Source organism: Oceanipulchritudo coccoides (assembly GCF_010500615.1).
GTDB classification, from domain to species: domain Bacteria; phylum Verrucomicrobiota; class Verrucomicrobiia; order Opitutales; family Oceanipulchritudinaceae; genus Oceanipulchritudo; species Oceanipulchritudo coccoides.
Genome location: NZ_JAAGNX010000001.1, coordinates 1,101,230 through 1,158,900, shown reverse-complemented (window position 1 = coordinate 1,158,900; position 57,671 = coordinate 1,101,230). Strand labels below are relative to the sequence as shown.

Below are 57,671 nucleotides of genomic sequence, written 5' to 3'. Positions count from 1 at the left end.
TTCGAAGACCATATCGCCCTCGGGGAAGTTGACAGTACAAATACCGTGGCCGAAAGGGAACTCTCCTCAGGCCGGCCCACGCCCTTTTTTGTCGTGGCGGATTGCCAGACCGCCGGTCGTGGCCGACGCGGTCGCAACTGGCACAGCCCACAACATAAAAACCTCTACCTTTCGATAGCCTTGCGGCCCAGTCTGCCCCCCAGTCGGCTGCAAACAATCACCCTCTGGCTCGGCTTGCGCCTCTGCCAACTCCTCCGTGATACCTATTCTTTGCCGGTGCAGATCAAGTGGCCCAACGACTTGCTTATTCATGGACGGAAAATTGCCGGAATGCTGACCGAGGCGCGTGTGGACTCGGAATTCACACGGGATCTGGTCTTCGGCCTGGGTCTCAATGTGAATACATCTGAAACGGATTTTCCCGAGGAACTGCATTCTATCGCGAGCTCCCTCAGCATGAATCTCGGGCAACCATTGAACCTTTCCCGAATTGCCCACCGGATTGTTCATCATCTGTCAGACGCCATTCAGGACTACCTGAACGAGGATTATGCGGATGAACTGGCCCACCTCTGGCCGGAATTCGACTTCCTCAGAGGACAAGGGATCAGCACGGAACAAGCAGAGGGAACAGCTGTTGGAATTACCCGGAACGGATCGCTCAGGGTGGAACGCGAGGACGGCTCAATCGCTATCCTTCACAGCGGAGAGGTGAGCCTCAGGAAAAGCTAGACTGCCGCTGGTGCGGAACGGCGGCGGCGGCGCGCAACCGGCATCACTTTGGCTTCCTCGGAGTGCCGGATCTCATAAGTCTTTACCCGCTTTTCCACATAGGCGCGGATGTCCTGCAACGGCTTGTGGGGAAATGCCGGGCGGCCCTTCAATTCTCCCCGCAGAGGATTCACGGAGATAAAATCCTGAACGACGTACTTGTCTGCTCCATGAATCAGTTCGGAAATGGCTTTCAGTTCCCGGGTGGTGTGCAAGCCCGGAACCACGGTCGTCTTGAACTCATGCGGAACTCCGGACTGCTTGACCAGCCAGATGCTGGTGCGGATCGCTTCCGTATCAATCCGGCGCCCAACAAGGCTGGCATAGTTTTCCAGCGGGGCCTTTACATCCATTGCCACATAATCGAGGAGATTTTGGGCCAGTAAATCACGGATCACCTCCGGAAAGGTGCCATTGGTATCGAGTTTTACCTTCAGCCCCATTTCCCGGACTTCCGCGATACAGTCCCGAAGATCCTCTTGCATCGTCGGTTCACCCCCGCTGAAAACAACAGCGTCCAGGCGGTCGAGGCGTTTTTTCAAATACTTCCGTGCATGGTCCCAATCATAGGTACCATTGCCATCGCAGCTTCCAAGAAGACTGGCATACCCGCAATAGGAGCATCTGAGATTACATCCCCTGACATAAATAACAGCGCTCCGCTTATCCGTGAAGGCGTCTGCCTCAGATCGTTCAATACTCCCAATTTCCATCTTTAGTAAATATCCTTATTTGACGGTCAATCTAGTATCAGATTTGGTTATGGTAACAAGAAAAAAATTATTCCGGCCAATTCCATCCTCAAACCGCCTGAGCCACACTTTAAAAAGATTTAACCTGTAATCCTTACAGACTGGACAAACCATGCGGCTTTGTCCTAATGCATACTCATGGGATCGCCCGTCATAGCGAAAATTGAATTGTGGACAGAAGGCCTCAATGAGAACTGGGGGCTCGATATCAATAACCGTCGGCGAATTGACCGCGGACGCTTGAATCCGGCTGAGCTCAGGCTTATCGCCAAGCGTGTGCGCAAGCGTAACCGGACCGGTGCAGAATGTCTCCTCATTCTAACCGGCGGAGACCGCTATCTGGAAGTCCACGTCAACGAAAACGACCTGCTCTTGTCCAACCCGCAGGATCCAAACTACCAGAATGTGACCATTCCGGACAAGGACCTGAAGGATTATGTGGAACAATACTTCACCGTCTCGATTGAAGCGACGCCCTTCGAATGGACTCCCAGCCTGGTCATGCAATGCATCACGCTGTTACTGGTTCTTCTGGGACTGGGTGTCGTCCTTGTATTTGTCTCCAGGCATTTTTCAAAGGAGACAGGTTTTGTCCAGAAGCCCGCGATAATCGAGCTCAACGACCCCATCGCATCCGCCAGTGCCATTGAGGATTACAGCGGGATTTACGCCACCGGCATGTGGGATGGAGCTATGCTCATTGAGCTCAATATTGACAGCACTTTCTCCTATTACGACATCAAGCGAAGCGGGCAGCAGCGCTACATTCTCGAGCTTGTTCATTCGGGCACATACAAACCGGTTAGTGAAATGGGACGCATGGCCTTTTTAACGGAATTGAACTTCATCTTTTACCCGGATGAGGAGGCGATTATTTTTCAGGACCGGGAATATGAGCTGATCGCACAAAGTCGTCAGGACCTTCCCTTTATCGCCTTTACGGACTGATCGGTTCACCGGTTTGGGCCCTACAAGAATATTTCGCTTGTCCGGGGGCTTGAAAAGGACCATCCTGAAGCCTCACTAGCGGAGTGGATATGAGCGATCAAGGATCACGTGAATTTCTGGAGGAACGGTTGGCTTCAACCCTGGCTGAGGCAGAAAACCTGAAAATTCAGGCCGATACAGCCCTGAAATATGCTGAGCAAGTATGGTGGGCATGGAATTTGAGAAGAAAGCGCCTGAAGATCCATGCTGCTGGCGAGTGCATCCTCGGCTACCCGCATGAGGACATGGAGCACAGCGAACAATTCTGGTGGGATCGTATCCATCCTGAAGATCTGCTCGAGGTCCAACAATCCCTTGAGATTGCCCTTAAGTCACCTGAAAGAATCTGGCGCTGCGAGCACCGCTTCATGGACGTCACCGGAGACTGGGTCTGGGTCGAGCAAGCGGGCTTTGTCCACCAAAGCGATGCCGAAGGAAACCCGGTTGAGATGGTCGGCACAACCCGGAAGACGCAGGAGCGCTATCAGCTCCTTGATCTCTTCCGGGGATCGGAAACCCTCATCGATGCGCTTGTTCGATCGGCACCCGTGGCTTTCTGGGTCAGGGGGCCCGAAGGGATTATCTTACTGAGCAGCCAGGTCATGAAGGAATGGTTCGGACCATTCAATACAACTGGAGCAGTTGACAAGCTGGCAAAACCGGAGGATCTCGCCTCGTGGCACAAAGAATACCAAGCGGCTCTACTCAATACTCACTCCAGTCGTAAAAGGCCATTGCTGCTCAATGACGGTTCCTGGAAGCAATTTGAGCACCACTTGATTCCCCTGACCCAGGGGCTAGAGACCTTCGCCGTGCTTGAAGTGTTTATCCCGCTTTAAGGCTACTCGACAATTCCGCCTTCAGAGAGGAAAATCCCCTTCAGGTTCATCTCAAGCGCCTTTGGATTTGGAGAGACTCTCAGACCCGTGTTGCGGCTGATCTTGCCGTCTTTGATCAAGCGGAACAAATCCTGATTGAAGGACCGGCTCCCCGTATCCTTACCCGCCTCGACAACGGCCGGAATCTTCTCGAATTTCCCTTCTTCAATAACAGTCCGGGCGAGGGAATCAAGAATCAGGCATTCAAGAATGGGAAGACGTCCATTTCCATCGAGTGCAGGCACAAGGCGCTGCGTGATGGTAGCCCTGACAGAGCCCGCCACCTGACGCCGCAGGCCGGCATGCTGTGTTGGCGGATAATACTCAAAAAGCCGTTGAATGGATTGTTGGGCACTGCTGCTGTGCAAGGTACCAAAGACATAGTGACCCGTCTCAGCAGCTGTAAGGGCCGTGTTGAAAGTGTCGCAGTCCCGCATTTCCCCGATGAGGATCATATCTGGATCCTGACGCAGAACAGTCTTCATTCCCTGCTCGAAGGAAGGTGTGTCAATCCCCACCTCGCGCTGGTCAAAACTGGACTTGATATCGGAATAGGTGAACTCAATCGGGTCCTCCAAAGTGACAATATGCTTGTCCATGTTGTTGTTGATCCAGTTCAACATGGCAGCGAGGGAGGAGCTTTTGCCGCAACCGGTCGGACCGCAAATCAACATGATTCCATCGGGCTGCTGACACAGGTCTACAAAGAGTTTTTCATCAAGATTCAGTTGCTCGAATGTCGGTGGCTTGTCCTTCACGTAGCGGAAGACGATGCTGGGCGTTCCACGCTGGTAAAACGCGTTGACACGGAATCGGCCGACGTCGACAAGACGGTAGCTGTAATCGACCTGGTTGTCGGTGCCCCAGCGCTCAACAAATTGCGGCGGACAGGAGTCCTCAATAAAGGCGAGGATCTGGTTCACCGCGAGGGGATCCATATCCACCGGCTCCAAATGGCCGTTGATGCGCAGCAGGGCTGGCTTGTTCGTTTTGATATGCACATCACTCGCTCCATTATCAACGGCGAGCTGTAGCAGGTTGTTAAATAGTTCCAGTGTGTCTGACATGGCAAATTAGCATTTGAAATATAGAACGGCCCCACCTACGGTGGCAATTTCAATTTATAAAACCCTAAATATGTCAGAAACGCAATCATTTCGTGGCGTCTACACCGCCTTGGTCACTCCGATGAAGGAAGATGGCTCCATCGACTGGAATTCTCTCAGTGCCCTAGTGGAAGCGCAGGTGTCCGGCGGCGCGCAAGGGATTGTCCCGACTGGGACAACCGGCGAGTCCCCCACCCTGGACAATGCGGAGCACCTTGAGGTCATCGGAGCAGTCGTGAAAGCGGCCGCCGGGCGTATCCCTGTAATCGCCGGAACGGGCGCCAACAGCACAACGGAGGCCCTTTACTTGACGGGCGAAGCCGATCGGCTCGGCGCTGATGCGTTTCTGCAGGTCGCCCCCTACTACAACAAGCCGAGCCAGGAGGGACTATTCCAACACTTCAAGGCAATCGCCGATTCCACAAGGAAGCCGATCATCCTGTATTCCATTCCGGGACGGTGTGGAATTGAGATTGAGGTGGAGACGGTGTCCCGCCTGTCAAAGGCCTGCCCGAATATCTGTGCCATCAAGGAGGCCGGCGGACAGGTCGAGAAGGTGCGCGCCTTGAAGGCGGCCTGCCCGGAAGTCACCGTCCTCAGCGGTGATGACGGATTGATCATTCCCTTTATCGAAGCGGGCGCAGAAGGCGTCATCAGCGTGGCTTCCAATATTTCACCCGAGGTGATCAGCCAATTGACGGAAGCCTGCCTTGCCGGGGATACTGGAAAGGCCAAGGCCCTCGCCAAGGACTGGGAATTGCTGCTCACCGAGCTCGTTTTCCTTGAAGGGAATCCTGTCACGATCAAGGAAGTCCTCTTTCAAGCGGGACGAATCCCTTCCCCCGCCATGCGGTTGCCGCTCGTCCGCATGCCGGAAGCAAGCCGCGGAATCATCCGGGATCATCTTCTAGCCCTCAACTATATCAGCGCATGAGCACTCCATTAACTGTATTGATTTGCGGATACAAAGGCCGCATGGGACAAACTTTGTTATCCATTGCTGAATCGGAAAATGCCCGTGTGGGAGCCCAAAGGGATGCCGGTGATGCTCTTGGTGAAGGGATTGACAACTGTCAGGTCGCAATTGATTTCAGCTTTCATTCCGCCACTGCGGAGCTTGCCGGAATATGTGCGACGCAGGACATCCCGCTTGTTATCGGTACAACCGGTCACACGGACGAGGAGCGTGAACAAATCCTCGAGGCAACAAAGTCCATCCCGGTCGTCTGGGCGGGGAACTATTCCGTCGGGGTCAATCTGCTCTTCCACCTCACGGAACTTTCCGCGCGTGTATTGGGCGATCGCTACCAGCCGGAAATAATGGAGGTCCATCACAAGCACAAGAAGGATGCCCCAAGCGGAACCGCGTTGAACCTGGCGGAGGCGATTGAGGCCACTCCGGACTTCTCCAGCGCAATTCGCTGCAGTGGTCGCGACGGCGAAACAGGTGCCCGTCCTGATGGTGAAATTGGCCTGCACGCCCTTCGTGGCGGCGAAGTGGTTGGTGAACACACGGTCTTTTTATTCGGTGATCACGACCGGATCGAGCTGACCCACCGGGCCAGCGACCGGCGCATATTCGCCACGGGTGCCTACCGTGCAGCCCATTGGGTTGCCAGCCAGAAACCGGGACTCTATTCAATGCGGGATGTTCTTGGACTCACCCAACCCGGAGCGTTGAAGGCATGATCAGTTTTATTGAAGGAGTTGTTGAAAGCGCCACACCGCTGCAGGTAATCCTGAACTGTCAGGGAATCGGGTACCGCATTGACGTTCCCGTTACGACATCGGAAAAGATTCCCGGAATCGGAAAATCGGTTCGCCTCCAGATCCATCCGGTCTACCGGGAGGACAGTCAGGCCCTCTACGGATTTGCCACACGGGAAGAGCGCGACTTTTTCCATCTGGTCACCAGTAAGGTCAGCGGAATCGGTCCCAAGATTGCCCTCAATCTGATGAGCCGTCTCTCCTTTCAGATGCTTCAGGACGCCATTTCTCGGGGTGATGCAGCCCTCCTCGCGAAGTGCCCGGGCATCGGCAAAAAGACGGCTGAGCGAGTCTGCATCGAGTTGAAGGATAAGCTGGGTCCGGGATCCGGCAAAGCTGTAACCGTCACCCCTTCATCCGGATCACCGGTTAGCCCGGAAGCAGACGGAAGCAACCAAGCCGCCGCCTTCTCTGACGCCATCCAGGCCCTGATGACCCTCGGGTACAAGATGGACGCAGCCGATCAGGCTGTCCGCAAAGCGAGCCAGGCACTTGGCAGCGAGGCCACGACCGACGCGCTCATCAAAATGGCCCTGAAGACGGGCTAAGGGAGGCATTTAAAGTAACCACGGATCTCACGGATGTAGAGCGACTTCCCTGATCCTCTAAATCCAAACGGTGCCCGCCGAAGCGTAGCGAAAGAGGGTAATCCGTGGTGAAATTGACCAGCCTGACGCAATGAAATGCAGTCAGCTCACTGACGCCCGCGGGCCAGCTCGTGAGCATAGGCCTGCACGTTTTCGCCCTTCTTGATGCCCAAGCCTTTTGTCAGATAAAACCGAGCCCGGGCAATACGGCTTTTCACCGTGCCAACTGGGACTTCCAGGAGTTTACTAATCTCCTCATAACTCAGTTCGTCCAGGAGCCGCAACTCCATGATCTCCCGATGCCTGTCGGGCAGGCTATCCAGCTGCGCGTTCACAGCCCCGTGAAACTCCTGCCAGCGCATCCGGTCAGCTGGATCAGCGGAGGTGTCGGGAATCAGATCCTGCAGGGTCAAGCCCTCCTCGTTGAGAGGGGCCTCCATATGGACATCGCTGCCCCGGCCACGCCGCTTCCAGTACCAGTAGCGGTTCCGGGCAAGGTTGCTGGCGATCTGGTACAGCCAAGTCGAAAAACTCGCCTCCCATCGGAAATTGGGAAGGTTCTCCAAGGCCCGCGAAAAGGCATCCTGAGTCACTTCCTCAGCATCTTCGCGATTCCCAAGCAGGTTGTAAACCCGGGCAAATATCCGGCCCCAATATCGCTCAATAAGCTGGTTGTAGGCCTGATGATTCCCGTTGATCACCTCAGCGGCAATCCGCTGGTCAGGATCCATGGGCTCGACCCTCCCCAGGGCGCAAACTGAAGTCTCCATACCCCTTATACGTCCCAATTCCCTATTTGGATGCAAACCACCCTCTTTTTTCTTGCCTTCCCCACCTCCAACAATTGCCTTTTCCCTTTCTCAATGCGGGCGGTTAGCTCAGTTGGTAGAGCAGCCCCGACTTGTCGGGGTTGGTCCGGGGTTCCCCTCGACAACTGGTCTGAGGCTGTTCAAGGTGAGTTTTTTTCGGGCGGTTAGCTCAGTTGGTAGAGCAGGAGACTTTTAATCTCTTGGTCCGGGGTTCGAGTCCCCGACCGCCTACCAATCGACGCGCTTCGCTTGCTCATGGCACAGCCATTCAAAAAGGAGAATCGCAACATCACGCGTCCTTGTACACCGGCAAGGGTTCATCACGGAAGGACTCTTCCAGGGTCTCCAACCGGATTTGGTCCGACACCAACCGGCTTCTGAATGACTTCATCCAGAATATGCTGATACAACTGGCGGTCATCCAAGTGATTTGAATTCGTCAGGCAAACATGATGTTCAGCCAATATGTGGACAATCCGTGGAAGATAACACTGGATTTCCTGATCCGTCATTGCATCGGGATCCTGTGGTGGATTCAGCTGAGACTGGATGATGGGAGCCAGATAGACTCCCCACTCATCAGGATTCAGCATGGCGTTTTCCTGTTCCATCAATTGACGCACAAATGGATCGTTCCCATCCGGGGTGTCGATGGCACGCGATTCAGGCCAATCTTGTCCTGAGAGGCATCATTTGAACGCGGATTGACCTTTTAAACTTGAAATTTTCAAATTTATTTGGAATATTTCACGTTATGGTACCACGCCCACAGTATAGAAAACGCATTAAACGGGCACTGGCGCGTAATCCTGTTGTGGCATTAATCGGCCCCCGTCAATGCGGGAAGACCACGATTGCCCGTGAATTCCTGGAGGAAGGAGAATCCGGCTATTTCGATATGGAGGATCCCTTCGTAGCGGAGGCGATGGAAGATCCGATGGCGACCCTTTCCCCCCTGGAAGGACTAATTGTGATCGATGAAGCGCAGCGTCGTCCCGAACTCTTTCCGGTGCTGCGCGTACTGGCTGACCGGAAGTCAAGCAAAGCCCGGTTCCTGATACTTGGAAGCGCATCTCCGGAGCTATCGCGTCAATCCGCCGAATCCCTTGCGGGGCGGATCGAGATCATTGAGATGGCAGGCTTCGACCTGGCGGAAGTTTCCACAAATGAGCAACACCGGCTTTGGTTGCGCGGAGGCTTACCGCGTTCGTTTCTGGCGGATGAAGAAGGTGACAGCTACGAATGGCGACGCCAATTCATCCGCACATTTGTCGAGCGTGACATCGCCCAACTCGGATTTCGTATTTCACCGACGGCCATCGGGCGCTTTTGGCGCATGTTGTCACACTACCACGGGCAAATTTTCAATGGCAGTGAGATAGCCTCTGCACTGGGTGTCAGTCCACAAACCGCGCACAATTATCTTAATGCCCTCGAGCAAACCTACATGGTCCGTCGTTTGGAACCGTGGTTCGTCAATGTAGGCAAGCGATTGGTAAAATCGCCAAAAGTCTATCTTTGCGATAGCGGATTGTTTCATACTTTGCAGGGAATCCGAAATCACGAGGAATTAGTTGCCTGCCCTAAACTGGGTGCTTCCTGGGAGGGTTTCGCGCTGGAGCAGATCCTAAGACAACTTCCGGGCGAAGACGCCTACTTCTATGCCGTTCACAATGGATCCGAGCTGGATCTTTATCTGCCTCAACATCACGTCGGTTTTGAAATCAAACGCAAGGATGCCCCGAGGCGGAGCCGATCCATGAGCATTGCCAAAAAAGACCTGCAGCTCAAACAGCTCTACGTCGTTTACCCGGGGGAGCGCCGACATTCCCTTGCTGATGGAATTGAAGCAGTGCCACTGAGCACAAATATAGCCTCACTCTTGTAGTCCTAGTCCATGACGAAAGATGGTTAGGGACCTCAAGAAGATACGCCCCTTGAATCAGTCGAGTCCCCGACCGCCTACCACTTGCCAGTCATCAACTTAAAAGTCTGGCGACTTTGAAGACTTTTGAAAATTGTATCATTAATTTCACGAAGGCCATTCGATCTAAGGATCGGATGGCCTTTTACTTGCCCCAAGTTGTCATCAACTTTCCTCAAAAAGTCGTAGGCTTTATAGAGCAAAAAAAGGAAGCCGGTGAATTCATTCCTCCAATTTATCTGCCTTGTAGAATGTACGAGATGTGTTAGTGTCACCGATTCAATCTAAATACCGGGTAATCAATGGCATCAGAAAAGAAACATGTATTTGTAGCGCATCATCCCAAGGGTTTCCGTGCAAGACGCGGGATAAACTGGTTTTCACTCGGCCTCATGTATGCGACATATTACATGTGTCGCTACAATTTCCGCTTTGCCACACCGGGCATGCAGGAGGAATTCGGGTTTTCAATTACCCAGATTGCGGATCTCATGGCTATCTGGTCGCTCACTTATGGTACCGGCCAACTGGTCAACGGCCTGCTGTGCGATCGTATCGGCGGCAAACGATCGATGCAAATCGGCGCGGTTGGAACCATCCTCATCAGCCTCACATTTGGACTGGCCTCCATTACCGGTATTGGCAACGTCCTCTTAAAAATCGGACTGTTTAGCGGCTTGGATCCTGCCTTCCTTGCCATCTCGCTGATCTGGTTGCTCAACGGATGGTTCCAGTCATTCGGTGCACCTGGCATGGTCAAAGTCAATGCAGCCTGGTTCCACCGGACTGAACGCGGAACATTTGCCGGGATTTTTGGATTCATGATCCAGCTGGGGCAGGTCTCTATTTCAAAGCTGGGTCCGGCCATTTTAAATGGTGTCTCGCTGGGATTCATTGTTTTTGCCGAAGGCAACTGGCGCGCCCTCTTTCTCCTTCCGCCGATTTTCACAGCGTGTGCGGTCATCTTCATGTCCCTTGTCGCCAAGCAATCCCCGGAGGAAGCGGGCTATCCCGGCGTCATTGAAGATGAAATCGATAATTCAGCAGGTACAACGACATCGCTCGCAGAATCCTTTAAAACTATTTTTACTCACCCGCTCGTCTGGTTCTATGCAGTCGCCTACGCCTGTACTGGTGCGGTTCGATCAAGCTCCGACCATCTGGCTGTCCTGTACTTCCAGGAACAGCTTGGTATGGACATGAAAACAAATGTGCCGCTAATTGTCGTGGCAACACTCGCCCTGATGCCGATCATGGCCGTGTTCGGGTCATTGGCCTCGGGCTGGGTTTCCGATAAATTCTTCAAGGGATTCCGCTCCCCTGTGGCCATGTTCCTGTATTTCCTGGAAGCTGTTGTCATCGGTGCGGCAGCCATAATTCTCCTGAAGGGCCTGGTTGGACCAACAACCGGCGGAATCATCGCAGGCTGTGTCATTCTAATCCTGATCGCCCTGACCGCGAACTCGACCCACTCGATTGTCGGTGCGGCGGCCCCCATGGATATCGGCGGCAAGAAAATGGCGGGGTTTGCAGCGGGCGTGATTGACTCCTTCCAGTATTACGGTGGTGCTCTTTCGCTGATCATAACTGGTCGCGTCTTGGATGCCACCAAGGATCAATACGGCTGGACATTCTGGTATGCCATCATGGCTGGATTCGGTGTAATCGGCGGCATTTCCATGTTCCTTGTCATGAAGAAGCAGAACCGCATGAAAGCCGCTGCGGCACAGCAAGCCTCTTGATTCATGTAGGTCTAATGCGACCTCCTTCGGGATAAGGCTCACTCCATAACGGCGGATTCCAGAAAAGCCTCCGCTCCTATTCCCCGAACAGCTCCCTGAAGAGTGGCGGGACTGGGATGGATTCATCCAATTTCGGCAACTGCTTCGTCTGGAGAAACGCTTTCAACACCTGAAAGTCATCTCCCCATGCCGTTTCCCCGGGTGCTGAGGAGGCGTCCAGAACACCCGTGGGATCGTCAGGCAACGAGTCAAAATTCCCAATGTAGCAATTTTGCGAATACACCGTGCGCTTATCCCCGCCCGATTGGAACCCGCGTGAATTTGGGGAGATGAAGATGTTCTTTTCGAAGTGCGTATCCACCGGCCATGACCCGCCCCAGTTATGGAAATGAACAACTGTGGAATCAATCTCAGGCATGCGCTTTTCCGGAATGATGATCAAATTGTTGTGGATGCGGGTATTTTTGCAGGGTCCCGAGATATGGATGGCCGGTGAAAACCAGCCCTGGCGCTTGGTCGGATATTCACGAATACCATCATTGATGCTCAGGTTGTACCGGACCACCGTATCCTCCGTACCGACGTTGATATCCCCACCAAGGCTATCACCCTTGTTGCAGATGAGCAGGAATCCACCCGCATTATCGTGGGAGTAGTTGTACTGAATGACCGTTCCGATACAATTGTAGTCGGCATCAAATCCCTGTCCGTCCCACTTCGCGTTGTGATCACTGACCTCGTTGAACTGGATGAGGGTGTTGTCCGAGCTCCATGGCCAGATGCCCGCAGCGGCATCCCCAAACGGGAGTGTATCGGGGCAATCCCGCATGACATTATACTCCACCAAGGCTCCATCACATCCGATCGGCACAATCCCGTCTCCGGGAATTTGTTCAAGGAGGTTATTGCGGATAACCACCTTCAAACTCGGATGCCATTCGCTCCTGCGGGAGTTCCCGCGAAAATTGATCCCGTTGCGTTCGCAGCGATACAGGTGGCAATCCTCGATCAGTAGATCAATGAAACGGGTCGGCACCTGCTTTCCCCCATTGTGGATGAGGATAGCGCTGCCCGCGCCGTCTCTTTTGACCAAGCTGCCGTTCACATCGCGGATAACCAGTCCCTTCAGGTGAATCCCCCGGCAATCCCCCATATTCAAAGCCCTGACGACCAGACCCCGACGGCCTGGTTTGCGCCTTGGTCCCTTGTTGGTAATTTCCAGGTTCCTGACTTCCCAGTACTCGATATTTTCCAGCAGGACAGCAGACTCCCACTTACCCAGCCCATGAATTGCGGGCAGTTTCCCCTCACCATAGCGGTCGATGACAATTGGCTCTTCCGCCGTTCCGCTGCCTTTCGGGACGAGACGTCCATTCCATTCCGATCCGGAGCGAAATAGAATACGGTCACCTGGTTGAAACCCCATTGAGTTGACCTTGGAGAGTGTCGCCCATGCTTCATGCGGAGCGGTGCCGCTGTTGGCATCGCTGCCTTTCCGGGAATCAATATAGTAGGATTGGCCCGCCACTGAAAGGCTGGAACAAACCGTGGATACGGCATCTTTCCCCGCGTCTAAGGGACCCGCCAGAAACAGGAAACCCATGGTTACTTGCAGAAATGTTTTCAAATTCTTGATGTTCACAATAAAAGAGGGACAAGCGGTCACAAGCATCATTATACCACCCCGCAAGCGATTGTCTTCTGAATTTTGTACCAAAATGTATGGCGACTTGTCCCTTTTCCACCGAGGAGGTCGGGAAAACTCGCTAGCGTTTGCGTCAGCTCACCGGATGTGCCAATTTATACAATGTTATACAAGTCCCTCATCCAAGCTATCACCATCAGCACTTCCTTCCTTTGCCTGTCCATGAATGCCGCTTCCAGCTCACCCATGAAAATCCTTCGTGATTTTGACAAGCCATCCGGGGAACCCGCATGGTTCGCCCAGAATGATGGTGTCATGGGAGGCGTCTCGAGTGGCTGGGGCGAAATCAAAGAGGGGCATCTCCAATTTTCCGGTGAGCTTTCCCTCGAAAACAATGGGGGATTTGCACAGATTTACTCACGAATTGAGCAGTCCGACCTGACCAAGTACACAGGTGTACGGCTTCGCGTCAAAGGGGACGGGCGCGACTTTCAATTCCGTATCGCAACAGATGCCCGTTTCCGCGGTTCCCGAATTGCCTACCGTGCCACTTTTCCAACTGAGGCAGATGAGTGGACAGAAATATCAATCCCGTTTTCCTCATTTGTTCCCAGCTTCCGGGGCAATTTTCTTAATGGTCCACCCCTGGATCTCTCCTCCATCCGGCAAATCGCCTTCTTGCTGGCTGATGGGAATCCCGGCCCATTTTCCCTGGTTGTGGATTGGATAGGATTAGAAGGTGATGAAAATTCACTCCCATTGGACGCGCACCCGGAAGAATGAACGATTCCCGACAAGGGGGTGCTGAAAAACAATATCCGTTCCCGGGTTAGCGCTGGATCCAAGGACAGCATCAACCGCGGTCCAGGGGTTCGAAGCCCCAAGATTCGTGGCGTGCTCAAGAATGTATAGCCGCCCGTCCAAAACATTTGATCCCGGAATACGCAATTCGGGGACTCCCGCATTGATGGAAAAATCCGGCGAAAAGAAATCACTGCCATCATTCAGGATGTTACCGGTCAGGTATTCTGAAAAATTGCTTCTACCGTCTCCATCCAGATCTTCAGCGCCATCGCCGGTATTCCCGGGGTTGAGGCCAAGGCCCGGTTCGTCCACATCGGCAATCCCGTCGCCGTCTAAATCTTCAAGAACGCCTAGCACGACAAGTAACAAGTCATCCACCACGTAGACATCATTCCGAAGCGAAGGCCCCTCATTGAAGAGCGTTCCATCATCGTCGTGATGGAAGAATACACCGACCAGGCTGGTCTCGCTAACCCCGGCTGAGACAAGCTCAGCTGAGGACAGGTCGAGGATGAACGATCCTGTCTGGCCTGCGGCAGGAGAAGTTAGATCACCGATAGTGACTTCCTTGATACGCTGTATCAAGTCACCTGATACAGGATCAAACTCCCCTATCCCGACAATCAGGCCGACATGCACATCAAGGACCGCTGCAATTTCCCAGTCCCCGCTAAAGCGATAGTCCTTTGATGTGTCCCATGTGCGGGTAGAAAACCAACGCGTGACAATCTCGTCATACCCGAATCCCGTGCGCAAACCGCCGTTGGATGAATTGACGGACAAGGTCTGGCCGTTGTCTTCGCTTCTCCAGTTCGACATATCCGACTGGTGCCAGGTTTCCGAGGGATAAGGGGCAGCGGTATTTGCCGGGTTGGGATTGGTCGAGAAATCTTCCGACAGGACAACAGGGGATTCCCCATACGGACTACTCTCCAGGGTCAGGACAAATCCCACAGCGCTTGCTGTGCCGGCCACATCGAGGGCATCCCGCATCGTGACAGTGTAGGCATAAGCGGTATTGGGCAGGAGGCCGGTATCCGTGTAAACAGGTGAGGACTGCCAGCCGGAATCATCTCCGCCCAAGTTGCCACTTGTCTCGGTGAAATAGTATTCCGTGTTGAACGGACCCTCAATGGAGGTCATCTGGACAGAATATGAATCCAGTGCCGTCGGGACACTGTCAAAAGCCGCCGGCGGGAGAGGAAACGGTGTGCCCCCAATCTCGATTGCCCCCATGTCGGGTAAGCCGACCACGGGATTTCCAAAATAATCAGTGGCTACATCAAGACCAATTGCCAGGCCGACGGGATCACCTGTGATTGGCGTGATGAGGATCCCCTGATCCTCGACGAGGGAGGTTGATGAGGGAATGTAGTCAGCGGCGGTAAGTCCGCCGGTATTGGCAAACAAAGGATTCCCGATTAAGGGAGCTGTCTCAGTGAACAAGTCGAGATTGAAAGTGGGGACGATGTTCGTCCGCTGGTAAAGGTTGTTCATCCAGACAACGCGATCAGCCATTGCCTGCGTATAGTCGTCCGCGTTATCTCCCGTGACATCAGCTGTTGGTCCGAGGACATAAAAGATGTTGTTGGCTATCAGTAATCCGTCGGTGGAATCATTGATATTAAACTTCCCCGTAATGGAACCATCCACGTAAATCGTGTTGTTGTAGAGGTAGCTGTTAAACGGGCCGTTCAGGGGATTCCCCGAACCGACATAGCCGCTCGTCCAGATAATATTACCGTCCTGATGATTGGCAATTGTGCCTTGGTCGAGAGCGCCCTTCACCCGCCAGCCATCATTAATGCTGATATTGTAGCGGTAGGAACAATTGTTGTTGTTGCCAAGGATCTCGATGAAGCCTCCAGCGTTGTCGATGCTGAGGTTGTACTGCACAACAACGTCGTTGCAATTGAAGTCGATGTGCATCCCGCATGAATCCGCCCGACCGCGCGCTCCCTTGAAGGTGTTCTTCTCAATCAGTACCCGGTCGCTGGCGAACGGCCAGATGCCGCTCCCGCGGCCATGCATGCGCGAATCAATAAACACGCCTGAGCCATCCACGACATTGCCGCGCACAACCAGATCGTCGACCCGACTGGGCTGAATGGCCGGTCCTCCAATATCGGTCATGACATTGTCGAGAATTTCGACAAACCGGATATCCCGCATCTGGATTGCCTTGTGACCAACATTTTCAATGGCGCAGTTGCTGACAACGATATTTCCGGAAACGGATGCGTCACCACCGCTTATGGCAATGCCAAATCCGGTGTACGTTGTTGGGGTGGCCCCCTCGTTTGGAGTCCCGATACTGGGGTAGATGTGGTGGATGTAGAGATTGTCTATTAGGATCTCCTGAACGCCGTTGGTACCCGTACGGCTCATGAAAACCCCGTAGCGATCATCCTCTGGTGAGCCATCGACCATGGCACCCCCGTCGCCTGTGATTTCCAGGTCACGCACCTCGACATGCGCGGTATCCTCGAGATGAACACCGGCCAAGTATCCCGAGGCGTTGATGACCGGTGCGGGTCCACTGTCGTAGGAAGCAATGATGATCGGGTTGCCCGCAGAACCACTGTCCCCGTCAAGATAGATTTTCCCATTAAAGGTGTCCCCAGCCTGAAGAAGTATCTGGTCACCGGGCAGGAAGGTCCTGCTGTTGACCTCGTCCAAGGTGGCCCACGCCTGAGCGGGTGAGGTCCCAAGGTTCAGATCATTGCCGCCATCTGCATCAAGGTAGTAAGTGGCTGCTGAAAGCGGAGTCAGTTGCATGAAAAGCACGAGGCCAAGGAAAGACAACGGGCGTTGAAGATTGAGGGAGGTAATCATGGGTAAATCGTGGGGAGGTTAAGAGGGGTCAGGTAAAGCTATTGTTCCGGGAAATGACAACTGCGACTTGCGTTTGGCCTGACTGAGCATGATCTGCATCCACACTTCCCGACGGAACTGAACCGGCCCGTAAAATACTTCTCCACGCGCCTTCATTTCGCGGCGACGGCGATTCTCATCGACAAAGGCCTGCGCCAGGAAAGTCTGCTGGAAGCCTGTATCCAAGGCATAGATCCACGCAGGGCCGGTGCCAGCAGTTTCGCTGAAGCTAAAAACCCAGGTGTCGAGGACTTGTGAATAGAACCACTGTCCCCGGACGTCACGTGGTTCGAAGGCTGCCGTGTTGGAGGAAAAGAACCATGCGCCCGCACCCGGCAAAACAAAATCTTCCGGCATGTACAGCCATTGGTTTGCGGCCACGCTGTAGATCCAGTTAGCGTCCACGGATTGAGGTCCGACCCAAAGCAATCCCATGAAGCGCATCCCGGTATTGATGTATCCTTCCTCACCGATCTTGTAACCGGCAAAGCGGCCCTGGCCCTCCGTCTGGAATTCGTGGGCACCTATCGTGGGAACAAGGTCCGCCGCGATTGGATTGTCATAAAAGTCACGCCCCCCGTTGGCAGCGATGACTGTCCCGGCAGCAATGGCTGGTGAGTTGGGAAGGAGCTTCACATCAGCGGGATCCAAGCCACCGGGATTGGACATCAGCGGGTCGACATTTAGCGGGGCGAGGTCCTCTTGGGGAACGGTGATGTTCCCGAAGTACAGGTTATGGCTCAGGACATTGCCGCGCTCTTCAAGGTAGGACATGTCGTCAAAAGTGACAGGATTCCCCGCCGCGTAGAAAATATTATTCTGCACGGTGTTGTTGTTCGGCCATTCCCCACCCCAGTTGTTGACCGCGATGGCCTTGTAGTTGGAATGCAGATCTGTGTTGACGATGGTGTTGTTATAGACCTTCGAGCCTGTGACCCGCCCGGAGAACATGATCCCGGCACCGTTCTCCTTGTTCCGGAAGCCGACATCAATACCGATATTATATCGAGCCACGGCATTCTCCTGGAAAAAATTATACTGGGAAAAGACAATAATCTCAATCAGGCCACCATCGACATCGTATCCAAAGTTATACTGCATGAGAGAATCGATACAATTATAGTCAAAGTGACATATGTAGCTGTCTGCCAAAGGATTCCGGAGATGGCGGAAGTCGTTGAACTGGACAACCGTTCCCTCGGCATCGAAGGGCCAGAAGGCACTACCCTCAATTGTTCCGCTCATGTAGTTGTGCTGGATCAAAGCGTCCTTGGTCCCGCCCAGTTGCAAGAGATTGCGGTGGATGTTGATACCGGTGTTGTTTTGAAAGAGAAATCCAATCGTCGGATAATACTCAAGGCCGCGAAGTTTAAAATCAGAGAGGCTTCCGCTACGGTCGTTGAGCTGGACCGCCCGTCCGTCAATGTTCGAAAAGAAGCAGTCCTCAACGATGAATCCGTTCCAACGCGTATACGGTTTGGCCAAATCGTCGCTGGTTGTATCGGCATCAATTGCCCGCGACTCATGCTCGTCGCCACTCCCCTTGATCCATGTGAAATCAAGCCCATGGAAGTGCAGGTGCTTCATCTCACCGGTCCTTGCCGGGGCAACGAGACGGATGCCAAAGCGGTTCGCAATTGAGCCGGTTGGATGGTAGTTTGAAATTTCCAGATCGCGAAATTCAACCCCGCTGTTGCCCGTGAGGAAAATGACTTCGGAATCGTTTGGCCCACCCTCCAGTCGCGGCTTGGGACCCGTTCCATAAGCCCCAAGGACAATGGGTTCCTCTGGAGTGCCATCCCCAATGAGGAAAAAACTGCCCGTAAAGACGCTTCCCGCCTTGAAGAGAATCACATCACCCGGTCCGAAGTCGACCGTGTTCAGCTTTCCGAGAGTCCGCCATGCCGTTTCAGGTGAAGTACCGTCGTTGAGATCGTTCCCGTCTTCCGCATCAAGGAAGTAATCGCCCTCCGCAGGATTGGTCCAAGTCGCCTCATTGGGCCCTCCGCCTCCCACATCACCGACAGAAACAATCTGGAACCCGCCCAGACCTGCTCCACCGCCACTGAGCTGCTTCATTGAAAAGCTTGCCGTGTCCGCAGTGAGTGGGTTTTCAGGGCTGCCAAAAAGAGCGTAGTTGGCGACGGGCGCCTGCCCGGCTGCCGGTTCGCTGGTGAGGGTGGCCAGAACCATACTCTCCGGGCCAAAATCAACCGGTAGTGGATCCGCTGTTTGATAATAGTAGGTTGTTGCGCCGTTGGAGACCGAGGCGCTTGTGTTGCTTTTGAAACCGCTTAGGTAGACAATCACATAATACCCTTCAGGAAACTCCTGCTGCAGGTTATTAAGGATGACAGAAGGATTCTCGGGTGTGGCCGCATAGTACTGCAGTCCGTAGTTCAGGGGAGTGTTGATGTAGCTGGCCCCGAAGTAATTGAACCCGCTCGAGGAATCAAGGGTCAACCCAACGGTACTGCTCTGGCCATTATCCCGCTTCAGACCGAAGGAGCTATCCAGATTGTTCCAGTTCCCGACAACTGTTTCAAGAGCAGGAACACCGAAACTTTCCTCACCGTCAATGGCCGTATTACCGGTACCTTCAATGGCAAAGTTTATACTGACAATCCGCGCAAAACAGGGATTCAGGAGAGTACAGGCAATGAGCACGACCAGCCGGACGTGCGGCGAAAGGGGGAACTTTGACATGGAATAACCGATCTATTTGATGACGCGGGTTCCCGCTTACATGCTCATGTCCACGGCATAAACCCATGCCGGACTTGAAGCGAGAGTTTCGCCAGGAGCAAACACCCATGTGTTCAGGGCGTACGAGAAGTACCAGCCCTGTCCCCAATCAGTGAGCTGGAGCTCAGATGGGTCATTCATGTAGGCCCAGCCACCAGTTCCAGGAACCACCTCGGCTTCCGGGATATAGAGCCACTCGCCAACATCCACTGAGTAGAGCCAGCCCATCATGCCGGCCGGATCAGTCCCGTAGTTCAGCAATCCCATGAAGGCATCGCCTGTGTCGACATAGCCGTCAGGATCAATTGTGTAGCCGGCCCAGTCGGTCTTGACGACGACGTCGCTGGCCGAGACGATTTGCACGCCGCAAATGGAGACCGCGCCGCCATCAACCGTGTCGACGCGAATTGTGATGAAGGGAAAGAAGATCGGCGCTTCCTTGCTCCCGAAGACGGCATAATGGGCCTCAGGGAAATTTCCTGATCCCGGATCTTGAGTCACCGTGGTCCGGAGGATGTTCTCCGGTGTCAGGACAGTCTTGTTGTCGGTGGGCGGGGTGAAGTAATAGCTGGTCCGCCCGTCCGTGACAAACCCCTCCCCGGGATTGGCGGCAAACCCGGAAACATATGCGATGATATAATACCCCTCAGGGAAAACATCCCGGAGGTTATTGAAAGTGAGGTTGGTTCCCGGGTCATCATTGGTCGCAGCGTAATGCGGCGCCCCGTAATTCAGGGGTGTATTGATGTACCCTGGGCCGAAGTAGTTGCGGTCGTTGAAAAACCCAACTTCAAGGTTGACCGGCGATTCAGTCCCGTCAGACAGGAGCAGGTTTTCAAAGGTCCAACCAATGTTGTTCCAGCCACCGACTACCGTATCGAGGGCAGCCACGCCGAAGGTCTCTTCCCCGTCAATGGCCGTGTTGCCGGTATTATTGAAGGAGATGTTCACACTGATGATCTGGGCCTGCAGGACCTGGCCGATCATGAACAGAAGACAGATGGATGATAGACTTAGGATTGAATGTTTTGTTTTCATGTTTCGTGGTAATGATTTGGAGGGCTTTGGTTTGTAAGGAAGCCGGGATGGCGGATGCCATCCCGGTCCTGATTAATAACTAAGGTGGAATTTAAAGAGAATAAAGTCTTAAGGCCCAGGATCCGGCAGCCCAACCAACTGTACTCCGCCAAGACCGGCTCCTCCTCCATAGAGGGCCGTTAAGGTGAAGGTGATGGAATCGGCGAACAACGGTGAAGTGTCGCTACCAAAGATCGCGTATTGCGCCTCCGGATTGAGGTCAGCGCCGAGGTCCGTCGCCTGGGATGTCTGGACAAAAGTGACCGGAGCAACCGGGGAGGCAATATTCCGGTAATAGAAGATGTCCGTGGAGTCCTCAAGATTGAAGAATTGTTTCGGATCCGACAACTCACTGGACGGGACGGTGGCCTGCCCTACCCCGCTTCCATCGGTGGTCACGATGAGCTGGGAGGCAAGGGAGCTGAAACCACTCAGGACAGTTGATTTCTTCACTTCGTAATCGCTTGATGGTGTTGCAGTGAAGTCGATCACGAACTCGTTGCTACCGTTGACTAAAGTGCTGTCGATAGCGATGTCGTCAAATCCAACCGTGATCGCGGCTCCGTCGTTTGAGTTGTAACCAGTCAGGTAGACAATGGCGTAGTAGCCGTTGGGGAAATTCTCCGCCACATCCGTGAAGGTCGCTGTCAACACGGCGCTACCCGCTGAATATACATCGTACCCCGCCTTCAGTGGCGTAAAATCATAGGCGGGGTTAAAGGTAGCCTTGTCGTTTGGTTGGGTCCCGCTGTAATCAATGGTTGTGGCCACGCCATCGCTGTCCTTGAGGTCTGTCCTGCTGGACGCGTTGCTATTGGTCCAGTTGGCGACCGTTGTATCAACCCCGAATATCGTACCGAGGCCAAAGTCCCCGATGACGGTTTGAGCATTTGGTGTGTTTAACACGATGTTGAGGCTGACAACATTTCCATTGACGCCAACCAATTGAACACCGCCCACGCCAGCCCCGCCACCGTATAACGCATCAATCGTGAAGGTGATGGCGTCCGCGGTCAAGGGTGAGCCGGAACTGCCAAAGACCGCATATTGTGCCTCGGGGTTGAGACCGTCTCCCAAGTCCGTGGTCTGGGTCGTCTGGACAAGAGGATCCGGGAGCGAAGCAGGATTGGGGGTCTGGTAGTAATAGGTATCTGTTCCGTTGGTGATCGAGGCGCCAGTGTTGCCTATGAACCCTGTCAGATAGACCACCGCGTAGTAGCCGGTGGGGAAGGTGGTGTTGAGGCCGGAGAAGGCGGTGGTGACCGGGTTGGCAGTGCCTGTGTAGACGACAAATCCCCTGTTGAGAGGAGTGTCGGCATAAGGGGCTCCAAAAGCGCCTTTGCCGGCCGGCTGCGTACCGGTGTAATTGACAGCGGTCGCTGCCCCGTCCTTGTCCTGGAGGCTGGTGAGGCTATTGGCGCCGGTGTTGCTCCAGTTGCCAACGGTTGTCTGAATACCGAATAGGTCACCTACTCCATAGGTTTCATCAATATCAATATTTTGTGCATCGTTATCAGCGACACTTTCAGCAAAGTTCAGGCTGACAACCTTGGCTTGAAGGGGAATCGAAACGGCAAGGACGGAAAGGGCCGCCAAGGTCAGGCGACCGCGAAGGAGTGAGTTTGAATTCAAGGTCATGGGATTTTGTGAATGAGGTTTTAGACGATGGGGTTGAGATAACTGTCACCGGCTGAAGCCGATGAGGGGTGCAAGGACTAAATCCATTGCAGATAGCTGAATTTTATCAGATCAATTCGAAAAACGGGCTGTAATTTTGTACCTAACCCCTTGGAATTTTGTCCCACAGGGAGCATTTTACCTGTTTTGCAGTCCGCAAACCCGTGACTGCATTGTGAGCGGAACGAGACTGAATTTGAATTGACCAAAAACTTAGCTGATTCAGTCTTACGACTCCCCTATCACCCCATGAATTTCCCGAATTCGCCCCTATTCTCAACCCCCCTCTGGCGGAAACTCACCTTAATTATTGGTTGCTTTGTCATGAGCCCGCTCAACGGGACCGAAGTGCGCAGCCTCGACAGCTACCGCGTGGATCCGTTGACGGAATCCTGGCGCTGGCAGCGAATCAAAGGCCTTGATGGGCAAGCGCTTGAAATTGTCGCGATGACCCCGGACGGGAGACTTGGGGCCATTTACAGTCCCAACGAATTGCACTTCTATGATGGACGCACTTGGCAACAAGAAGCGCTCCCTGAAGATATTGAAGATCAGTTCATCAGTGCTTTTTTCATCAGTTCCCGGGCCCATTACTGCGTGGTGACAACCGGGGCAATTTACCTCTTTGATGGATCAGCCTGGATAAAGGTGGCGGACGAAGGGCTTCACCGCCGGGTGCGGGATAACATTGCCGAAACCTCTGATGGAATCCTGTGGATTGGCCTCAGAAGCGGGTTGGCACGGCTTGATCCAGCCACAGCAGAGTGTGAGATCACCCCTTGGCGTAGCGCAGTGATGAGTGTTTGTGAAGGACCCAACAAGCAAAGCCTGTGGATATCCACCCTGCCCCGGGGCGAAGTCTGGGAATGCCCGCTCGTTGAAGGCAATCTTGCCCCCGTGGGAGATTGGATTCTCAAGAAACCGGGAATGCAGCACGAGATTCTCGCCGCCAGTCTGATGCGCGCCAGCGATGGCCGGATATGGCAGATCAATAATCACCACAACTTGCCGGCCAGCTTCTATGACCCCGAAACAGGGGAATGGGAGTCGGTAAACCTTTCCCGTATTGGGGGGGACAACTTTGACTTCTCGATTTTGGAGACACCTGACGGGGCCATCTGGATTTCAAGCCGGGGTTCCCTGCACATCCTTAAAAACGAAGAATGGAAAGTGTATCACAGTCCGGAATATCCGCTTCCGGGTGCCCGTTCGACAATGGTTCAGGATACCAGCGGTGCAGTCAGCATAATCGAGGAAGGCGGCATGAACGTCCGGATCGATTATGGTCAGACTAGCGGATACTCCTTCAATGGCCTGCATTTCCAGGATCAAACCTTGGAAGGAGACCAGCTCTTCATTTCCATAAACAATGATGTCGTACAGCTGTCACAGGAATCCCGGAATGGCATCTTTCATACATCCGATGAAACCGGCGTTTCCCATCCAGGGACGCTGTTGGTCCACCCAAGCGGAGATTGGATTCTCGCCGGTTCTGATCAGCGCGAAGCGGTCATATCAGTCTACAATGGCCAGAAATGGGAAGTTTATCGCTTTCCCGAGGTCGCCCTGTCATTTGCCCATTTGGCGGCCCTGAAACAGCCCAACGGCGATATCTGGCTGGGATGTGCCCAGATGGAAGAAGAGTTTCCCGACTACCAAGGCGGAATTGTCGTTATCAGCCGGCAGAAAGATGGAACCTATGTTTCCAAGCACTTGCAGTCCCCTCCTTTTCAATTCCGCAATTGGAGCCTTGTCAGGGGAAATGGGGAAAGCGTCTACAGCAGCGAAAATGGAATTTTTCAAAATACCCGATCCGGCGCAGCACCTGTGGAACTTCCAGACGAGCTTCGGCAAAAGTGGATTGACCAGATTGCCGTCGATGCAGCCGGGGACCTCTGGTGTGCGGTCTGGTCCCAGGGAATCTACCGGTTCAGCAATGGAGAGTGGAAACAATTCACGGAAGCGGATGGGCTGGAAAGCTCCCTCACCTCTTTTGTCATAACCCTGAATGGGACAGACCCGGTTGCAACGACTCGTGAAGGACACTTTCGCTTTGATGGACAACTCTGGGCCCCATTCATGGGAATTGTGGAAGGGCTGCATCGCGGATCCGGCCGGGTGGTTCAAGGGAAGGATGGTTCCATCTGGATTAACCGTACCCATGTCGACTGGTATTATCGCGGACAACGCACGGAGCCCTACGCGGAAGACAAGAAAAGGGGATTCCGGACAGTACAGTATGTCCCCGACAACCAGGCGCCTGATACATTGTGGATCACACCCCCTTCCGAACTTCAACGGAATACCAGCCTCCAATTCAGCTGGAAGGGTGTGGATGCGTGGTCGAGAACTCCAGCCAACAAACTGCAATTCTCTCATCGTGTGGATGGAGGGGATTGGTCCCCGTTCACAGCATCCACGGAAGTGACCCTCAATGAGTTAAAAGGGGGCAAACATGTAATTGAAGTCGTATCCCGCGACAGCGACTTCAACGTTGATCCGACTCCATTGCGGGCGGAGTTCACCGTTGTCCTTCCGCTCTGGCAACAGGCCTGGTTCGTTGCTTCCCTGGTGGCCGGTATTCTTTTCCTTATCTCGGTGGTTGTTTTCTTCATCCGTCAACGCGTCAAGCACATGCTTGAAATCGAGCAGGTGAAAATGCGGGTGTTCACCCACCTTTCCCATGAAATAAAAACCCCCTTGAGCCTGATTCTCGGGCCGGTGGAGCGACTTCAGAACGAGATCAGCGACAGCCGGCACCAGCACTTTCTCTCCCTTATCAAATCAAATAGCCAGCGCCTCCTTTTCCTCATCAATCAGTTATTGGACTTCCGTAAGTTCCAACTCAACAGACTGGAGTTCAAGCCGCAGGAGGGCGACTTCGTTCCGTTCATCAGGAGCTGCCTTGCAGTGTTTGATGGTTGGGCCCTTGAAAAGAAACACACCCTGAAGCTGGAAACTAACTTGACCGGACTGGTCTTTGCCTTCGATCAGGAATTGTTCCACAAGATCATCGACAACGTGGTCAACAATTCGGTCAAGTACACCCCACGCGGCGGGCGCATAACGGTGCGCGTGGCCGAAGTGGAAACGCCGGACGGGCCGCCCATGGGACAAATTGAAGTGGAAGATGACGGACCGGGGATTTCCACTTCCGAGCAGGAGGCCATCTTCGAACCGTTTTACCGGAGTGCCGACATGGATGAAACTGAAGAGGGCTCTGGTATCGGCCTGGCCTTCGTCAAGGAGATCGTGACGGCCATCCATGGTACGGTTAGCGTGATCAGTCCTGTCAATCCGCATGACAAGGAGCGCCCGGGTAGCTGCTTCCAGATCAGCTTCCCGCTCCCCGGCAGGAAGAAAACGCAAGACGCCCTGAACACCCAACCTGTCTCATCGTCGGACCACGTCGCCCCTGCTGTGACTGCAGAACAGGATCAAAGTGTCATCCTGCTCATTGAGGACAACCACGACCTGCGCGAATTTATTGGCGGAGAATTGAGAGGGGCCTTCCAAATCGAAATGGCGACCAACGGTGACGAAGGGTTTGCCAAGGCACAGGAACTCATTCCCGATATTGTTATCTCGGACATTGTCATGCCCGGGAAGGACGGCTTTGAAACCTGTCGTGTTCTCAAGAAGGATCCCCACACCTCCCACATTCCGGTCATTCTGTTGACTGCCCTCCGCTCGGAAGAACACAGGCTCAAGGCCTTCAATAGCGGTGCTGACGATTTCATTACAAAGCCTGTCTCGCCGGAGATCCTCCGCCTGAAGATCCGGAATCTCCTTTCCACACAAAAGCGCTCTCGCGAACGGGTCCGCGAACAGTTTGTCGATGATCACCGCCTCGCAGGCCTTTCCGGAGAGGATAAGGTCTTCGTGGAAAAGACCGAGACACTGGTCGAGGAGCACATGTCGGAAGAGCAGTTCGACGTGAATACCCTCGCTGAAAAAATGGGCTTCAGCCGTAGTGCCTTCTATCGCAAGTTCAGCAACCTGACCGACCTGAGCCCGGCCGCCTTTATCCGTACAAAGCGGCTCCGCCGGGCCGCCCTCTGGCTTGCCGAGGGAGGCAAGCCCGTCTCCGAAATTGCGTACGATGTGGGCTTTTCCGATGCCGGTTATTTCAGCCGTGTATTCAAGGATGAATACAAATGCTCGCCATCCGCATTTGCCCGCAAAAAGGGGGGCATTGATTCGCAGGAGGAAGAAACCGCCCGGAATTAACGCTGGACGGCACCGCCAGCGAGACCGCCACACAAAAAGGACCCGGTCCGAAAACCGGGTCCATCTGTGGGCAATTGAATGTAAATGCCAGTGAGGGGGAATAGCCCTCAACTTAGAACACGAAGGAGTTGGTCAGGTTCCAAGTCCGCTCGGGCGGGACACGAACCGTGCCATACGAACCGTCGGGATTGATCTTGACCGGAACCAACTCGTCATCGGCGAAGATATTCCGCACGTTCAGGTTGATGTTCCAGGTGACATCCATGCCGAAGACCTTGATGTCCCGACGATAACCGAGAGACAAATCAACAAAGGTGTCATCGTCGCTGTAGTATGGGTTCGCGAGATCGGCAATCTGCTGGTTGTTCTCGTCCCTGATCGTCGGATAACCGAGAGCAGCCTTGTCCTGCCAGCGAATAGCACCGCCAATTCTGAATCCATCAAGGAACCCGTCGGAGAATTCGTACCGGGTGACCATGTTGGCCCGCCATTCACGGATTTCCGGAGTGGCCGTACCCGACTGGGCAGCGTCCGCGCGAAGGCCGTAAACCGTTTCACCCAGGTACTGTTGCCGCCAGGGGTCGTAACTGGAACCAGGGTTGCGCACGAAGTTGTACAATTCTCCATCACGAATTGAATCCACGTTGGCGAAGAACTCATCAACAAACTGGAGTTCGAGAGCGGCAATATTGGCCCTGACCGCTTCGGCCTGGGCAACATTGAGGGCAATGCGCCAATTGCGTGTTGGATTGTAAACCACTTCAATCTCATAGCCTTCCGAGACTACATCGCTAAGGGAAGACAGGTTGGTGATCCCATCACTTTCCCAGCTAACCTGCCCGTCAACCGTGACGAAGCGCGGATTGAAATTGAACTCCGGTCCTATCCGGTCACGCAAACGGTCGGGAATAGCTGCATAGAAGTCGCGGGCAACCTCTTCGAAGGACTGGTAGGAATTCGGACCATTCGACCACTCCAGGCCATCGGGATCGTTCGGATCGAAGGCAGGATCCTGTGGATTAAAGCCATCCAGGTCTGCCCCGACCATACGGTTGATCATGGCATTTATGTACTGGTAGGGATTCTTGATCCCGCCGATACCGGCATTGATGACCTTTGTCTCAAACTTGGTCACGCGGAGATCCAGCTTCCCGTCAAACATGGTGAGAGAGAACCCGAATTCCTCGGTTTCCGCTTCGGGCGATCCCACCTCTTCATTGTAGACATTCCGGCGCTGACCAACGGGGTCAAAATTCTCAGAATAATTCCAGAAGACGCGGAGGTCTGAATCAAATGGAAGATCGAAGAGGTATCTTTCCGGAAACTCAGCCACAACACTGTATGACCATGAGTCCTTCTGCTGTGAGGAAGCGGGCCGGAGATCGAAGCCCTTCACATCCAGCTGCCCGGTCGCGAGATCGCGCTCCGGATTCACCGAGGTAAAGGTGTCCGAATTATCCCGGCGCAAACCGACGATTGTGATGACATAATCCTTTAGCCAGTGGCTGTTCAGGAAAATGGCCTTAGACTCAAGTTCCTCCTTTTCGTCACGGGTCGAATCATCAAAGACGCGTAGCGCGGTTGCTGTACCGGTGGTAAAGCCCGAGAAATCGTCCGGATCACTCGGATTATCCGTATCGAAAATACGCAGCGTATAACTTTCGTCGAAAGCAGGCCGGTTTGCCGTGATTGGCTGAAGCCGTAGATCATCCACAGTCCGTGCTCCAACTTGGGATCCACCCAGATAGAAGAGACCGTTTACCTGGGTCCCGAAAACACCGGGAGGTTGTGCCAGGGAATCGGTCAAATTGAGTTCACTCTGCGGGGACCATGAGCTTCGGAAAGTCCGGTTCATGTTCCTCTGGGTGGACTTGAAGAAGAGACCGTTCAAGGTGTGACGGCCCAGCCACTTCACGATGCTTGAATCCGAATTACTGAAATCATGCCGGATAAAGGCATTGGCTTGGAAGGATTCGAAGAGGTTCGTGTTGCTCTGGTCACGGAAGACGTCGCGGGTCACAATAAAGGGCCGCCCGAAATTCGGGTTTGGAATCAATTGATCCGCCAGGGGGCCGCCTGTGTTGTAGGCATCTGTACGAACAGGAAGGAATTCCGTCGTGTCGATGGCGATGAAGTTATCCCAGCCAGAGATTGGGAAATCACGAGACCGGGAAAAGTCCTGCTTGTCGTAGGCAATTTCGAAACCGGCCTTGCCGCCCATCAGGAGCTGGTCCAAGCGAACATTGACGGCATCAAAGCTCTGCTCGCGGAAGTCCAGCCCGCCAGTAATCAGGTTTTTGTAGTAATCGAAAACCTCACGGTTCTGCAAACGCGTGGTATAATATCCTTGTTGGAGGACACGGAATCGGTTCAGGTCACCGGAACTTCGGAACCAGCCGAGTTTACCTGGAATGACCGATTGGATGCCCTGAACCCCGGCAAACTCACCCGAAAGGCCCACGGAGGCCTCGGGGGAATTCGGATCCGAGAAAATCAGGCCCCACTGGCGATAAAGGGGGAAATTCTGGACGATGCTGTTGTTCGGGGTGACTTTGGTGCCATTGCCAAGCTGATATCCATTGCTGTCATAAGCCTGGTTCACCACTCCCGGATAAGTCCATTTCGGAAACGCCCATGGCTCACCGTCGCGGGGATCAATTCCTTCAAACCAGGAGTCAACGCTTAAGGGAGGAGGAAGCATGTTTTGCGGAACACCTTCAATACTTCCCACTTCCACGTTCGCCCGGATTGTGGTTCTGCCAAAGAAGGCGTTTGGTTTGGCTTTACGCACTCTCCAAGTTGCGGCGGCATACACACGCCGATCCTCGTTGTACGCAGGCTCCTGCCGGAATTCCTCATCTTCGGCCAGGGCATCCACGCGGAAGGCCAGGACGTCATCAATCAGGACCCGGTTAAGATGTATCTCACCGCGGCGTGTACCGTGCTCTCCATACTGGAACTTGATCTGGTTAGTGTCATTGAAGACAGCGCGCTTCAGCGTCACATTGACGATACCCCCGGCAGATCCTGTTCCTCCAAGAATGGCATTGGGACCACGGCTGACCGTCACCCGGCCAAAGTTGTAGCCGTCGGAAGGAATGGTCGATTCGAAGTAGTCGCGCGTCCGCGTGGCTGGAGCAAGCGCCCGGAACCGGTTCACACCGGATGGGTTCCCGCGCACTTCATCGCTGGATTCACCAGTGAAGCCGCCGAAGTTACCCTCGGAGCCACCGCCTTCACCAGAAGTCGTGTAAGTCAGGATGTCCTCGATTTTCGTTGCATCGATATCCTTGAGGAACTCCTCAGTGTAAATGGAAACCGAGGCGCCAACGTCTTTCAGTTCCGTGTTGATGCGGGTCCCGGCCAGGGTACTTGTGGCCAGATAACCGCTGTCACCACTGGATTCGACAATAAAGGGATTCAGTTCAAAAACAGCTTCTTCGCCGTTCTCAGTCGTATCAGAATCTTGGGCAAAAGCCAGAGATCCCACAACGGATCCCGCCATAAGGGTTATGAGCAATCTTTTCATATAGTTTTGGAGTTTGGGTTTATAAGAATGATTGGGATGCTGACTCGAAGAATACTTTCAGGAGCTTATTGCTTCAAGTCCTTAAAAAAGCGTTTGGGCTTTCCCGGATCATACCCGAAATTCCATGGATTTGCCTATGGAAAAACGTCCCAGTCTAGGTGGGTTATTGTCCCAAAGCGGGAAAAAGGCCTATTCAGGCCATGGCCAACTCGTCCACCAGCCACTCAACTTTTTCCGAAAAGCGAGAAAGTAGCTGCACGGGATAAACACCCTCCGGGCCCTCAAGGACTGCCTTCAGGCGCTCCGCTTTGGCAGCACCGGTCACCATGACAACAATTTTGCCGCAGGCAGCCAATCCATCTGGCGTGATGCTGAGCCGCCAGCCCTTGCCGGGCACATCCACCGGGGCGAAATAGTCGCCCGAATCGACGATGAGCAAGGGACTGCCGGGAAAGATTGATGCGGTGTGTCCGTCATCCCCCATCCCAAGGAGGCACAAATCAAAGGCGCGCTCACTGCCGAATCGTTCCTGCCAGCGCATCTGGAAGGCCGCGGCGGCACTGTGCGGATCGACCATTACCGGCCAGGGAAACTTGCGCTCGGGGGCCACGCCCATTGGAGTAAGCCACTGCCGGTCAGCCGTCCCGAAATTGCTCTCGGAGTCGCTCAGTGGGACCATCCGCTCATCGCTCACTGACCAGACAGCATGGCGCCGAACAACATCGCTCAGGGCCTTGCTGGCAACCGCCCATTCGTAAAATGCCTTCGGCGTGGAGCCTCCGGTCAAACCAACCGTGAAGGCATCCCCGGATGAGCCGGCGGTCGTTTCAAAATGATCGACCAGGCGTGTGTAAAGCTCTGGCAGTGAGCCGATGCAAAGGCGACCGTAGGGTGTGTTCTCGTGTCTCATGGAAATTGTTTAGCCGAAGAAAAGGGCTTCCCCAAGGACGGCTTCCGCGGAAAGTGGCTCCACGTGCAGGGGATGCTCCAGTTGGCCGGAGGAAAGGTTTGTCCGGATGATTCCAGATTTGCGGGACCGGTTGTAGTCGAGTTTGAGGGTCTTTTCCGCATCGGCAAACTGCCAATCGATTCGCAGGCAGCAGTCATGGTCATCCGCGGAAAGCGGTTCCAATGATAAAATGACTGAATCAATATCAGCAGGACGGTCGAAGCACTTGGAAAGCGCGGTCTTGTGCCAGCCCATGAGCTGCATGGCCATTCGGCGCATGCTCTTGCTGTAGCGAAAATTCAATGTTTGGAGACCGTCGACCAGCTCTGACGGGGAAAAGCGGCTGATAAACTGCCCCAAATGCTGCCGGAGAGGCAGGGACCGAGCCTTGGTAAGGTCGATCACGCGGTCCGGATCAGGCCATTCAATCAAGTCATAGACATCCCCCTCGACACTTCCGTCATAGAGAACCCGCCGGCAACGTTTAAAAAAGCCAAGGTAATGTTTGGAAATACGCTCTGCCGGTACGCGGTGCAGCCAGTGGTAAATCGGCAAATCTGATTCAAGCCAGATCGAGACCTGGTTTTCCAGAAAATCCGACTGCTCGGGAGAATAGCCCAGAATCAGGGCCTCACAGCAACATACATCCCGCAGGTGCTTGCCAATGTAACACTGGCTAAAGAGCTTTCCCTCGAACTTGACCTCGCTGTCACTCTCCGAATAGGGGCAAAGGACGACCAGGCGGCAGGGATATTTCTGGGCGAAAACAATTGCGGTGTTGAACTGCTCAAGGGCTTCCGCGGCACTGGTTTCGAGGCCGAAATGCAGGATCAGATTCATCTGGGAGGCCCGGAAGTCCATTCGACCACCCTCCGCCCCAGCCTCGGTATCCCACATGTGGCTGAGGGTATCTGTCACCTCATCCACTGACATGAAGACTCCGGGCAATGTGTCGATCAAGCGTTTCATGGCAGCTTATATTCCCGTTTGACGCCATTCGTGGCCGTGCATTCCCAGGAGGCGCTCTGCCTCAGCAGGGCCCCATGAACCCGCGGCATACGCCCCAAGGCCATGCTGTCCGAGGCTCTTCCATGACTCGAGGACGGGAGTCATCAGCTTCCACGACGCCTCTGTCTCATCCCCGCGGATAAACAGGGTACTGTCACCAATCATTGCATCGAGGATCAGCCGCTCATAAGCTTCGGGGGTGTTGGAACCAAAGGTTGCCGCATAACGGAAGTGCATTTTCACCGGCTGGGTGCGGGTTTCCAGTCCGGGCACCTTGGAATTCGTGAGCAGGGTCATTCCCTCGTCCGGTTGGACCTGGATGACGAGCGTGTTGTGGGCCACGTCATACTTTTTGCTCTCAGAAAACAGGATACCGGGCGGTCGCTTGAATTGTATCGCAATCTCCGATACGCGCCGGGCCAATCGCTTGCCCGAGCGGAGATAAAAGGGAACGCCTTTCCAACGCCAGTTGTTGATCATCAAACGCATCGCGGCATACGTCTCCGTCGAGGAATCACCCGGGATATTTTTCTCCTGCAGGTACCCGGGGACTTGTTTTCCGCTCATCAGGCCTTCCGTATAGCGGGCCCGAACGACATCCGCCTTGTCGGCCGGATCCAGCGCAAGGGGTTGGATCCCCTTCAGGACCTTCACCTTTTCGTCACGAATCGACTCGGGATCCAGCGAAACTGGTGGCTCCATGGCAATGAGTGACAGGAGCTGCATGGTGTGATTCTGGATCATGTCCCGCAAGGCACCGCTTTCGTCATAATAACCGCCACGGCTCCCTACCCCGACCGACTCAGCTACCGTGATCTGCACGCAGTCCACAAACTCCCGGTTCCAGATAGGCTCAAAAATGGCGTTGGCAAAGCGCGCCACGAGGAGGTTCTGGACGGTCTCCTTCCCAAGGTAGTGGTCGATCCGATACACCTGGGATTCGTCAAAATTCCTCCCGATCACTTGATTCAGCCTCCGGGCCGATTCCAGATCCCGGCCAAAGGGCTTTTCAATGATGACCTTGGCCCCCGGTTTGCCATCGACCAGATGGGTCGAGAGGCCGCTGGCGCCAAGGTTTTCGATAATCGGTTCAAAAACGGTGGGCGGGGTCGAGATATAGAATACGAGCTGCATTTCCCGGCCAGCCGAGCTTTCAATGCCCTTTATTTTCTTCTCAAGGGAGCGATACACCTCAGCCTCATCGTACCCGCCGGAATGGTAATGAATTCCTGGTTCAATGTCACCCCAGAGCTCTTCATCCATCGGGCGACGCGAGAACTCCTCGATGGATTCCCGGGCGATTTTCCGGAATGCCTCATCCTCGATCGGCTTACGGCCAAAACCGATCAGATGGAAGTCCGACGGCAGCAGGCTGTCCAGACCGAGGTTGAACAGCGCCGGGATCAGCTTGCGCGCGGTCAGGTCGCCGGAGGCCCCGAAGATTACGAGAATGGTCGGTGCGGCCCCGCGGTGCCGGCTCAGGCCCTCCAGAAAAGGATGTCGTTCTTCAGCTTCTTGCATAACTTACCATTAATGTCCTATTTCTCCGGCATTCCGACTGTTCACGCAAGGAATTTGATCAATCTCGCACAAAGGCACAAAGAGACAAAGGCACCAAGATTTTTTTTAAGTTAAAGACTCCCGTTAATGAGGCGGGTTATTCCGTCTTTCATTCGGGGTTCTCCGAAGTTCAGAAGGAATCCAAGTTTAACTCCTGATAATTTTAAATAGGTGAGTAGCTGCTTGTTGTGGGCGGGACATGTTTTTTCTACAGACTTCAATTCAATGATCACCTTTTTTTCCACAATAATGTCCGCCCTGAAGCCTTCCTTAAAGAAGAGCCCATCAAGCTGAATCGGGATAATGACCTGCCGTTCAATCCTAAGCCCACGCTCTGCAAGCATTTGACTCAGAAGAACCTCGTAAACGCTTTCAAACAATCCCGGTCCCGTCGCCATATGAAGCTTTACAGCCGCATCCACAACAATCTTCCCAATCTCATTCTCATTCAAAATTACCTCCACTTTCACAACCTCCCTTTGTGCCTTTGTTTCTTTGTGCCTTTGTGCGAGAATTCTCAGAATCGGAACCTCGGTCCGAAGGTCCCCACGTTCTCCCAGTGCGTCAGGTCCTGAAACTTCCCCGCCCCAGTCCGCCGGATCCCCACCACGTCAAACCGTACCGCCTCCGGACGCCACCGACACTGCCGCAAATACGCCAAAGCCGTCCGCCTCAGCACCCGCCACTTGTGACGCCCAATGCTCTGGTACGCCGCCAAGGCATTCGCCTCCCCGGTCCGTACCCGTACCTCCACAAACACCATCACCGTCTCCCGCCGCATTACCAGGTCCAGCTCCCCGTGTTCATGAATCCAGCGCCGCTCCAGAAAACGCATCCCTTCACGCTTCCGTAAATACCGCTCCGCAACGCGTTCCCCCCATTCGCCAGTGGCTTGTCGATCATTCTCCATCAACCCCCAGCCTGATTCAGTAAAAAAGGCACTCAATCCCCCACTCTGCCTGAATTCAGGCACGCCCATTACCTGAAGCGGGCCTCATGCCCACCTGAATAAGCACGCCTAATAGCAGTCATTAATTCTGACTTGCGACGCCCGAAGCCAGCCGACAAGGTATGACATGCGGTAACGGTGAACCCGCGTAGAAAACCCCAAAAAGAAAGGAATCATCATGCGGATCAACAAGAACGACGTCCCCGTCAAAATCAGCGTTCCGGGAGCAACTGCCCGGCAGGAATTCAACTTTGGAGACGCCTCCGATTATGGCAACATGGCGGGTGAATACTTCTCCCTCAACGCGGGTGTGGACTTCGCCCCCCTCCTCAAGGGTCTGGACAATGACCTCTGCCACTCCCCGCACTGGGGCTACCTGATCGCCGGCGAGATCGTTGTCACCTACGCCGATGGCAGCGAGGAAACGGTCGGCACCGGCGACCTCTTCTACTGGCCCCCTGGACACACCATCCGGATCACCGCCGATTCCGAGGTGATCCTCTTCAGTCCCCAGCATGAGCACTGCGCGGTTGTCGACCACGTGAAGGCCCAATTGGGGGCCTGATTCCCGCCCATTTCCAGACATCGGACAATTCGGGAAATTTTTTCCGAAAATACTTGCCCCATCCCGAATTCTCCGTGTCATCTCCCCTTTCCCAACCGTGCGCGGCTAGCTCAATTGGATAGAGCACCTGACTACGGATCAGGAGGTTAGGGGTTCGACTCCCTTGCCGCGTGCCACTTTAAAACAGTGGCCTCGCGCCGGATCGGGTACCTTTCAAAAAATCGGCTATTGTACTGTTTTTGTACTGTTTTTCAGTACGCGATTTCATTCCCCGCATTTCCCGGCAGTCCCCGACTTTTCCGTGTCCGGTTTTTAAAAACCGGGTTTTGTTCACATAACAGGGTCCGAGTTTTCCCAAATCGGGCGCTAAAACGCCAGGTTGAGGGTTTTTACAATTTAGAAAACCATTGCATTCCCACAAAACGGAAATATTCGTGTTTCCGAAGAGTGGACAATGTCACCAGTTAACTAACTAACAGGCAGGTAGAGAAGGAAGTGAAAACAGAATGCTATAAGATACTTATGGATGGCGAATGGAGCTTAGAAGATCTCTACATCCTCCCGCGCACATACATTGATGCTTACTCATTCATGTATAGCTTTCTACGCCCGATTGAAACGTTCGACGATCTAGACGACAGACTGGTAATCACATATTCAGCTCATCCATGGAAAGGAGGGTTTAGTTCTCTTAACTTCTATCAGAACTTAAAATACATTGTTCCGGCGAAGGAGAGACCTTCAGTGATAACCATCCAGTATGCCTCTCCTGGATGGATCGAGTTAGGTGTCATTCTCGTCGTAGCAACTCAAATCAAGAGAATTGTCAGTTGCTTTGTCGGTTCTGCTTCTGAATTGAATTCACTCTACAAGGAAATATATGAAGGTATGCACGAGCGAAAAATGATGAAGCTCGAAGCAAAAAGAGAGTCGCTGAAACTATCTAAAGAACAGCTAGATTTTGCAGTGAAATCAACAGATAAGCTGAGTCGGCTTATGGGCTTCGAAAACATCAAACAAATAAACAGGCTTACAAAGAATCCATTAGCTACACTGAAAATCCTACTTTCCTTCTATCGAAAAATTAAGATTTTGGCCGAATTCGATGAGTCTGGAAAAACTAAACTGTGATCTAAACATTTACTATTGGTGATACCATTTGCCGGTGCTAACCCCGTACCCATCCTGATCCATCTGCAAAAATAATACTCTATGCTTGAGGCTTTTCTGAAATTCGACCCGAGACTACAAAGTGTATTAATAAGTGGGTGCACCACAATTATTGTTCTTTTCCTAACCTGGGTATGGAAATTATTCTACGACCGACATTCCATTAAACAGAAATTGAGGCTCGAATATACTTTTGAGCAACAGAAGAGCATTAAAGAGGAAATATCAAAATCCAAAACGCCACTGCTCCAAGCTACCGAGAATCTGAACTACAGGTTATGGAACCTCCTTTCTCATAGGAACGAAGACTGGCTTTATCGTACTCCTGAGGAATGGAATAAGCCACCGCATCATTACATCAGGAGTTTCGCCTATAAGTGGATCAGCTTGATATATTGGATTCTCAAAGCTGAAAAGTCAGTTGGTGGGTATGATGCAACCCTTTCAACCGAAGAGGACTTGCTTTATCTGAAATATGTTAAAGCGATCAAATTTTGCCTTTGCGATAGACTGCTGATTCAGTCGCTTGGATATGTGAGCACTGACACCACTAACCATTTTTATATCGACGACCTTTCAAGGTTTTCGGATTTCATCCATAGCGACTCTGATGTAGTCGCCTTTCATAAATTTGAAGAAAAGATAAAAAATGACATTAAACCTGTTGCGAAGGTTTTTCAGTTCTTGAGTCAAACAAGGAACGAATCCAATAACAAGAGTATGAACATGCTCTGGGCACTCCACCTTATCATCATCAGTTTTCTAAACGACTTTGGGCATGAATTTCAGAGGACAGACAGTAAGAAGATTTTAAAGTTGGTGAAAGAGGATTACTCTGACTTCGCAATTTCTACTGAATTCAAAAGGTTTTTAGAACGACATAGGCTTGTCGACAATATGAAACTCATCACGAAAAATCTGGCCTAGGAAGTCGCTGGATGCAAAAGCGTAAATCCTCGGATCAGTTATAACGCTCGATCAAAGAATATCCAAAAATATCCTGATAAACCAATGCCACCCCCCGAAGCGATTCATAAACTGGTCGAGAATTTCTCAACCCATATTGAGCACTACAAGTCATCCGGCTACAATGAGACGGAATTGCGGCGTGAATACCTTGATCCTTTCTGGAAAGCTCTTGGTTGGGATATCGACAACGAACAGGGCTATGCCGATGCCTACAAGGATGTTATCCACGAAGACGCGATCAAAGTAGGCGGCTACACCAAAGCGCCTGACTATTGCTTTCGGATCGGCGGCACCCGCAAGTTTTTCCTCGAAGCCAAAAAGCCCTCCGTTTCCATCAAATCCGACGACAAGCCCGCCTACCAGCTCCGCCGCTACGCCTGGAGCGCCAAGCTCCCGCTTTCGGTGCTTTCCGACTTCGAGGAACTAGCGGTTTACGATACACGTATCCGCCCATATCCGAAAGACGGTCCGGCCAAGGCGCGCACTTTCTTCTGCACCTACGAGGACTATATCGAGAAGTGGGACGAGATCGCCGCCATTTTCTCCCGCGAGGCTGTGCTCAAGGGCTCCTTTGACAAGTACGCCGACACCTCAAAGAAAAAGCGCGGCACTGCCGAAGTGGATGATGCCTTTCTCGAAGAGATTGAGCGCTGGCGGGATGTTCTGGCGCGTAACTTTGCCCTTCGAAATCCAAACCTTTCCGTGCGCGACCTCAACTATGCCGTGCAGAAGACGATTGACCGGATAATCTTCCTCCGCATCTGCGAGGACCGCGGCACCGAAGATTACGGGCGGCTCAACATCCTTCAAAATGGCAAAAACGCTTGGCCACGCCTCAACGAACTTTTCCGGCGTGCCGACGAACGCTACAACTCCGGCCTCTTTCACTTCAGTGAGGAGAAAAATCGCAACGACGCCCCTGACCGTCTAACCCCCGGTCTCGCCCTCGACGACAAAGTGCTTAAGGACATTATCAAGCACCTCTACTATCCGGACTCGCCTTACGAGTTTTCCGTGCTCCCGGCCGACATTCTCGGCCAGGTTTACGAGCAGTTCCTTGGCAAGACGATCCGCCTGACCGGCAGTCACCAGGCCAAGATCGAGGAAAAGCCAGAAGTGCGCAAAGCGGGCGGCGTTTACTATACCCCCACGTATATCGTTGACTACATTGTGGCCAACACCCTCGGCTGCCTCCTCAATGGCGACGAACCGAACAACAAAAGGCCCATCCCGGTTTCCCAGGCTGCCAAGCTCAAAGTCTGCGATCCGGCTTGCGGTTCCGGCTCCTTCCTCATCGTGGCTTACCAATACCTGTTAGACTGGCACCGTGACCAATACACGCTGGACCCGGAAACCGGCGAGGAGGACGAGGGCAAGATCAAGCGTCACAGTGCCGGTAAAAACCCCAATATCTACCAGGCAAATGGCGGTGGCTGGAAGCTAACCACTCCCGAGCGAAAGCGCATCCTCCTCAATAATATCTACGGAGTCGATATCGACAGCCAGGCCGTCGAGGTGACCAAGCTCTCCCTCCTCCTCAAAGTCCTCGAAGGCGAGACTCAGCAGCAGCTCCAGCGCGACTTCATCAGCGAGCGCCAGCGCATCCTTCCCGACCTCGGGGACAACATTCAGTGCGGCAACTCTCTCATTGGTCCCGACTTCTACGAGGACGAACAATTGCAGCTTCTCGAGGATGAGGCTAAATACCGCATAAACGTCTTCGACTGGGAAAGTGCTTTCCCGGTAGTTTTCAACCAGGGCGGCTTCGACTGCGTGATCGGTAATCCGCCGTATGTGCGGATGGAACTGTTTAAAGAGGTTAAAATTTATCTTCGCTCGCGTTACAAATGTCACGATGAACGCTCCGATTTATACGCGTATTTCATGGAGAAGGGGCATAACCTACTAAGTCCGAGTGGGCGTTTTGGATTTATAGTTTCCAATAAATTTCTTCGGGCTGCTTACGGAACTCCACTACGCCGCTTTCTACTTGGGAATTTCAAGCCTTCGATCATAGCTGATTTTGCAGGGAAAAAAGTATTCAAAGGAGCAACCGTTCGGACTGTATCCTATATAAGTTCAAAAGATGATTTAAATAATTTTGATTACGTGCCGGTTCCAGATACTGAGACTTTTAACTTAATAAATTCAGGATCAATCGATTATTGCGCATGGGCATCTGACAACAAAATCCAGTTAAATATCGATCACTTGGGTTCCCAGCCTTGGACTTTATCTAATCCTCGCATTTCTGCCCTTATGGATAGGGTAAGCAACTTGCTTCCTAGTCTTGGCGAGTATGCAAAAGGCCTTGTAGGAATGGGTATAAAATCTGGTTGCAACCAAGCATTTTTGATTTCATCCGAGGTGCGTGAAAAACTGATTTCGGAGAACGGCAAATGTGCCGAGGTAATAAAGCCATTTGTTAATGGTCGAGAAATTCGTCGTTATGAATTGAACCCAAAAGAAACATTTCTCCTCTATATGCATCATGGAATTGATACTTCGAATTTATCTAACTTGCTGGAATACTTAAAACCCTTTAAAGATAAATTGGAATCTAGAGCTACTAAGCAGGCTTGGTATGAGCTTCAACAACCACAGCTCAAATATTCGAATCTACTAGAACAACCAAAAATTATCTTCCCAGACATGGCAGTTTCTCCGCGATTCATGCTTGATGAAGATGGTTACTACACTGCCAACACAGCTTACTTTATTGCTAAAGCAGATAAATTCTTGCTTGGGATCTTAAATTCAAAGCTAGGATATACCATTTTTAAGGAGTTATGCGCAGGGCTTGAAGGCGGGAATGAAACGTACCTTCGGTTCTTTGGACAATATTTGGAAAAATTTCCGATTCGCCCGATCGATTTCGACAATCCCGACGACGTGGCGAGGCACGACAAGATGGTGTCACTGGTCGAGCGGATGCTTGCGCTACACGAACAGAGGACCGGAGAGAGTAACCCGAACACGCTCAAGCAAATTGAAACGCAGATCACCGGAACCGACCGGCAGATTGACCGCTTGGTATACGAATTATACGGGCTGACCTCCGATGAGATTCAGCTAGTTGAACAAGGCGCGACAGGTAACGGCTAACGCCGCGCCCGCGGTCTATGTCATGAAAAAGAATCGAAAAATACATCAAGGCGGCTTCGGTGCAGTATATGAAGCGACAAACGCAAATGGCGAAATCGTTGCGCTGAAAGAGTTCTCTCCTAATTTTACGATAGCGACCCTTGCCGAGAAGATTAAACTTACTAAACGATTCGTTCGCGAGGTCAGGACCCAATCCCAAATGCCACGCGAACTATTCATTCCGATAATCGAACATGATCTTAAAATAGACCCACCTTGGTATGCAATGCCATTAGCGTCGAAGACTCTAATAGACGAAATATCTGAGTCCAAAAACAATTCTACGATTCCAGTCGAAGCTCTTGCAGATATTCTAAACGCACTGGAGTATATGCACGAAAGAAGCTATGTTCACCGCGATCTAAAGCCTGGCAACGTCTTGTTCCACGATGGCAGATGGAAACTCTCAGATTTTGGCTTGGTTCTACCGCCTAAAGGAGAAACCACGAAACTCACATCATATGATTCTAACTGGGGTAGCCAAAACTACTGCGCTCCCGAGCAAGCAATTGCTTTCAAGAAGGTTGGGCCAGAGGCAGATATTTACGCCTTTGGTTGTATTCTCCATGACATTTTCGGATCGGGAAGCCGAATACCTTTTCAGCAGTACGACGCTATTGGCCCTGTCGGAAGGATAATTAGAAAATGCACTGAAGTAGAACCTTCTAAAAGGTTCAATTCTATTACGAACCTACGAAACAATCTACTCACGCTACTTTCGAAGACTGGAGTTACCACAAATCTCACCGCCAATGCAGATGAGTGGTTACGCAGGTTGAAGGAGGAAGCCAGTTGGAATCAGGAAAGCATAGATGATTTTGTATACTTTATAAATAAAGATTTTGATCTCAATTCGGAGAATCCTTTTCTAAAGGAGATCGACGAAGACGCTTTGGAATCAGCTAAAAACATAAGCGACGAGATTTTTTCGGCACTCGCTGAGTGCATTTGCAATTGGGCTCACGGAACGTTCATATTTGCATACTGCGACGTTCTAGCCATGAAACTAGTGAAGATTTTTGATCTAGGCGAACTTGATACAAAATCTTATGCAGTCCTGGCATTAGCGGCACTAGGTAGTAGCCATAACCGCTGGTTTGTCATGGAACGGTTATTGAGGATAACTGGCCACAGTCTTGAAGATGATATTGCGGAAAGAATAGCCATGGAAATATCCATAGAAGAAAGATCACACGATTTCCAAGCATGCGCTGAAAGAATAAGTCGCACCATCAACCACTACCACCCACAAATAGCCGAAACCATAAATAGTTATAATAATTCATAAAGAGTCGTACCATTCCTCTCCCGCCAGCTCTCCGCACTCGCAGCCGCGTATGCACTCGAATTTTGCCTAAATGAATGACTCTTATAATTTCAGTGGGCAACTCAAAGAATTCACCGGAAATCAAACTCTTCCGGTCCAGATGATCAAAATCAGTGGGAACTTAAAAACTGGGAATACTGTAATTACTGAACTCGATACCATCCGCGGAAAGAATTAAAATCGCAGAACAGAAATGGAGTCGGTGAACAGTAATTACAGTTATTCCAGTTTTTTTGATTTCAGAAGAACTTACTGGGCTACTAGGACCTGCCGAGGCTTCGTGGAAGTCAGCCTGGTCTCGAAGCTGAGCAAGTTTGGAAAGGTCCGGACAAGTGAAAGAACTTCCTTCAGCCTACCGTTCCGGAGTCCATGTCGAGACTGCAATTCCCCCACAGAGACTTCCCCTCCATGCTCCCTGCAAATATCAACTAGCTTGTCGGCCTCAGCCTGCAAGACCTCAAGGCGTTTTCCTTGCAAAAGGCGAAGATAACCCCTCCCGCACCATCGAACGACCGCACACGCGGCCTCAGCTGTCCTCTCGTCTATCATGCGATCCTTATCGCTGACCAACTGAAACAATCCCGCGACCTTGATGGCATTTTCACGCCAGCGGGAGCATTCGCCCTGCAATTCCTCGGGCAAGGTTTCTTCGATATCAACTGACTCGTTGTGAAACTGCCTGAAGACCTCCTTGGCCTCCCCGGAACATCTGACCGGGATAGGCTCGACTTCGGAGGGCCCTTGCCTTCTCAATTTCAGAAATGGAGCAAGGATTGAGTCCCAGAGCTCTCCTTTGGCAAAAACCATTTCTGCTCCATTGTCCTTAGTACGGCGGGCACCGGTATTGACCAGGAGAAACCGGGCTGTCAGGCCACGATTAAAAGCGTCCTTGTCGCTCAGGAGCGAATCCAAGACAGTCCTTTGAACCATCCAGAGGGCTGACAATCTGGGATTGCTCAAACTACGGGAGCCACGCCCTACTCTATCGGATTTGTAGCCGTCTCCCGAGTAGGCACTCAATAGCAAATCGAAATCTCCCTGGTCGGAATATTTGCCCATCGCAACTTTGAGCAAATTTCCGGCTTCGGAGGAGTAGGACAGCAGCGTTTCACCATTCGTTGCCAATCGATCTGCGAGAGCTTCGCTGGTAGTGTCGTCAATTAGAATGGCAGGAGCAGCGGAAAGGAAGACCTCCGCTGCATCGATGTCTGATTGATGGCTAATCATAGCATCCCTCGATTCAGGATCGCCCTTCTTGGCGGAATGCTTCGCAGATTTAAACTTTTCACGAAGCAGTTCAATGTCAGCCCTGGCTTTTGAGCAATCTCGGCTCCATCCATCCCGCAACGCTTTCTCAAGTTCGAGAATCGGTTTGCTCAATGCACCTCCAATATTTCCTTTTCCGAGTCCTCTCTCGACGACTTGGATTGTATAGAGGTTCAGGAAGGTCGGCTTGTCCCTGTAGGCATCAATGACCACAAACGCTTTCCCTACGGCCCCAGCCAAAAAGGCCAAGGCTGACATCGCGGGAAGGCAAACTGGCACGCTGTAGACCTCAGCCAATTCCAAAGCGATCCCCCTCAGGGATGGGGGAAAGCTTTGATTCGGGAATGGTCCTGGTGAAGGAATTATCGTTGACGGCAAATGACCGTCATGATCTGTTCCCGGTGATTTCACTTCTGTGGTGGGGTCAATTTCAGGGCCTGTCGTGTTGGCGCACGACGGGCCTATTTTTTTGTCCGGCATACTAAAAACCTCCCATCAGGTGATTCTCCACCAGATTGCGAACATCTTCCGGGCGATAACGGATGGTCCGGGGGGTTAATTCAATCCGGCGAAGGAGGCCTTTACGCTCCTGAAGACGTACCCAATGCGGGCAACGCTGAACGTACTCGGCGACCTCTTTCCGGCTCCATAGTGCTTCTTTTGTTTTCATATTTCCTTATGTTTGTAGTGAATCAAAGTGACACGATTTGCCGTGTTACACTTATATTCGAGCCATAACATTTTAGTCACCGTCAACATAAAATATTGATATTCAAAAGATTGCGCGCCGATCGGAGTCAAAGCGCGCCGATTGGTGTCAATTGGCACCAGATGGTGCGTTTTGGTGCCAATTTCATTATCGGGAGTGTAACTGGCTACGTAGCTATTTTAAAATTACCCGGATATTCAGCCCAATCTCGGCAATAAAAAATACGGGTCCGATATTCCCGGTTAATCCTGAAAGTAATCAGCCCCTATTTTCTTATGAACTGACGGTATTCTCCGTGAATTCTTCTGAAATAGGAGCCGTCGGAATATCCACAGTCACCTTATTCTTTTTATCGGAATAATGCGCACTGGTAACCGCGATATCCGCATGGCCTAAATGGCGTCGAGCCGCTTCTATCCCAAAGTTTGAGGAAATCAAGGACCCCGACTCCTTCCTTAGATAATGAACGGGCTTTTGAACCGAAACGCCCTGTTTTTTCAGCCAGGCATTCAGGCGTGCCCAGGTCGGCTTGGCACGGTAATACCCTTTATACTGTTTCTTAACCGGCAACGCTCTCACTCCTTTGAGAAAAAACTTTCCCCTGCTAGAAGCCCGAAGTGCGGCAATTTCCTTCCTGACTGAATCCGACAAATCTACATCCCTGATCGCTTCCTCACTTTTAGGCGTGAACCATGTGTGTTCCCGAATTCGGACAACTCCCTCTTCCAAGTTGATTTGCTCCCAAAGAAGGGAATCGATTTCCTCCTTCCGCAATCCGCCAAAGAAGGCCAGCAGGAAGGCCTTCCAAGCCTCCAAATCCTTTTCGGCCAATTGAGCCTTGGCAGAGACCGCCAACTTCTCTCCGGAGGCGCTGACAAGGGAACTGTGGCGTTTCGTCCTAGGAGCGGCGGTTTTGATGTCTGAGAAAGGCAGTCTTCCAACTTTCCTGACCAAAGCATCATCCGATTTGGCAATTGCAGCGAAGGCCTTAGCCTGTCGAATCTGGCTGGCTGCTGTGGAGTTTGATTTTCCTACCCTCCACTTTCGCACCGATTCAGGGTTGATTGCCTCCAGCCGGATGCCGTCCACCAGTTTAAGCCATTGAGCCCTTCCCTCTCCCCGGTAATCAAATTTTGCTTTCTCCCATTTGGTCCGCTCCTTTTTCGGGATGGCGATTTCAAAAGCCAACTGCCGGAAGCAGCCGACATACTGCTGAAGCGTCAAGGGCTTGTGCCGTGGATTCAATTCCAGCGTTTCGCGAATGAATTCCCCGACTGTCTGAATTTCCGATCCTTCTGGTGCCGTAAACTTGAACCGCTCAATGGCTGCATCCACCCCGTTCGACTTTGCATAGAAATAAATTTCCTTGGCCTTGGCAGCTGCTTCACTGGCAATCCCGCTCCCAAGATTAAACCAGATTTGCTTTCCCTGCATTTGCAGGCGCACCTGATAGGCTCCCTGGTCGGTCCGCTTTAAAATACGGTCCTGCCAATAGCGGGCGTCGGTTTTATTGTACTGTTTTTGTACTGGTTTTTCAGTCGACTGTACTGTTTTTGTACTGATTTTCTTTTTCATACCGTTTCGCACTGAAGCACATAATCGCTTTGTAAATACCTGTTGTCCATATTTTTATGGTATTTTTAGCGAATGCGAATGAATCGGTATGAAACGAAAATTATAAAACTACGGATCAGGAGGTTAGGGGTTCGACTCCCTTGCCGCGTGCCACTTTTTGATCAAGACCGCTAAAAGTGGGGACTAAGTATATTCTCGAAGGTCCACGTCGTGCAACAGGCGTCCCGCCTGTTTTGCCATCTACAAAAAGAGGGCCCTTCACATATGAAGCGATCCCGGGCGGCAGAAGAGCCGGAAGATTGCATTCTGTTCCCGGAACCCGATCTTGCGGTAGAGGTTGAGAGCCATCTCGGTGGAGTGCAGGACGCACAAGCGGCTACCTGCCCCACGGGCCGCCTGGCAGGCCAACAAGGTCATTTCACGGGCCAGGCCGAGGCCGCGGGCCTCCGGACGCGTAGCAACTCCATAGATACCACACACCTCTCCGGTGATGTTGAGGACCACCTTGGAAACGGGTTTACCGTCCTTCCAGGCCAGCCAGCAACGAATGCTGGAACCGGGTTGCCCGACATCGAAATCGCTGCTGACATCGGGAAGGAGGCCCCTCGCCTCTTGCGGAACATCCCACCTCCAGGCAATCAGCTCAAGAATGCTGTCCCGGTCCTTTGGGTCGGTCACCTCCCGGATCTCAATGCCTTGGGGTGCATCGCCAACCGCTTGTGGAACAGCGTCAAGGGCAACCACCATGCCGGGAAATGACTCCACTTCCACCAGCCCGCGGGCCTCAAGCCGTCGGTCCAGGTCAGTGGGAAGCGCCGTAGGATGGACCAACCAGAAGAACGGCACATCCCGCCTTCCGAAGTGGTCGAATACAGCGTCAATCTGTTGATCAATTTCCGCCGAGGCCTCGTCCGACCGGAACCGCAGCACACCATTATAGGGCAAATGACCAATAGGCGTTTCGAACCAGGTCGCACCCTCATCCTCATGCAGGGAGCAGCCGCTCCCCAGACCAAAGCGCCGCCACAAAGCCCACAGATTTTTCTCCAGAGCTTCAATGATTGTTGGATCAACCGGTAATTCAAAATTCATTCCCATATCCTCTTCTAGATTTTGAAATTTTCAAATTCTAAAAACATCACCGACGACATCGATCCGCTTCGCCTCTCGACCGTTCGGTTTGCGACCTGCTCCCGGTCGTGCTCCATCACGCTTTGGCTTCAGGAGGAAAATTCACCAAGCTGCATGAAAAAAGTTACCACGCCCTGTAATAAATCCTGATTTCCGCCACTAATCAGGCATACACTATGAAAATAAACGACGCATACACGACCCTTGAGGGCCTTTTGTCCCATAGCGACAAGAAGTCCAAAAAGATCTATCAACAGCTCCTGGGAGCAGTGAACAACCTGAAGGAGCGGGAACTGAGCAGCGAGGAGCGCCAGGTCGTCGAGAAACTCCTTGAGAGACTGCGACTGGATCATGCTGAGAATATGAGCGTGAAGGAGCTCAAGAACCGCAGCAACCTGTTCCAGAAGGAAGTAATGAAAGCGCTCTCGCTGGTTTCCGAAGATCATTACCTGACTCTGGGACTGGGAATGGGAGTCGCCTTTGGGGCGGTCCTTGGATCCTATTTAATTGTGTTTATTGGGGCGCCATTAGGGAACGCATCTACCGGCCTGGGAATAGGGATCGGCTTGGTAATCGGTTCCATTGTTGCCCGGTATTTGGATATTGAAGCGCGGAAACAAAACCGTGTACTTGTAACCAGTACACGGTAAACACTGTCACGAACTGCCTACAGCCCACCACGGGCTGCGGAATTTCACCATTGTCGAACCTTGAGCAGCGACTTCTATACGGCATTCATTCTTCCCTATGCGGGCATCATCATCAAGTTGTGCCGGGCGTATACCAACACGCAGGAAGATTTTGAGGACTATTACCAGGAAGTCTGTCTGCAGATCTGGAAGAGCCGGAACAATTTCCGCAAGGAATCCTCCTGGTCGACCTGGGTTTACCGATTGTCGCTCAATGTCTGTCTGACCCTGTTGAAAAAGCATAAACGCTCCAAGGAGCACTTTGCTTCTGATTACCTGCCCGAGATCGCAGTGGAAGAAAGTCAGGCTTTCGACAATGAGGCACTGAATCAACTTTATCAGGCCATCCGCCAGCTTTCGGAGATCGATCGTGGCGTCATCCTGTTGTATCTGGAAGAAAAATCGTATCAGGAGATTGCCGACATCACCGGTACAAATGCCAACAATATCGGTGTCCGCATTCAACGTATTAAACTACGCTTAAGGAAATTGTTAGATGGAAAAATCAATTGAAGACATTTGGAAAACCGGCTTTCTCGATAGCAAAGCCCTTGTTGCCCCGCGAGTGAACGATCTCTACACCCGGAAATCGGAACACATCGTTGAGAAGTTCAAGCGAATGTTTCATTTCAACCTGACGGCGATCGCCATTGGCGGGATTCTCGGGTTCGCCGGCCTGTTACTGATGCAGCTTCCCTTGACGGCTTTTGTCATGGCAACGGTCTTGGCGGTAGTTTACATAGTCAACAAACGAGTGCTGAATGGGCTAGAAAATGTCGACAAGAGCCAGAGTTGTTACGCATATCTCCAAGCCTTCGACTCGTGGATGCATGAGCAGATCGCCTTGAATGCAAGGATGGCCAAGATCTATTACCCTGCCATCTTTCTTGGAACGGTTCTGGGGATTTGGTTTTCTCCACATGGACCCTTCCTGTATGGATGGCTGGCGGGAGCGCCCGGGAACGGATGGGTAATCAATGGCATTCCCGGCGTATTGATGATTCCAATACTCTTCATGGCCGCCTTGCTGTGGTACTTCGGGGATCGTCTTTACCGGATGGAACTCAATGCCTTTTATGGCCGGGTCCTCAATAAGCTCGATGAGCTGCTTGCCGATATGGACAAGCTCCGCAAAGACACTATGACTTGATAAAAGGCCCAGACTGAGGCCATTCTCACGCTATAAGAGTCTTTCATGCCGGAGAATTACACTCCGGAATAGCGCTGGCCAGCCAGCTGCTCTACCGCGGGACAAAAACCCAGCCCTCCCCGGCCTCAAGCGTATCCGGGGGAAGATTCATCCAGGATTGCAGGGAGTCGCTCCAAACCCACGGATCGTTGTCAACCTTGAGCCAACCCAACCAGGCTCCAGTATCTGCCCAGCCATTGGATATGATGTAAGGTCCCCATGATGCCGGACCACCTAAATCCACTACAAAGGCGGCTTGGGTTGTCTGATCAATGTACCCATATCCCACAACAGCCGATCCGTCCGTACTGACCCCGAGGGCCTCCCAGCAACTGAATCCCTGCCGGTCCACACCAGCGTTGTCGAGGAGCTCATCCAATGTGACAGGTGCGTAGTTATTGTCCTTCAGCCATACCACGGCCTGCTTCCAATAACTTGCGCCAGTGCCGTATCCCACGATCACCGAACCATCACCATCCACCGCCCACGCCTCACATGAGAGCGGTCCTCCCGGAAGATCCTCCAGCGCGTGGATACCCGTGCTGTCCCAATAGCAGGCATGGAATCCGTCAGCGGACGCTCCCCGGCCCACGATGATCGAACCATCTATATCGGCGTCACTGGCGTAGGACTCAAGGGATCCACCTTCAAAATCGCCAAGGGTGGTCATTGTGCCACCTGTGAACTTCATCGCCTCTTGTCCCCCTGTGACTTGTACCCAGCCGACAACTACAAGACCGTCTGTCGAAATACCTCGACCATAACTCATGGCAAGTCCACCGGACATGTTGCCCAGTCCCTCCGGTACCCCGTTGACCCAGCGCACGGCCTCGAATCGGTTATTAAAGTTTGTGCCCCAGCCGACAACGACGGTTCCGTCACCAGAAATACCGAGTGCACCGCATTTACTGTCACCTCCGCCGATGTCGGGCAACTGGGTCAGGCTTGAACCCTCCCAGAGCACTGCCTGGGTCCCGAAACCCGTATTGCCAAATCCGGCAATACGCTGGCCATCGCTGGAAACAGCGGTTGCCCCACTGAAAAGCAAGCCACCGGGCAAGTCGCCCAAGGCCATCGGCACCAGCTTGTCCCAAACGAATGCCTCCGTCCCCTGCGCTGTGTATCCGCCTCCGGCAATAATCTCCTTGTTGCTGGAGATGGCGTTCGCGACTCCGCCACCCTCATCGTCCGGAATATCTGGCAATACTGTCAGTGTCACCTCAGCCAGCGTGATAATGCCGAATAGACAGAGGCCAACCGACAACAGCAATTTGCAGGGCTGAAATTGAACAATTCCCCCAAATAATACCTTCATGATTCTCCCCCCATTTGAATAGTTGAACCATGAATATTCATATCAACGCGTGCCTTCTCAGGCAAGGTTAATTGGGGCAGCAAGCCCTGACGGATCTGCCTTTATCGAGCGCTATCGCCCTCGCCTGACTCAATTTGGCGATAATAATCCTGAAGGATGTAAAAGGCCTGCTTGCGTTCTCCAGTATCCGAGATCAAGCCCTTCCGGTTGAAATAATCCTGGAAATACGGAAGGGGTCTGCGGGGGGATTTGAAATCCTTGAGAATCCATGGAGAAGTGCCCCTGAGGAACGGAATCCGGTCCAGCATGGGAATTTGACGCTCGTAGACCTGTGCCTGGAATTCCTCGCTCCAGCGCGTATCCGGATCAGCATGGTATCCTTGGAGGGCTCCTGCCCCAAACTCGCTTATGATAAGCGGTTTCTCATATTTTGTGAACCATGTCTTGTCGAAGTTGCGGGGATCCGTACTGCCGTACCAGCCGAGATACTCATTGCATCCGAGGACATCCAGATAGGCACCCAAAGGATCGTTGATGGCAATTCCCTCCTTGGGCCATTCAGCTTCCAAAGCCGCTGTGATAAGGCGTGTCGGATCGAGCGACCGGGCAACCTTGGTCAGGTCCGCGAGGAATTTCGTACGCTGCTCACTGACCGGCGTCTCATTGGCCACCGACCAAAGGATAACCGAGGCCTTGTTCTTGTCCCGTGTGATCATCTCCGTCAGCTGCTGGACGGCATTGCTGTACACTTCCGGATTGTCCCAGGAGATAGTCCAGTAAAGCGGAATTTCCGACCATACGAGAATACCCATCCGGTCAGCCTGGCGGGTCATGTATTCATTGTGTGGATAATGGGCCAGACGGACAAAGTTGCAATTAAGCTCCTTCGACCATTCCAATAATATCCGGGCATCCTCCGGTGTGTAGGCCCTTCCGGGACGAAGAGGCGATTCTTCATGGATGCAAATGCCGCGCAGGAAAATGGCCTTCCCGTTTAAGAGGATGTCATTCCCCCTCACCTGAACACTGCGAAACCCAATTTCATCCTCCAGCAATTCCTCACCAGCCGATATTTCCACACGGTACAGTTTGGGATTGTCCGGCGACCAAAGGGACAGGTCGGCATCGAAGGAAATTTCGGCATATCCGCGCTCATCTGTCTGGACCGTTTGCGTGATGCCGGCTTCAGGAATGCGGACCGTCACCGGTTGCGCACCCTCTGCTCCGTCCAATTGAACCCAACCGGCAATGGTTTCCATACTGTCCTTGGCCAATTGGATGTGGTAGTCGCGGATGAAGGTATTGGATTCCTCAATCAGGAGGACACGCCGGGTCAGGCCACCGTAATTCCACCAATCCGACATGACGGTTGGAATTGCTGTGGACCGCCGCTTGTTGTCCGCCTTGATGACAAGGGAGTTTTCGCCGGCCTTGAGATAGTTCGTGAGCTCGAAATTAAAGGGCGTAAAGCCGCCCGTATGCGTTCCCACTTTTTGGCCGTTCAGGTAAACAATAGCCTCATAATTGATCGCCCCGAAATACGCGAACAAGCGCTTACCGGGCTGCAGATGGTAATCAAACTTTTTCCGGTACCAGACCGTCCCCTCGTAGAAGAAGAGCTTTTCGCGCTGGCTGTTCCAGTCGCCCGGAACATCCAGGGTCCCACTGGAATCGAAGTTGTACTCCAGCAGGGCTGACTTGTCCGCCGCCTTGGCATCCATCGAGAAACCGTTGTCCCTGTTTTTGATTTCCTCGTAGCGATAACTGTAAAAGCCCGTTTCAAAGGGATCGACAATCACACGCCACTTTCCAGCGAGGGAAGTCGTCTCGCGGTGATCGACATTTGTGATGAGAGCCTCAGCCTGCATGGATACAGACCCCAATAGTGTTAAGAGTGTAAGCAGGAGCAGGTTGCATGATTTCATATGGGCTTTCTGTAAAGATTGGCTAACTAATGACTCCTTACCCACGCTGCTGGAACTTGTCCAATAAATATAAACGCTGATCGCGAGGTCCAAATTGTGCGTTAATAGAAAAAGGCCCGCAAATAGCTCATATACTGGGTATTTTTTACGGAAAATCTATTTTTTGTGTGGTAATAATTATTAAATTAAGGTTTTAAAGATCCATCGTAATCCTTATGAAAATGAAACTCCCCCCTCTAATTGCCCTCTTAACCCTTCTCGGATGGGCTACTCTTCCGGTTTCAGCCCAGACGCTGACCGAAAAAATCACCACTGCATTGGAGTTTTCCAAGCTGCAGCTGGATGATCTGGCCCAACGGTCCGGGTCGAGTCGTTTTGTCAGTTATACCGACACATCCGGAATTTGGCAGAATCAGTCGATCAGCAACTGGTGCAGCGGATTTCCTGCGGGTTTGATGTGGATGATGTATGACTACACCGGGGAAAACGTATGGGCTACTTACGGCAGGGACTGGACCAACGCGGTATCGGCCCGGGCAACCGCCTCAGACAACGACACCGGATTTCAAATTTACTGCGCCTATGGCTATGGTCTTCGACATGCTTCGGACACCTTGAGTCCTGCGGAAATTTCTGTTTACACTGCAAAACTGAATCAGGCGGCTGATTCCTTTGCCAATCAACGCTATCATCCGACGATCGAATCCTACCGCGCATGGACCAACAGGCGTACCAGCATTTCCACTGCCGTGAGCAGTCCCAGTATCACTGCGAGCACAAACACGCCCTACAACAACCCGTATTTTGAGGTCAACATCGATATGATGATGAACATGGAGTTGCCCGTCTACGTGGGGCTAAACGGCGGAAACTCGGACTACGACGATTTTGCCATTAACCATGCTGATGCGACATTCCTGAATCAAGTCAGGCCGGACGGCAGCACCTTCCATGTGGTGGCCTATGACGAATCTGCAAATGTCCTCTACAAGCGCACCCACCAGGGGGCGGACACCGACACAACCTGGTCGCGGGGACAAGCATGGGCCGTGTACGGATACACGATGATGTATCGCTACACCAATGAATCCCGGATGCTCGACCGGGCAGTAGCCTGCTTCGATTACTTCATGGCTGCGGTAGCGAACCAATCCGATGACTTTGTTGCGTATTCGGATTTCGACCGAGCTGTCGGCGGGTCCACCAATCACCCTCGGGATACTTCTGCTTCGGCAATCGTCGCGTCTGCGGCAATCGAGCTTTACGAATTCACTCAGGATGAAAAATTCCTCACGGCGGCTGAAAACATCCTTGGGGATCTCACTTCGCCGCCATATCTGGCGTCGGCATCTCCAGGTTTTGAGTCCATCCTGACCAAGGGTTCGGAGAAATACGACAACAAGGCTGAAGAAGGGACCATCTTCGGGGATTTCTACTTTGTTGAGGCCATGCTCCGCTACCTTGCCCTCGACACGGAACCCGTGGACGATGGTTTTTGGGGCGGTCACCCGGTTGTCGACGGTTGGGTGGACACCGGCGATTACCTTGGCTGGTTGAATGTGGAATTTGCTGCGTTCGGGTTCCTCTACTCGGAAACGCTTGGAACCTGGATCTATTTGCTTGAGGAAACCTACACCGCAAGCCAGACGGACACCGGTGGCTGGACTTACCTTTATAAATGACCAGCTGGGCAGGAAACCGTGAGTTAACTACTCAAGGTTTTTCCCCGACTCAATAAACCAAAGGACCGGACCGCCTTTATTCGGCAGACAGCAACAAGGATTCCTGCGCTTTGGCAATATCGCCCGGGGTCGACATGATCTTCATGAAAGTGCCCATTTTCAGATCTGGAAATGAGAGGGCAATGCGGTACTTCCCATGCAGGGATACCACACGGTTGTCCAGCACCAGCATTTCGTAGGGAAGAAAGGCTGCATGCCTCGGCTCATTGAAATCAATTTTCGGGAGGAAGGTGGCCTCCCCTTTTTCGCCAGTGATTCCCGTTCCGTATAACGCCATCTTCATTCCGGGAAGCTCGATCTTGTAGACAATGACTGCATCCGCATTCCCACTGGCCGCATTTGCTTCAATGGCGGCGATGGATTGCTCGTAAGGAACACCCTCGGAGAGGACATTGACATCATCGAAATACGGCATGGCCATCATGTAATGATATTTCTTCAGTTTCCTGTCCTTGAGCCCTTTCTTTGATCCAAACGGTTCCCCAATGACAGTGGACAGGTCCGAAAAGGTCGCCTCGAACTTTGCTTGCAGATCCGTATAAACCGATTCAACCGATTCGTAATCAGACCGCAGATATGCCGCACCCCAGTAGACCGGGTTCATGTATGATACGCTGATACCTGTGTCCGTCGCTTCCAGGCCCACCCGGAGGACCATCGCGAAGCCAGTCAGGCCGCCCTTTTCAGCTGCCAGCTGTTTCAAATCCGCATGCGTTACGCAAATGACACTCAGGCTGGGATCATCCGCCGGGCTGTAACTGTTGAGAACTTCAAACCCCGAGACGGCCAATTTTCCTGTGACGGAAAGCTGAACTTCGGACAAGGTTCCCTGCTCCTCTCCCGCCATGATATAAGGCTTTAAAGTCTCCGGGTAGGCCCAGTGACTGATTAGAACGAGGGCGAATAGTGTGAAACAGGGTTTTTTCATAAGCGTGTTTGACTATGGAAATCCATAAGCAGCTGCTAAATCCGTGGCAATAACGGAAGCAGGTAAATCCTTGACGAGGCGTTGATTGTAGTTTTTCAAGGCAATATGAGTAGTTTACCCTATTTTTCTTGGACAAGAGTCCAACAGTTCACCTCCCGCACGATTCTGCCTCTTTTCGTGATGACGCTTCTCTTCGTGACGAATCCGTTAAGGGCACACACCAGCGGTGAGAATTACGTGTTTTTTGATGTGTACGAAGACCGTCTGGTCGGCACATTTGAGATCAATACCGACGACCTTGAGAAAAAGTTCGGTATCAAGTCCGAGAAAAAGGAGGACTGGCTGGCTGTTGTTCAGGAGAACGCGGAAGTAGTCCAAGCCTATATCCCCGAACACTTCAAAATCAGCGGGGCTGGTGAATCCTACCCATTGGAATTCAAGGAAGTCGGGCTGCGGGATCTGGGATTCATGCGGTTTGCCAAGTATGACTTTGTGATGAAGGCGGAAAACCCCATTCCCAATGTCATAACGATTGAGAACACGATGCTTCAGGAAACGGGCAGGCTTCATCGTGGACTTGTCGGGATCATGAACAACTATCATACGGGCATGAAACACGGGGACGAATCGGCCCATATGATTTTCGGCTCCAGCACCTCCGTGCAGGAACTTGATCTGACAAATATTCCTTCAATGCTTGGAGCCCGTGCCATGGTTCCGCAGGGAGTCCTTCATATCTGGATAGGAATTGACCACATCCTTTTCCTCCTCTGCCTGCTACTGCCGACTGTCCTGATCAGGAAGGATGACAAAGTGATTCCAGTGGAAAAATTTCACAGCGTCCTCTGGAGGGTGTTTAAAATCGTGACCCTGTTCACCATTGCGCACTCCATCACCCTTGCCTTGGCCGCCCTTGATTTTATATCCATATCCAGCCGGCTGGTTGAATCGATCATTGCCCTCTCCATCATCATCGTCGGGGTGAATAATATTTTCTTCAAGGTCGGAAGTTGGACCTCAATCATGATCGTCATCCTCGGCTTGTTCCATGGACTGGGCTTTGCCTCCGTGATGGGCGAACTCCCGTTCCGCATGCAGGATGCCCTGAAGGTTGTCCTTGGGTTCAATATCGGTGTCGAACTTGGCCAGATGGTGATCGTCGCAGCCATCTTCCCATTGCTTTTCTTCCTGCGGAAGCATCCTTCCTACCAGCCTGTCATTCTCCAAGGCGGATCGGCAGTCCTCACACTGGTCGCCGGCTTCTGGTTTGTCCAGAGGGCGTTCGGTCTGGGTTGATCCGTCCATCAGTCCACCAATTTTACCGGTCAAAGGAAATGAGCGTTCTTCAGTCCATCTCGGAACACTTCGCGGAAAATGGCTTGGACCTTGATCCGGAGGAAGACCTTTTCAGCAGTGGCCAGGTAGATTCGGTCTCCATGATGGAAGCCATTGCCTTCATTGAAAATAAATTCCAAGTGACTGTTCCCCACGATGAATTGATTCCGGATAATTTCCGCTCACTCCAGATTATTGCTGGCTACATCGAGGGGAAATTGAAGCACCCATAATGCCTGCGGAAAATACTCCATCACTGATCCACCATTTTCTGGACAAGTCGGCAGCCAAATTGCCGGACAAAGTCGCATTTGAATTTTCCGAACAGCACCTCACTTACGCCGAAGCGGCAAAACAGGCTAACAAGCTGGCCCATTTATTAGTCGAGGAAGGTGTCAAAGCGGGAGACTGTGTTGGGGTTTATCTGAACAAGAGCTTGGAGATCCCGGTTGCTGTCTATGGCATCCTTAAGGCCGGGGCAGTGTTTGTGCCCATAGATCCGGGTGCGCCACCAGCAAGGGTGGCCTTCATCATCAAGGATTGCCAGATCACCCATCTCATAACACGACCCGAACGCCGGAAATCCCTAAACAAGGCATTGGACGAGGGTGCTGAGCTCAAGGTTGTTGTTGGATTGGACGAGAACGCCCTGGCAGGCAGTGATACCCGGTGCCTTCCTTGGCGCAGCTTGCAGGACTTTCCCGACACTGCTCCATCAGATAAAGTCAAGGACCACGACCTTGCCTACATTTTGTATACATCGGGGTCCACCGGGGAACCTAAAGGCATGATGCACACCCATTCCAGTGGGGTGGCTTACGCCTTGTATTCGGGAATTACCTACGGAATAACTCCCGAGGACCGTATGGGAAACCATTCCCGGCTACACTTTGACATGGCCCTTTTCGAGTTCTTTACGGGCCCCTCACGCGGTGCTACAACCGTGATCATTCCAGAGGATGCGATGCTGTTTCCTTCAAGCCTTGCCCAGCTGATCGAGGAAAAAGCCCTGACAATCTGGTATTCGGTCCCCCTGGCCTTGGTCCAGCTGATAACGAATGTGGATTTGAAGAGCCGACCACAGCCTGCTTTGCGTTGGGTCATTTACGCCGGGGAACCGTTTCCGACCAAGCACATGATCCGGTTGATGAAGATCTGGCCCAAGGCGAGGTATTCGAATGTATACGGTCCCGCTGAAGTTAATCAGTGTACCGTATTCCATATCGATCCCGGAAAGTTGAATCCAAATAAGCCCATTCCCCTCGGGAAGGTGTGGGATGGGGCCACAGGCCGGATTGAGAATCCCGACGGTTCCCTGACCCCACCCGGAGAAATCGGGGAGTTGCTGATCCACAGCAAGACAATGATGAAAGGATATTGGGGGCGGCCAGAGCTGACGGCAAAAGGGATTGTCATGAGGGAACAAGTACCCGGTATTCCCATTGCCTTCTACAAGACCGGCGACCTGGTCCAACTTGATAAGGAGGGGCTCCTTCACTTTCACGGAAGGCGTGACCGGCAGATAAAGATTCGTGGTTACCGCCTTGAATTGGATGAAGTTGAACATGCCCTGCACAGCATTCCCCAAGTCCAGGAGGGATGTGCTATCTTGCATGATCTGCCATCCGGAGAGAAGGCTCTCGTTGCTGTTTTGCGCCTCAAGGAAGGCGCGACAGTCGAACCCGGGCAACTGCACAAGCACCTCGCCAAGGCTCTTCCGGCCTATGCAATCCCTCAAAGGACCGTCTTTGCTGACGACCTGCCACGGACCTCAACCGGAAAAATCGACCGGCGAAGGCTTTCATCTTTCGTGGATTCCTCGAATTTTGAAAATTGAATCCTCCTTGGGAAACCGTCCTTAAAGTCCCCCTCAATCAATACCCTTTACTCCCTCGTGACTGAACCCCAACCAGATTTCCTGCACGAAAAGCTGCAAAAGGATTCCGGCCTGAGCCGCAACCAGATCCCTTTCTGGATGGGGCAACATCTCAGTCCTGAGAGCCCTCTCTACAATACGGTTTTTGCCTTTAAAGTTACCGGACGGCTTGATCCTGATGCTTTCTCCCAGGCATGGCAGGCAGTCGTGGACAACCACCCGATTTTACGCCTGAAGATCCGGGTTGAGGAAGCAAGGCCCAGGGCCGCAACAAATCCGGAAGGTTCGTGCAGCTTGAAAAGGATGGACCTTACCGTGAAGGCGGATCCCCAAGGGGAATTCAAGCGCTGGTCCGAAGAACGGGCCTCAAGGGTTTTACCACTGGACGGGGAGCTTGTGGATTCGGTCCTGCTGAAACTGGATGAAGACTGCCATGGCTGGTATCT

General features: G+C 52.5%; 45 protein-coding genes and 2 tRNA genes (2 of these 47 running past the window's edge). 25 read left to right on the top strand and 22 right to left on the bottom strand.

Annotated elements, in window-relative coordinates; genetic code table 11:
• Positions 1 to 732 carry the 3' portion of a biotin--[acetyl-CoA-carboxylase] ligase gene (locus G0Q06_RS04420; RefSeq protein ID WP_163962836.1) on the top strand. It extends 246 nt beyond the left edge of the window, so the window shows 732 of its 978 coding nt (coding positions 247-978); the start codon falls outside the window, past its left edge; it ends in the stop codon at positions 730 to 732.
• On the opposite strand, the gene G0Q06_RS04415 is transcribed toward G0Q06_RS04420, so the two are convergent.
• Positions 729 to 1,484: an anaerobic ribonucleoside-triphosphate reductase activating protein gene (locus G0Q06_RS04415; RefSeq protein ID WP_163962835.1), complete on the bottom strand. Its 756-nt coding sequence runs from the start codon at positions 1,482 to 1,484 to the stop codon at positions 729 to 731. The two genes, G0Q06_RS04420 and G0Q06_RS04415, sit on opposite strands and share 4 nt — an antisense overlap.
• 177 nt (positions 1,485 to 1,661) lie before the next feature.
• Here G0Q06_RS04415 and G0Q06_RS04410 point away from each other — a divergent pair, with 177 nt between their 5' ends.
• Both G0Q06_RS04410 and G0Q06_RS04405 read left to right on the top strand, forming a co-directional pair.
• Entirely contained in the window at positions 1,662 to 2,471 is an 810-nt protein-coding gene (locus tag G0Q06_RS04410) for a hypothetical protein (RefSeq protein WP_163962834.1), read from the top strand.
• An 89-nt stretch (positions 2,472 to 2,560) separates the two neighbouring features.
• Entirely contained in the window at positions 2,561 to 3,349 is a 789-nt protein-coding gene (locus G0Q06_RS04405) for a PAS domain-containing protein (protein ID WP_163962833.1), read from the top strand.
• A gap of 2 nt (positions 3,350 to 3,351) precedes the next feature.
• Here G0Q06_RS04405 and G0Q06_RS04400 read toward each other — a convergent pair whose 3' ends face one another.
• Positions 3,352 to 4,455, bottom strand: coding sequence for a type IV pilus twitching motility protein PilT (locus G0Q06_RS04400; RefSeq protein WP_163962832.1), 1,104 nt, complete (start codon positions 4,453 to 4,455; stop codon positions 3,352 to 3,354).
• A gap of 70 nt (positions 4,456 to 4,525) precedes the next feature.
• On the opposite strand from G0Q06_RS04400, the gene dapA reads away from it, so the two are divergent.
• From dapA to ruvA, 3 genes are read left to right on the top strand one after another with little or no spacing between them, the layout of a single operon-like run.
• On the top strand, positions 4,526 to 5,428 hold the full coding sequence (gene dapA / locus G0Q06_RS04395; RefSeq protein WP_163962830.1) for a 4-hydroxy-tetrahydrodipicolinate synthase: 903 nt from the start codon (positions 4,526 to 4,528) through the stop codon (positions 5,426 to 5,428).
• Positions 5,425 to 6,183, top strand: a complete 759-nt coding sequence (gene dapB / locus G0Q06_RS04390; RefSeq protein WP_163962829.1) for a 4-hydroxy-tetrahydrodipicolinate reductase — start codon at positions 5,425 to 5,427, stop codon at positions 6,181 to 6,183. Before dapA ends, dapB begins: the two co-directional genes overlap by 4 nt.
• Complete coding sequence (gene ruvA / locus G0Q06_RS04385; protein ID WP_163962827.1) at positions 6,180 to 6,809, top strand: Holliday junction branch migration protein RuvA; 630 nt, start codon at positions 6,180 to 6,182, stop codon at positions 6,807 to 6,809. Before dapB ends, ruvA begins: the two co-directional genes overlap by 4 nt.
• 146 nt (positions 6,810 to 6,955) lie before the next feature.
• On the opposite strand, the gene G0Q06_RS04380 is transcribed toward ruvA, so the two are convergent.
• Positions 6,956 to 7,618 carry an RNA polymerase sigma factor gene (locus tag G0Q06_RS04380; protein WP_238710259.1) on the bottom strand — a complete coding sequence of 221 codons (663 nt, stop codon included), beginning with the start codon at positions 7,616 to 7,618 and terminating at the stop codon, positions 6,956 to 6,958.
• 197 nt (positions 7,619 to 7,815) lie between these two features.
• On the opposite strand from G0Q06_RS04380, the gene G0Q06_RS04375 reads away from it, so the two are divergent.
• Positions 7,816 to 7,891: transfer RNA gene (locus G0Q06_RS04375), tRNA-Lys, on the top strand.
• Positions 7,892 to 7,977: 86 nt separating this feature from the next.
• On the opposite strand, the gene G0Q06_RS04370 is transcribed toward G0Q06_RS04375, so the two are convergent.
• Entirely contained in the window at positions 7,978 to 8,268 is a 291-nt protein-coding gene (locus G0Q06_RS04370) for a hypothetical protein (protein ID WP_163962825.1), read from the bottom strand.
• Positions 8,269 to 8,411: 143 nt separating this feature from the next.
• Here G0Q06_RS04370 and G0Q06_RS04365 point away from each other — a divergent pair, with 143 nt between their 5' ends.
• On the top strand, positions 8,412 to 9,545 hold the full coding sequence (locus G0Q06_RS04365) for an ATP-binding protein (RefSeq protein ID WP_163962823.1): 1,134 nt from the start codon (positions 8,412 to 8,414) through the stop codon (positions 9,543 to 9,545).
• A gap of 338 nt (positions 9,546 to 9,883) precedes the next feature.
• Positions 9,884 to 11,323, top strand: coding sequence for an MFS transporter (locus G0Q06_RS04360; RefSeq protein WP_163962821.1), 1,440 nt, complete (start codon positions 9,884 to 9,886; stop codon positions 11,321 to 11,323).
• 76 nt (positions 11,324 to 11,399) lie between these two features.
• On the opposite strand, the gene G0Q06_RS04355 is transcribed toward G0Q06_RS04360, so the two are convergent.
• Positions 11,400 to 12,926, bottom strand: a complete 1,527-nt coding sequence (locus G0Q06_RS04355; protein ID WP_163962819.1) for a right-handed parallel beta-helix repeat-containing protein — start codon at positions 12,924 to 12,926, stop codon at positions 11,400 to 11,402.
• A gap of 204 nt (positions 12,927 to 13,130) precedes the next feature.
• Between G0Q06_RS04355 and G0Q06_RS04350 the strand changes: the two genes are divergently transcribed.
• Positions 13,131 to 13,751: a CIA30 family protein gene (locus tag G0Q06_RS04350; RefSeq protein ID WP_163962817.1), complete on the top strand. Its 621-nt coding sequence runs from the start codon at positions 13,131 to 13,133 to the stop codon at positions 13,749 to 13,751.
• Here G0Q06_RS04350 and G0Q06_RS04345 read toward each other — a convergent pair.
• The 4 genes from G0Q06_RS04345 to G0Q06_RS04330 form a co-directional block, all read right to left on the bottom strand.
• Positions 13,719 to 16,607 (bottom strand): right-handed parallel beta-helix repeat-containing protein, encoded by a 2,889-nt coding sequence (locus G0Q06_RS04345; RefSeq protein WP_163962816.1) that lies wholly within the window; start codon positions 16,605 to 16,607, stop codon positions 13,719 to 13,721. The two genes, G0Q06_RS04350 and G0Q06_RS04345, sit on opposite strands and share 33 nt — an antisense overlap.
• An 18-nt stretch (positions 16,608 to 16,625) precedes the next feature.
• On the bottom strand, positions 16,626 to 19,352 hold the full coding sequence (locus tag G0Q06_RS04340; RefSeq protein WP_163962814.1) for a right-handed parallel beta-helix repeat-containing protein: 2,727 nt from the start codon (positions 19,350 to 19,352) through the stop codon (positions 16,626 to 16,628).
• A 36-nt stretch (positions 19,353 to 19,388) separates the two neighbouring features.
• Positions 19,389 to 20,429 (bottom strand): hypothetical protein, encoded by a 1,041-nt coding sequence (locus G0Q06_RS04335; protein ID WP_163962812.1) that lies wholly within the window; start codon positions 20,427 to 20,429, stop codon positions 19,389 to 19,391.
• A gap of 108 nt (positions 20,430 to 20,537) precedes the next feature.
• Positions 20,538 to 22,106, bottom strand: a complete 1,569-nt coding sequence (locus G0Q06_RS04330; protein WP_163962810.1) for a hypothetical protein — start codon at positions 22,104 to 22,106, stop codon at positions 20,538 to 20,540.
• A 363-nt stretch (positions 22,107 to 22,469) separates the two neighbouring features.
• Between G0Q06_RS04330 and G0Q06_RS04325 the strand changes: the two genes are divergently transcribed.
• Entirely contained in the window at positions 22,470 to 26,375 is a 3,906-nt protein-coding gene (locus G0Q06_RS04325; protein ID WP_163962808.1) for a hybrid sensor histidine kinase/response regulator transcription factor, read from the top strand.
• A gap of 112 nt (positions 26,376 to 26,487) precedes the next feature.
• On the opposite strand, the gene G0Q06_RS04320 is transcribed toward G0Q06_RS04325, so the two are convergent.
• The 6 genes from G0Q06_RS04320 to G0Q06_RS04295 all read right to left on the bottom strand — a co-directional run bounded on the left by G0Q06_RS04320 (position 26,488) and on the right by G0Q06_RS04295 (position 34,331).
• Positions 26,488 to 29,904 (bottom strand): hypothetical protein, encoded by a 3,417-nt coding sequence (locus G0Q06_RS04320; RefSeq protein ID WP_163962805.1) that lies wholly within the window; start codon positions 29,902 to 29,904, stop codon positions 26,488 to 26,490.
• A gap of 193 nt (positions 29,905 to 30,097) precedes the next feature.
• Entirely contained in the window at positions 30,098 to 30,814 is a 717-nt protein-coding gene (gene pgl, locus G0Q06_RS04315; RefSeq protein ID WP_163962804.1) for a 6-phosphogluconolactonase, read from the bottom strand.
• 9 nt (positions 30,815 to 30,823) lie between these two features.
• Complete coding sequence (locus G0Q06_RS04310) at positions 30,824 to 31,822, bottom strand: glucose-6-phosphate dehydrogenase assembly protein OpcA (protein WP_163962802.1); 999 nt, start codon at positions 31,820 to 31,822, stop codon at positions 30,824 to 30,826.
• 6 nt (positions 31,823 to 31,828) lie between these two features.
• Positions 31,829 to 33,382 carry a glucose-6-phosphate dehydrogenase gene (gene zwf / locus G0Q06_RS04305; RefSeq protein ID WP_163962800.1) on the bottom strand — a complete coding sequence of 518 codons (1,554 nt, stop codon included), beginning with the start codon at positions 33,380 to 33,382 and terminating at the stop codon, positions 31,829 to 31,831.
• Between the two features lie 110 nt (positions 33,383 to 33,492).
• Positions 33,493 to 33,873, bottom strand: a complete 381-nt coding sequence (locus G0Q06_RS04300) for a GxxExxY protein (RefSeq protein WP_163963332.1) — start codon at positions 33,871 to 33,873, stop codon at positions 33,493 to 33,495.
• A gap of 65 nt (positions 33,874 to 33,938) precedes the next feature.
• Complete coding sequence (locus G0Q06_RS04295) at positions 33,939 to 34,331, bottom strand: YraN family protein (RefSeq protein ID WP_238710258.1); 393 nt, start codon at positions 34,329 to 34,331, stop codon at positions 33,939 to 33,941.
• A 217-nt stretch (positions 34,332 to 34,548) separates the two neighbouring features.
• Here G0Q06_RS04295 and G0Q06_RS04290 point away from each other — a divergent pair, with 217 nt between their 5' ends.
• The 6 genes from G0Q06_RS04290 to G0Q06_RS04265 all read left to right on the top strand — a co-directional run bounded on the left by G0Q06_RS04290 (position 34,549) and on the right by G0Q06_RS04265 (position 41,506).
• Positions 34,549 to 34,935, top strand: a complete 387-nt coding sequence (locus tag G0Q06_RS04290; protein ID WP_163962796.1) for a cupin domain-containing protein — start codon at positions 34,549 to 34,551, stop codon at positions 34,933 to 34,935.
• A gap of 99 nt (positions 34,936 to 35,034) precedes the next feature.
• Positions 35,035 to 35,111 (top strand) — tRNA-Arg (locus G0Q06_RS04285).
• 346 nt (positions 35,112 to 35,457) lie between these two features.
• Positions 35,458 to 36,066, top strand: coding sequence for a hypothetical protein (locus G0Q06_RS04280; RefSeq protein ID WP_238710257.1), 609 nt, complete (start codon positions 35,458 to 35,460; stop codon positions 36,064 to 36,066).
• A gap of 213 nt (positions 36,067 to 36,279) precedes the next feature.
• Positions 36,280 to 37,032: a hypothetical protein gene (locus G0Q06_RS04275; RefSeq protein ID WP_238710256.1), complete on the top strand. Its 753-nt coding sequence runs from the start codon at positions 36,280 to 36,282 to the stop codon at positions 37,030 to 37,032.
• An 84-nt stretch (positions 37,033 to 37,116) separates the two neighbouring features.
• Positions 37,117 to 40,179 carry an Eco57I restriction-modification methylase domain-containing protein gene (locus tag G0Q06_RS04270; protein ID WP_163962790.1) on the top strand — a complete coding sequence of 1,021 codons (3,063 nt, stop codon included), beginning with the start codon at positions 37,117 to 37,119 and terminating at the stop codon, positions 40,177 to 40,179.
• 22 nt (positions 40,180 to 40,201) lie between these two features.
• Positions 40,202 to 41,506, top strand: a complete 1,305-nt coding sequence (locus G0Q06_RS04265) for a serine/threonine-protein kinase (protein ID WP_163962788.1) — start codon at positions 40,202 to 40,204, stop codon at positions 41,504 to 41,506.
• A 288-nt stretch (positions 41,507 to 41,794) separates the two neighbouring features.
• Here G0Q06_RS04265 and G0Q06_RS04260 read toward each other — a convergent pair whose 3' ends face one another.
• The 4 genes from G0Q06_RS04260 to G0Q06_RS04245 form a co-directional block, all read right to left on the bottom strand.
• The gene (locus G0Q06_RS04260; RefSeq protein WP_163962786.1) at positions 41,795 to 43,291 is read right to left on the bottom strand and encodes a DUF3987 domain-containing protein; all 1,497 of its coding nucleotides are present in this window, start codon (positions 43,289 to 43,291) and stop codon (positions 41,795 to 41,797) included.
• A gap of 1 nt (position 43,292) precedes the next feature.
• Entirely contained in the window at positions 43,293 to 43,481 is a 189-nt protein-coding gene (locus G0Q06_RS04255) for a hypothetical protein (protein WP_163962784.1), read from the bottom strand.
• 312 nt (positions 43,482 to 43,793) lie between these two features.
• A complete protein-coding gene (locus tag G0Q06_RS04250; protein WP_163962782.1) occupies positions 43,794 to 45,095 on the bottom strand; it encodes a site-specific integrase in 1,302 nt (433 codons plus the stop codon).
• Between the two features lie 258 nt (positions 45,096 to 45,353).
• Positions 45,354 to 46,187, bottom strand: a complete 834-nt coding sequence (locus tag G0Q06_RS04245) for a GNAT family N-acetyltransferase (protein ID WP_163962780.1) — start codon at positions 46,185 to 46,187, stop codon at positions 45,354 to 45,356.
• Positions 46,188 to 46,402: 215 nt separating this feature from the next.
• Between G0Q06_RS04245 and G0Q06_RS04240 the strand changes: the two genes are divergently transcribed.
• Genes G0Q06_RS04240 through G0Q06_RS04230 form a run of 3 tightly spaced genes read left to right on the top strand, consistent with a single transcriptional unit; the run spans position 46,403 to position 48,065 of the window.
• Positions 46,403 to 46,876, top strand: a complete 474-nt coding sequence (locus tag G0Q06_RS04240) for a hypothetical protein (RefSeq protein WP_163962779.1) — start codon at positions 46,403 to 46,405, stop codon at positions 46,874 to 46,876.
• A gap of 60 nt (positions 46,877 to 46,936) precedes the next feature.
• Entirely contained in the window at positions 46,937 to 47,428 is a 492-nt protein-coding gene (locus G0Q06_RS04235; RefSeq protein WP_163962777.1) for an RNA polymerase sigma factor, read from the top strand.
• Positions 47,412 to 48,065: a hypothetical protein gene (locus tag G0Q06_RS04230; RefSeq protein ID WP_163962775.1), complete on the top strand. Its 654-nt coding sequence runs from the start codon at positions 47,412 to 47,414 to the stop codon at positions 48,063 to 48,065. The genes G0Q06_RS04235 and G0Q06_RS04230 overlap by 17 nt, the downstream gene beginning before the upstream one ends.
• Before the next feature lie 91 nt (positions 48,066 to 48,156).
• On the opposite strand, the gene G0Q06_RS04225 is transcribed toward G0Q06_RS04230, so the two are convergent.
• Positions 48,157 to 49,419: a hypothetical protein gene (locus tag G0Q06_RS04225; protein ID WP_163962773.1), complete on the bottom strand. Its 1,263-nt coding sequence runs from the start codon at positions 49,417 to 49,419 to the stop codon at positions 48,157 to 48,159.
• A gap of 101 nt (positions 49,420 to 49,520) precedes the next feature.
• The gene (locus tag G0Q06_RS04220) at positions 49,521 to 51,344 is read right to left on the bottom strand and encodes a glycoside hydrolase family 2 protein (protein ID WP_163962771.1); all 1,824 of its coding nucleotides are present in this window, start codon (positions 51,342 to 51,344) and stop codon (positions 49,521 to 49,523) included.
• A gap of 221 nt (positions 51,345 to 51,565) precedes the next feature.
• Between G0Q06_RS04220 and G0Q06_RS04215 the strand changes: the two genes are divergently transcribed.
• A complete protein-coding gene (locus G0Q06_RS04215) occupies positions 51,566 to 53,026 on the top strand; it encodes a glycoside hydrolase family 76 protein (protein ID WP_163962769.1) in 1,461 nt (486 codons plus the stop codon).
• A 76-nt stretch (positions 53,027 to 53,102) separates the two neighbouring features.
• On the opposite strand, the gene G0Q06_RS04210 is transcribed toward G0Q06_RS04215, so the two are convergent.
• A complete protein-coding gene (locus G0Q06_RS04210; protein ID WP_163962767.1) occupies positions 53,103 to 54,014 on the bottom strand; it encodes a hypothetical protein in 912 nt (303 codons plus the stop codon).
• 180 nt (positions 54,015 to 54,194) lie between these two features.
• Between G0Q06_RS04210 and G0Q06_RS04205 the strand changes: the two genes are divergently transcribed.
• The 4 genes in view from G0Q06_RS04205 to G0Q06_RS04190 are tightly spaced (at most 57 nt apart) and all read left to right on the top strand, a layout consistent with a single transcriptional unit that may run on beyond the window.
• Positions 54,195 to 55,310, top strand: a complete 1,116-nt coding sequence (locus G0Q06_RS04205; RefSeq protein ID WP_163962765.1) for a HupE/UreJ family protein — start codon at positions 54,195 to 54,197, stop codon at positions 55,308 to 55,310.
• A gap of 38 nt (positions 55,311 to 55,348) precedes the next feature.
• Entirely contained in the window at positions 55,349 to 55,582 is a 234-nt protein-coding gene (locus G0Q06_RS04200; protein ID WP_163962763.1) for an acyl carrier protein, read from the top strand.
• Positions 55,582 to 57,186: an amino acid adenylation domain-containing protein gene (locus G0Q06_RS04195; RefSeq protein WP_163962761.1), complete on the top strand. Its 1,605-nt coding sequence runs from the start codon at positions 55,582 to 55,584 to the stop codon at positions 57,184 to 57,186. The genes G0Q06_RS04200 and G0Q06_RS04195 overlap by 1 nt, the downstream gene beginning before the upstream one ends.
• A 57-nt stretch (positions 57,187 to 57,243) precedes the next feature.
• On the top strand, positions 57,244 to 57,671 hold the 5' end (the start) of the coding sequence (locus tag G0Q06_RS04190; RefSeq protein ID WP_163962760.1) for a non-ribosomal peptide synthetase. It continues 9,679 nt past the right edge of the window; only the first 428 of its 10,107 coding nucleotides appear in the window; it begins with the start codon at positions 57,244 to 57,246; the stop codon falls past the right edge of the window.

Excerpts from the sequence above, each read along its gene's own strand:
- G0Q06_RS04415 (WP_163962835.1), bottom strand. The coding sequence starts at position 1,484 with ATGGAAATTGGGAGTATTGAACGATCTGAGGCAGACGCCTTCACGGAT.
- G0Q06_RS04410 (WP_163962834.1), top strand. The coding sequence starts at position 1,662 with ATGGGATCGCCCGTCATAGCGAAAATTGAATTGTGGACAGAAGGCCTC.
- G0Q06_RS04405 (WP_163962833.1), top strand. The coding sequence starts at position 2,561 with ATGAGCGATCAAGGATCACGTGAATTTCTGGAGGAACGGTTGGCTTCA.
- G0Q06_RS04400 (WP_163962832.1), bottom strand. The coding sequence starts at position 4,455 with ATGTCAGACACACTGGAACTATTTAACAACCTGCTACAGCTCGCCGTT.
- dapA (WP_163962830.1), top strand. The coding sequence starts at position 4,526 with ATGTCAGAAACGCAATCATTTCGTGGCGTCTACACCGCCTTGGTCACT.
- dapB (WP_163962829.1), top strand. The coding sequence starts at position 5,425 with ATGAGCACTCCATTAACTGTATTGATTTGCGGATACAAAGGCCGCATG.
- ruvA (WP_163962827.1), top strand. The coding sequence starts at position 6,180 with ATGATCAGTTTTATTGAAGGAGTTGTTGAAAGCGCCACACCGCTGCAG.
- G0Q06_RS04380 (WP_238710259.1), bottom strand. The coding sequence starts at position 7,618 with ATGGAGACTTCAGTTTGCGCCCTGGGGAGGGTCGAGCCCATGGATCCT.
- G0Q06_RS04370 (WP_163962825.1), bottom strand. The coding sequence starts at position 8,268 with ATGGAACAGGAAAACGCCATGCTGAATCCTGATGAGTGGGGAGTCTAT.
- G0Q06_RS04365 (WP_163962823.1), top strand. The coding sequence starts at position 8,412 with ATGGTACCACGCCCACAGTATAGAAAACGCATTAAACGGGCACTGGCG.
- G0Q06_RS04360 (WP_163962821.1), top strand. The coding sequence starts at position 9,884 with ATGGCATCAGAAAAGAAACATGTATTTGTAGCGCATCATCCCAAGGGT.
- G0Q06_RS04355 (WP_163962819.1), bottom strand. The coding sequence starts at position 12,926 with ATGGGTTTCCTGTTTCTGGCGGGTCCCTTAGACGCGGGGAAAGATGCC.
- G0Q06_RS04350 (WP_163962817.1), top strand. The coding sequence starts at position 13,131 with ATGTTATACAAGTCCCTCATCCAAGCTATCACCATCAGCACTTCCTTC.
- G0Q06_RS04345 (WP_163962816.1), bottom strand. The coding sequence starts at position 16,607 with ATGATTACCTCCCTCAATCTTCAACGCCCGTTGTCTTTCCTTGGCCTC.
- G0Q06_RS04340 (WP_163962814.1), bottom strand. The coding sequence starts at position 19,352 with ATGTCAAAGTTCCCCCTTTCGCCGCACGTCCGGCTGGTCGTGCTCATT.
- G0Q06_RS04335 (WP_163962812.1), bottom strand. The coding sequence starts at position 20,429 with ATGAAAACAAAACATTCAATCCTAAGTCTATCATCCATCTGTCTTCTG.
- G0Q06_RS04330 (WP_163962810.1), bottom strand. The coding sequence starts at position 22,106 with ATGACCTTGAATTCAAACTCACTCCTTCGCGGTCGCCTGACCTTGGCG.
- G0Q06_RS04325 (WP_163962808.1), top strand. The coding sequence starts at position 22,470 with ATGAGCCCGCTCAACGGGACCGAAGTGCGCAGCCTCGACAGCTACCGC.
- G0Q06_RS04320 (WP_163962805.1), bottom strand. The coding sequence starts at position 29,904 with ATGAAAAGATTGCTCATAACCCTTATGGCGGGATCCGTTGTGGGATCT.
- pgl (WP_163962804.1), bottom strand. The coding sequence starts at position 30,814 with ATGAGACACGAGAACACACCCTACGGTCGCCTTTGCATCGGCTCACTG.
- G0Q06_RS04310 (WP_163962802.1), bottom strand. The coding sequence starts at position 31,822 with ATGAAACGCTTGATCGACACATTGCCCGGAGTCTTCATGTCAGTGGAT.
- zwf (WP_163962800.1), bottom strand. The coding sequence starts at position 33,382 with ATGCAAGAAGCTGAAGAACGACATCCTTTTCTGGAGGGCCTGAGCCGG.
- G0Q06_RS04295 (WP_238710258.1), bottom strand. The coding sequence starts at position 34,331 with ATGGAGAATGATCGACAAGCCACTGGCGAATGGGGGGAACGCGTTGCG.
- G0Q06_RS04290 (WP_163962796.1), top strand. The coding sequence starts at position 34,549 with ATGCGGATCAACAAGAACGACGTCCCCGTCAAAATCAGCGTTCCGGGA.
- G0Q06_RS04280 (WP_238710257.1), top strand. The coding sequence starts at position 35,458 with ATGGATGGCGAATGGAGCTTAGAAGATCTCTACATCCTCCCGCGCACA.
- G0Q06_RS04270 (WP_163962790.1), top strand. The coding sequence starts at position 37,117 with ATGCCACCCCCCGAAGCGATTCATAAACTGGTCGAGAATTTCTCAACC.
- G0Q06_RS04265 (WP_163962788.1), top strand. The coding sequence starts at position 40,202 with ATGAAAAAGAATCGAAAAATACATCAAGGCGGCTTCGGTGCAGTATAT.
- G0Q06_RS04260 (WP_163962786.1), bottom strand. The coding sequence starts at position 43,291 with ATGCCGGACAAAAAAATAGGCCCGTCGTGCGCCAACACGACAGGCCCT.
- G0Q06_RS04255 (WP_163962784.1), bottom strand. The coding sequence starts at position 43,481 with ATGAAAACAAAAGAAGCACTATGGAGCCGGAAAGAGGTCGCCGAGTAC.
- G0Q06_RS04250 (WP_163962782.1), bottom strand. The coding sequence starts at position 45,095 with ATGAAAAAGAAAATCAGTACAAAAACAGTACAGTCGACTGAAAAACCA.
- G0Q06_RS04245 (WP_163962780.1), bottom strand. The coding sequence starts at position 46,187 with ATGAATTTTGAATTACCGGTTGATCCAACAATCATTGAAGCTCTGGAG.
- G0Q06_RS04240 (WP_163962779.1), top strand. The coding sequence starts at position 46,403 with ATGAAAATAAACGACGCATACACGACCCTTGAGGGCCTTTTGTCCCAT.
- G0Q06_RS04230 (WP_163962775.1), top strand. The coding sequence starts at position 47,412 with ATGGAAAAATCAATTGAAGACATTTGGAAAACCGGCTTTCTCGATAGC.
- G0Q06_RS04225 (WP_163962773.1), bottom strand. The coding sequence starts at position 49,419 with ATGAAGGTATTATTTGGGGGAATTGTTCAATTTCAGCCCTGCAAATTG.
- G0Q06_RS04220 (WP_163962771.1), bottom strand. The coding sequence starts at position 51,344 with ATGAAATCATGCAACCTGCTCCTGCTTACACTCTTAACACTATTGGGG.
- G0Q06_RS04215 (WP_163962769.1), top strand. The coding sequence starts at position 51,566 with ATGAAACTCCCCCCTCTAATTGCCCTCTTAACCCTTCTCGGATGGGCT.
- G0Q06_RS04210 (WP_163962767.1), bottom strand. The coding sequence starts at position 54,014 with ATGAAAAAACCCTGTTTCACACTATTCGCCCTCGTTCTAATCAGTCAC.
- G0Q06_RS04205 (WP_163962765.1), top strand. The coding sequence starts at position 54,195 with ATGACGCTTCTCTTCGTGACGAATCCGTTAAGGGCACACACCAGCGGT.
- G0Q06_RS04200 (WP_163962763.1), top strand. The coding sequence starts at position 55,349 with ATGAGCGTTCTTCAGTCCATCTCGGAACACTTCGCGGAAAATGGCTTG.
- G0Q06_RS04195 (WP_163962761.1), top strand. The coding sequence starts at position 55,582 with ATGCCTGCGGAAAATACTCCATCACTGATCCACCATTTTCTGGACAAG.